General features: G+C 74.9%; 57 protein-coding genes, 1 pseudogene and 1 riboswitch (1 of these 59 cut by a window edge). Of the genes and pseudogenes, 25 read left to right on the forward strand and 33 right to left on the reverse strand.

What is annotated here, in order from left to right:
- The 3 genes from J0910_RS29595 to J0910_RS29605 form a co-directional block, all read right to left on the reverse strand.
- Nucleotides 1-283, reverse strand: the beginning of a protein-coding gene (locus J0910_RS29595) for a spermidine synthase family protein (RefSeq protein WP_420161799.1). The gene continues 419 nt to the left of window position 1, outside the view; the window shows 283 of its 702 coding nt (coding positions 1-283); its start codon is at nt 281-283; the stop codon falls past the left edge of the window.
- A gap of 216 nt (nt 284-499) precedes the next feature.
- Nucleotides 500-1,354 (reverse strand): ATP phosphoribosyltransferase, encoded by an 855-nt coding sequence (gene hisG / locus J0910_RS29600; protein WP_420161800.1) that lies wholly within the window; start codon nt 1,352-1,354, stop codon nt 500-502.
- 110 nt (nt 1,355-1,464) lie between these two features.
- Nucleotides 1,465-1,728, reverse strand: coding sequence for a phosphoribosyl-ATP diphosphatase (locus J0910_RS29605; RefSeq protein WP_474646604.1), 264 nt, complete (start codon nt 1,726-1,728; stop codon nt 1,465-1,467).
- Nucleotides 1,729-1,898: 170 nt separating this feature from the next.
- Here J0910_RS29605 and J0910_RS29610 point away from each other — a divergent pair, with 170 nt between their 5' ends.
- On the forward strand, nt 1,899-2,579 hold the full coding sequence (locus J0910_RS29610) for a pentapeptide repeat-containing protein (RefSeq protein ID WP_420161802.1): 681 nt from the start codon (nt 1,899-1,901) through the stop codon (nt 2,577-2,579).
- Here the strand turns inward: J0910_RS29610 and J0910_RS29615 are convergent.
- Nucleotides 2,576-3,124 carry a VOC family protein gene (locus J0910_RS29615; RefSeq protein WP_420161803.1) on the reverse strand — a complete coding sequence of 183 codons (549 nt, stop codon included), beginning with the start codon at nt 3,122-3,124 and terminating at the stop codon, nt 2,576-2,578. The genes J0910_RS29610 and J0910_RS29615 overlap by 4 nt on opposite strands.
- Nucleotides 3,125-3,312: 188 nt before the next feature.
- Between J0910_RS29615 and J0910_RS29620 the strand changes: the two genes are divergently transcribed.
- Nucleotides 3,313-4,095: a GNAT family N-acetyltransferase gene (locus J0910_RS29620; protein ID WP_420161804.1), complete on the forward strand. Its 783-nt coding sequence runs from the start codon at nt 3,313-3,315 to the stop codon at nt 4,093-4,095.
- Nucleotides 4,096-4,336: 241 nt separating this feature from the next.
- On the opposite strand, the gene J0910_RS29625 is transcribed toward J0910_RS29620, so the two are convergent.
- On the reverse strand, nt 4,337-5,167 hold the full coding sequence (locus J0910_RS29625) for an SDR family NAD(P)-dependent oxidoreductase (RefSeq protein WP_420161805.1): 831 nt from the start codon (nt 5,165-5,167) through the stop codon (nt 4,337-4,339).
- A 670-nt stretch (nt 5,168-5,837) separates the two neighbouring features.
- On the opposite strand from J0910_RS29625, the gene J0910_RS29630 reads away from it, so the two are divergent.
- The 3 genes from J0910_RS29630 to J0910_RS29640 all read left to right on the forward strand — a co-directional run bounded on the left by J0910_RS29630 (nt 5,838) and on the right by J0910_RS29640 (nt 8,139).
- Complete coding sequence (locus J0910_RS29630; protein WP_420161806.1) at nt 5,838-6,788, forward strand: alpha/beta hydrolase; 951 nt, start codon at nt 5,838-5,840, stop codon at nt 6,786-6,788.
- Nucleotides 6,789-6,892: 104 nt separating this feature from the next.
- Nucleotides 6,893-7,585 carry a class I SAM-dependent methyltransferase gene (locus tag J0910_RS29635; RefSeq protein WP_420161807.1) on the forward strand — a complete coding sequence of 231 codons (693 nt, stop codon included), beginning with the start codon at nt 6,893-6,895 and terminating at the stop codon, nt 7,583-7,585.
- A 98-nt stretch (nt 7,586-7,683) separates the two neighbouring features.
- Entirely contained in the window at nt 7,684-8,139 is a 456-nt protein-coding gene (locus J0910_RS29640; protein WP_420161808.1) for a Clp protease N-terminal domain-containing protein, read from the forward strand.
- 211 nt (nt 8,140-8,350) lie between these two features.
- Here the strand turns inward: J0910_RS29640 and J0910_RS29645 are convergent, their stop codons facing one another.
- On the reverse strand, nt 8,351-9,013 hold the full coding sequence (locus J0910_RS29645) for a VOC family protein (RefSeq protein ID WP_420161809.1): 663 nt from the start codon (nt 9,011-9,013) through the stop codon (nt 8,351-8,353).
- Nucleotides 9,014-9,220: 207 nt separating this feature from the next.
- On the opposite strand from J0910_RS29645, the gene J0910_RS29650 reads away from it, so the two are divergent.
- Nucleotides 9,221-10,063 carry a (2Fe-2S)-binding protein gene (locus tag J0910_RS29650; RefSeq protein ID WP_420161810.1) on the forward strand — a complete coding sequence of 281 codons (843 nt, stop codon included), beginning with the start codon at nt 9,221-9,223 and terminating at the stop codon, nt 10,061-10,063.
- A gap of 598 nt (nt 10,064-10,661) precedes the next feature.
- Here the strand turns inward: J0910_RS29650 and J0910_RS29655 are convergent.
- Nucleotides 10,662-12,329 (reverse strand): sigma-70 family RNA polymerase sigma factor, encoded by a 1,668-nt coding sequence (locus J0910_RS29655; RefSeq protein WP_420161811.1) that lies wholly within the window; start codon nt 12,327-12,329, stop codon nt 10,662-10,664.
- Nucleotides 12,330-12,568: 239 nt separating this feature from the next.
- On the opposite strand from J0910_RS29655, the gene J0910_RS29660 reads away from it, so the two are divergent.
- Together J0910_RS29660 and J0910_RS29665 are read left to right on the forward strand one after the other, a co-directional pair.
- Nucleotides 12,569-12,955: a DUF1707 SHOCT-like domain-containing protein gene (locus J0910_RS29660; RefSeq protein ID WP_420161812.1), complete on the forward strand. Its 387-nt coding sequence runs from the start codon at nt 12,569-12,571 to the stop codon at nt 12,953-12,955.
- Nucleotides 12,956-13,158: 203 nt separating this feature from the next.
- The gene (locus J0910_RS29665) at nt 13,159-14,733 is read left to right on the forward strand and encodes an OmpA family protein (RefSeq protein ID WP_420161813.1); all 1,575 of its coding nucleotides are present in this window, start codon (nt 13,159-13,161) and stop codon (nt 14,731-14,733) included.
- Between the two features lie 318 nt (nt 14,734-15,051).
- Here the strand turns inward: J0910_RS29665 and J0910_RS29670 are convergent, their stop codons facing one another.
- The 8 genes from J0910_RS29670 to J0910_RS29705 all read right to left on the reverse strand — a co-directional run bounded on the left by J0910_RS29670 (nt 15,052) and on the right by J0910_RS29705 (nt 23,946).
- Complete coding sequence (locus tag J0910_RS29670; RefSeq protein WP_420161814.1) at nt 15,052-15,789, reverse strand: class I SAM-dependent methyltransferase; 738 nt, start codon at nt 15,787-15,789, stop codon at nt 15,052-15,054.
- Between the two features lie 62 nt (nt 15,790-15,851).
- Entirely contained in the window at nt 15,852-16,532 is a 681-nt protein-coding gene (locus tag J0910_RS29675; RefSeq protein WP_420161815.1) for a hypothetical protein, read from the reverse strand.
- Nucleotides 16,533-18,729: 2,197 nt separating this feature from the next.
- Nucleotides 18,730-19,644: a phosphotransferase enzyme family protein gene (locus J0910_RS29680; RefSeq protein ID WP_420161816.1), complete on the reverse strand. Its 915-nt coding sequence runs from the start codon at nt 19,642-19,644 to the stop codon at nt 18,730-18,732.
- Between the two features lie 136 nt (nt 19,645-19,780).
- Nucleotides 19,781-20,284 carry a nitroreductase family deazaflavin-dependent oxidoreductase gene (locus tag J0910_RS29685; protein ID WP_420161817.1) on the reverse strand — a complete coding sequence of 168 codons (504 nt, stop codon included), beginning with the start codon at nt 20,282-20,284 and terminating at the stop codon, nt 19,781-19,783.
- Between the two features lie 168 nt (nt 20,285-20,452).
- Nucleotides 20,453-21,001 carry an ATP-binding protein gene (locus J0910_RS29690; RefSeq protein ID WP_420161818.1) on the reverse strand — a complete coding sequence of 183 codons (549 nt, stop codon included), beginning with the start codon at nt 20,999-21,001 and terminating at the stop codon, nt 20,453-20,455.
- A gap of 309 nt (nt 21,002-21,310) precedes the next feature.
- The gene (locus tag J0910_RS29695; RefSeq protein WP_420161819.1) at nt 21,311-22,144 is read right to left on the reverse strand and encodes a GntR family transcriptional regulator; all 834 of its coding nucleotides are present in this window, start codon (nt 22,142-22,144) and stop codon (nt 21,311-21,313) included.
- A gap of 126 nt (nt 22,145-22,270) precedes the next feature.
- Nucleotides 22,271-22,993, reverse strand: a complete 723-nt coding sequence (deoC, locus tag J0910_RS29700; protein ID WP_420161820.1) for a deoxyribose-phosphate aldolase — start codon at nt 22,991-22,993, stop codon at nt 22,271-22,273.
- The gene (locus J0910_RS29705; protein WP_420161821.1) at nt 22,990-23,946 is read right to left on the reverse strand and encodes a ribokinase; all 957 of its coding nucleotides are present in this window, start codon (nt 23,944-23,946) and stop codon (nt 22,990-22,992) included. The genes deoC and J0910_RS29705 overlap by 4 nt, the downstream gene beginning before the upstream one ends.
- Nucleotides 23,947-24,168: 222 nt before the next feature.
- On the opposite strand from J0910_RS29705, the gene J0910_RS29710 reads away from it, so the two are divergent.
- A complete protein-coding gene (locus J0910_RS29710) occupies nt 24,169-25,137 on the forward strand; it encodes a nucleoside hydrolase (RefSeq protein ID WP_420161822.1) in 969 nt (322 codons plus the stop codon).
- Nucleotides 25,138-25,201: 64 nt separating this feature from the next.
- On the opposite strand, the gene J0910_RS29715 is transcribed toward J0910_RS29710, so the two are convergent.
- Genes J0910_RS29715 through nadE form a run of 3 tightly spaced genes read right to left on the reverse strand, consistent with a single transcriptional unit; the run spans nt 25,202 to nt 26,802 of the window.
- Nucleotides 25,202-25,624: a type II toxin-antitoxin system VapC family toxin gene (locus tag J0910_RS29715; RefSeq protein WP_420161823.1), complete on the reverse strand. Its 423-nt coding sequence runs from the start codon at nt 25,622-25,624 to the stop codon at nt 25,202-25,204.
- The gene (locus J0910_RS29720; protein ID WP_420161824.1) at nt 25,621-25,917 is read right to left on the reverse strand and encodes a FitA-like ribbon-helix-helix domain-containing protein; all 297 of its coding nucleotides are present in this window, start codon (nt 25,915-25,917) and stop codon (nt 25,621-25,623) included. The genes J0910_RS29715 and J0910_RS29720 overlap by 4 nt, the downstream gene beginning before the upstream one ends.
- A 60-nt stretch (nt 25,918-25,977) precedes the next feature.
- Nucleotides 25,978-26,802 carry an ammonia-dependent NAD(+) synthetase gene (gene nadE / locus J0910_RS29725; RefSeq protein WP_420161825.1) on the reverse strand — a complete coding sequence of 275 codons (825 nt, stop codon included), beginning with the start codon at nt 26,800-26,802 and terminating at the stop codon, nt 25,978-25,980.
- A gap of 214 nt (nt 26,803-27,016) precedes the next feature.
- On the opposite strand from nadE, the gene J0910_RS29730 reads away from it, so the two are divergent.
- The gene (locus J0910_RS29730) at nt 27,017-27,595 is read left to right on the forward strand and encodes a Uma2 family endonuclease (protein WP_420161826.1); all 579 of its coding nucleotides are present in this window, start codon (nt 27,017-27,019) and stop codon (nt 27,593-27,595) included.
- Between the two features lie 76 nt (nt 27,596-27,671).
- Here the strand turns inward: J0910_RS29730 and J0910_RS29735 are convergent, their stop codons facing one another.
- The gene (locus tag J0910_RS29735; RefSeq protein WP_420161827.1) at nt 27,672-28,235 is read right to left on the reverse strand and encodes a putative glycolipid-binding domain-containing protein; all 564 of its coding nucleotides are present in this window, start codon (nt 28,233-28,235) and stop codon (nt 27,672-27,674) included.
- Between the two features lie 112 nt (nt 28,236-28,347).
- A complete protein-coding gene (putP, locus tag J0910_RS29740) occupies nt 28,348-29,889 on the reverse strand; it encodes a sodium/proline symporter PutP (protein ID WP_420161828.1) in 1,542 nt (513 codons plus the stop codon).
- A 186-nt stretch (nt 29,890-30,075) separates the two neighbouring features.
- A riboswitch (cobalamin riboswitch) is annotated at nt 30,076-30,266 on the forward strand.
- A 108-nt stretch (nt 30,267-30,374) separates the two neighbouring features.
- Here putP and J0910_RS29745 point away from each other — a divergent pair.
- The 3 genes from J0910_RS29745 (at nt 30,375) to J0910_RS29755 (ending at nt 34,767) form a co-directional block, all read left to right on the forward strand.
- Nucleotides 30,375-31,388, forward strand: a complete 1,014-nt coding sequence (locus J0910_RS29745; protein ID WP_420161829.1) for an ABC transporter substrate-binding protein — start codon at nt 30,375-30,377, stop codon at nt 31,386-31,388.
- A 7-nt stretch (nt 31,389-31,395) separates the two neighbouring features.
- The gene (locus tag J0910_RS29750) at nt 31,396-32,493 is read left to right on the forward strand and encodes a FecCD family ABC transporter permease (protein WP_420161830.1); all 1,098 of its coding nucleotides are present in this window, start codon (nt 31,396-31,398) and stop codon (nt 32,491-32,493) included.
- A gap of 147 nt (nt 32,494-32,640) precedes the next feature.
- Nucleotides 32,641-34,767, forward strand: a complete 2,127-nt coding sequence (locus tag J0910_RS29755; RefSeq protein WP_420161831.1) for a phosphocholine-specific phospholipase C — start codon at nt 32,641-32,643, stop codon at nt 34,765-34,767.
- A gap of 170 nt (nt 34,768-34,937) precedes the next feature.
- Here J0910_RS29755 and J0910_RS29760 read toward each other — a convergent pair whose 3' ends face one another.
- Nucleotides 34,938-35,759, reverse strand: a complete 822-nt coding sequence (locus J0910_RS29760; RefSeq protein ID WP_420161832.1) for an alpha/beta fold hydrolase — start codon at nt 35,757-35,759, stop codon at nt 34,938-34,940.
- Nucleotides 35,760-36,097: 338 nt separating this feature from the next.
- On the opposite strand from J0910_RS29760, the gene J0910_RS29765 reads away from it, so the two are divergent.
- Together J0910_RS29765 and J0910_RS29770 are read left to right on the forward strand one after the other, a co-directional pair.
- Nucleotides 36,098-37,081, forward strand: coding sequence for a LysR family transcriptional regulator (locus J0910_RS29765; protein ID WP_420161833.1), 984 nt, complete (start codon nt 36,098-36,100; stop codon nt 37,079-37,081).
- 276 nt (nt 37,082-37,357) lie between these two features.
- Nucleotides 37,358-37,912, forward strand: coding sequence for a cysteine dioxygenase family protein (locus J0910_RS29770; RefSeq protein WP_420161834.1), 555 nt, complete (start codon nt 37,358-37,360; stop codon nt 37,910-37,912).
- Nucleotides 37,913-38,296: 384 nt separating this feature from the next.
- On the opposite strand, the gene J0910_RS29775 is transcribed toward J0910_RS29770, so the two are convergent.
- On the reverse strand, nt 38,297-38,743 hold the full coding sequence (locus tag J0910_RS29775) for a hypothetical protein (RefSeq protein ID WP_420161835.1): 447 nt from the start codon (nt 38,741-38,743) through the stop codon (nt 38,297-38,299).
- Between the two features lie 175 nt (nt 38,744-38,918).
- Between J0910_RS29775 and J0910_RS29780 the strand changes: the two genes are divergently transcribed.
- A complete protein-coding gene (locus J0910_RS29780) occupies nt 38,919-39,374 on the forward strand; it encodes a hypothetical protein (RefSeq protein WP_420161836.1) in 456 nt (151 codons plus the stop codon).
- A gap of 49 nt (nt 39,375-39,423) precedes the next feature.
- Here J0910_RS29780 and J0910_RS29785 read toward each other — a convergent pair whose 3' ends face one another.
- Entirely contained in the window at nt 39,424-41,664 is a 2,241-nt protein-coding gene (locus J0910_RS29785; protein WP_420161837.1) for an MMPL family transporter, read from the reverse strand.
- A 246-nt stretch (nt 41,665-41,910) separates the two neighbouring features.
- Here J0910_RS29785 and J0910_RS29790 point away from each other — a divergent pair, with 246 nt between their 5' ends.
- A complete protein-coding gene (locus J0910_RS29790; protein WP_420161838.1) occupies nt 41,911-42,444 on the forward strand; it encodes a MarR family winged helix-turn-helix transcriptional regulator in 534 nt (177 codons plus the stop codon).
- A 532-nt stretch (nt 42,445-42,976) separates the two neighbouring features.
- Entirely contained in the window at nt 42,977-44,209 is a 1,233-nt protein-coding gene (locus tag J0910_RS29795; protein WP_420156500.1) for an MFS transporter, read from the forward strand.
- A gap of 61 nt (nt 44,210-44,270) precedes the next feature.
- On the opposite strand, the gene J0910_RS29800 is transcribed toward J0910_RS29795, so the two are convergent.
- Together J0910_RS29800 and J0910_RS29805 are read right to left on the reverse strand one after the other, a co-directional pair.
- The gene (locus J0910_RS29800; protein ID WP_420156501.1) at nt 44,271-44,702 is read right to left on the reverse strand and encodes a hypothetical protein; all 432 of its coding nucleotides are present in this window, start codon (nt 44,700-44,702) and stop codon (nt 44,271-44,273) included.
- A 29-nt stretch (nt 44,703-44,731) separates the two neighbouring features.
- Nucleotides 44,732-45,277, reverse strand: a complete 546-nt coding sequence (locus tag J0910_RS29805) for a phytanoyl-CoA dioxygenase family protein (protein ID WP_420156502.1) — start codon at nt 45,275-45,277, stop codon at nt 44,732-44,734.
- A 263-nt stretch (nt 45,278-45,540) separates the two neighbouring features.
- Here J0910_RS29805 and J0910_RS29810 point away from each other — a divergent pair, with 263 nt between their 5' ends.
- Together J0910_RS29810 and J0910_RS29815 are read left to right on the forward strand one after the other, a co-directional pair.
- On the forward strand, nt 45,541-46,296 hold the full coding sequence (locus tag J0910_RS29810) for a GntR family transcriptional regulator (protein WP_420156503.1): 756 nt from the start codon (nt 45,541-45,543) through the stop codon (nt 46,294-46,296).
- Between the two features lie 152 nt (nt 46,297-46,448).
- Nucleotides 46,449-47,009, forward strand: a complete 561-nt coding sequence (locus J0910_RS29815; protein WP_420156504.1) for a hypothetical protein — start codon at nt 46,449-46,451, stop codon at nt 47,007-47,009.
- Nucleotides 47,010-47,119: 110 nt separating this feature from the next.
- On the opposite strand, the gene J0910_RS29820 is transcribed toward J0910_RS29815, so the two are convergent.
- The gene (locus J0910_RS29820) at nt 47,120-47,308 is read right to left on the reverse strand and encodes a DUF397 domain-containing protein (RefSeq protein WP_420156505.1); all 189 of its coding nucleotides are present in this window, start codon (nt 47,306-47,308) and stop codon (nt 47,120-47,122) included.
- 6 nt (nt 47,309-47,314) lie between these two features.
- Entirely contained in the window at nt 47,315-48,181 is an 867-nt protein-coding gene (locus tag J0910_RS29825) for a helix-turn-helix domain-containing protein (RefSeq protein WP_420156506.1), read from the reverse strand.
- 131 nt (nt 48,182-48,312) lie between these two features.
- Between J0910_RS29825 and J0910_RS29830 the strand changes: the two genes are divergently transcribed.
- The 5 genes and pseudogenes from J0910_RS29830 (at nt 48,313) to J0910_RS29850 (ending at nt 49,959) form a co-directional block, all read left to right on the forward strand.
- The gene (locus J0910_RS29830; protein ID WP_420156507.1) at nt 48,313-48,708 is read left to right on the forward strand and encodes a hypothetical protein; all 396 of its coding nucleotides are present in this window, start codon (nt 48,313-48,315) and stop codon (nt 48,706-48,708) included.
- Nucleotides 48,708-48,944, forward strand: a complete 237-nt coding sequence (locus J0910_RS29835; RefSeq protein ID WP_420156508.1) for a hypothetical protein — start codon at nt 48,708-48,710, stop codon at nt 48,942-48,944. Before J0910_RS29830 ends, J0910_RS29835 begins: the two co-directional genes overlap by 1 nt.
- Nucleotides 48,944-49,336: a hypothetical protein gene (locus J0910_RS29840; RefSeq protein WP_420156509.1), complete on the forward strand. Its 393-nt coding sequence runs from the start codon at nt 48,944-48,946 to the stop codon at nt 49,334-49,336. The genes J0910_RS29835 and J0910_RS29840 overlap by 1 nt, the downstream gene beginning before the upstream one ends.
- Nucleotides 49,317-49,460 (forward strand): annotated as a pseudogene (locus tag J0910_RS29845) (helix-turn-helix domain-containing protein); the annotation flags it as partial. The gene J0910_RS29840 and the pseudogene J0910_RS29845, both read left to right, overlap by 20 nt.
- A gap of 250 nt (nt 49,461-49,710) precedes the next feature.
- Entirely contained in the window at nt 49,711-49,959 is a 249-nt protein-coding gene (locus tag J0910_RS29850) for a hypothetical protein (RefSeq protein WP_420156510.1), read from the forward strand.
- Nucleotides 49,960-50,829: 870 nt separating this feature from the next.
- On the opposite strand, the gene J0910_RS29855 is transcribed toward J0910_RS29850, so the two are convergent.
- From J0910_RS29855 to J0910_RS29880, 6 genes are all read right to left on the reverse strand, one after another.
- A complete protein-coding gene (locus J0910_RS29855; RefSeq protein WP_420156511.1) occupies nt 50,830-50,955 on the reverse strand; it encodes a hypothetical protein in 126 nt (41 codons plus the stop codon).
- Between the two features lie 203 nt (nt 50,956-51,158).
- Nucleotides 51,159-51,398, reverse strand: a complete 240-nt coding sequence (locus tag J0910_RS29860) for a hypothetical protein (protein WP_420156512.1) — start codon at nt 51,396-51,398, stop codon at nt 51,159-51,161.
- Between the two features lie 60 nt (nt 51,399-51,458).
- Nucleotides 51,459-51,779 (reverse strand): hypothetical protein, encoded by a 321-nt coding sequence (locus J0910_RS29865; RefSeq protein WP_420156513.1) that lies wholly within the window; start codon nt 51,777-51,779, stop codon nt 51,459-51,461.
- A gap of 79 nt (nt 51,780-51,858) precedes the next feature.
- Nucleotides 51,859-52,047, reverse strand: a complete 189-nt coding sequence (locus tag J0910_RS29870) for a hypothetical protein (protein WP_420156514.1) — start codon at nt 52,045-52,047, stop codon at nt 51,859-51,861.
- Nucleotides 52,048-52,099: 52 nt separating this feature from the next.
- Nucleotides 52,100-53,092, reverse strand: coding sequence for a DUF932 domain-containing protein (locus J0910_RS29875; protein ID WP_420156515.1), 993 nt, complete (start codon nt 53,090-53,092; stop codon nt 52,100-52,102).
- A gap of 93 nt (nt 53,093-53,185) precedes the next feature.
- The gene (locus J0910_RS29880; RefSeq protein WP_420161839.1) at nt 53,186-53,326 is read right to left on the reverse strand and encodes a hypothetical protein; all 141 of its coding nucleotides are present in this window, start codon (nt 53,324-53,326) and stop codon (nt 53,186-53,188) included.
- Nucleotides 53,327-53,426 lie beyond the last annotated feature (100 nt).

A 53,426-nucleotide genomic window follows, 5' to 3' on the forward strand; every position in this document is an offset into this window, starting at 1 on the left:
CGGTGACCGCACCGGTCCGCGGGTGGTCCAGCGCCTCGCGCGCGGAGAAGCCCACGCCCAGCCCGCCGATCAGCACCCGGGCGCCGGAGGTCCCGTCCGGCAGCGCGTCCAGCGCCGCGCGGACCATCTCCCGCTCCGAGGCCCCGTCCCGGGTGTCCATCAGGAACACCCCGTTGCTCAGGATCTCCCAGTGCGCACCGGCCCGCCGGAGCACCAGCTCACCGCCGGCCTCCCCTTCGGCGCGGTGCACCACCTGCGGCTCCGGCTCCGCGGACTCCGACACTGCTCTCCCTTCCCGGGCACGGAACCGGCGGGGTCCGACCGCCCCGCCCATCATCCGGCCATCGTCCGAGGGGCGCCGGCCACCGGCCGGGGCGCCCGCACGCCCATGGTCGCACTCCCCCGGGCGTGCGGGCGGCCCGGCGGCACCGGAGCGGAAGAGCCCCGGCCCGGGGCCGGCGCAGCCGGTCCGGGCCGGGGCTCCCCGGATACCGGCGCCTCAGAGGCGGCAGGCGTAGATGTCGGTGACCAGGATCGCCCGGGCGCCCAGCTGCCACAGGTCGTCCATGATCTGCTGCGCGGAGCGGCGGGGCACCATGGCGCGCACGGCCACCCAGCCCTCGCGGTGCAGCGGGGAGACGGTGGGCCCCTCCATGCCGGGGGTGAGCGCGACGGCGGTGTCCAGCTTCTCCGCGTGCACGTCGTAGTCCATCATCACGTAGTCCCGGGCGACCAGGACGCCGCGGAGCCGGCGCAGCAGCCGGTCGACCTTCTCGTCCTCCTCCGCCCCGCGCGGGCGGATGACGACCGCCTCGGAGGTGAGGATCGGGTCGCCGAACAGCTCCAGCCCGGCGTTGCGCAGGGTGGTGCCGGTGGAGACGACGTCGGCGACCGCGTCGGCCACGCCCAGCTGGATGGCGCTCTCCACCGCGCCGTCCAGGTGGATGACGCGCGCCCGGACGCCCTTGTCCTCCAGGTAGCGCTCGAGCAGCCCCTCGAAGGAGGTCGCGACGCGCTTGCCGTCGAGGTCCTCGACCTTCATCGACGACCCGTTGCGCGCGGCGAACCGGAAGGTGGAGCCGCCGAACCCGAGCGGGAGCACCTCCTCCACCGGGGCGCCGGAGTCGAGGAGCATGTCGCGGCCGGTGATCCCGGCCTGCAGGATCCCCTCGCCGACGTAGACCGCGATGTCCTTGGGGCGGAGGAAGAAGAACTCGGTCTCGTTGTCCGGGTCGACCAGGACGAGGTCCCGGGAGTCCTTGCGCTGGCGGTAGCCGGCCTCGCGGAGCATCTCGCTGGCGGGACCGGAGAGCTGGCCCTTGTTGGGCACGGCGATACGGAGCATGTCGGGCATGTGCGGCGTTCCTCTGCTGGTGGTCACTGCTTCGGCGTCCGGACGTCGGCGGCGCGGCCGATCACCGGGCCCGGGGCGCGGTGCGCCCCCAAGGCGGACCCGGGACCGGCCTACAGATGCTTGTAGACGTCCTCCAGGCGCAGCCCGCGCGCCAGCATGAGGACCTGGAGGTGGTAGAGGAGCTGGGACATCTCCTCGGCGGCGGCCTCGTCGGACTCGTACTCCGCGGCCATCCAGACCTCGGCGGCCTCTTCGACGACCTTCTTGCCGATCGCATGCACGCCGGCGTCCAGGGCCGCGACCGTCCCGGACCCCTCGGGCCGGGTGCGCGCCTTCTCGGACAGCTCGGCGAACAGCTCTTCGAAGGTCTTCATCATCACTTTCCTCAGGTGACTCGCCCTACCAGGGTAGGCGCCCCGGCGCCCGCCCGTGACCGCGGCCCCGGATTCGGCGCGGGCCCGGCCCCGGTACCGCGCCCCGATCCGGGCCCGCGGCCGGGGAGGGCGGCGCCCGCGGCACCGCCCCCGCCTCTAGACTCGCCGGCATGTCCGGAACCGCCTCCCGGCGCCCCGCCCGGCTCCGCGAGCCGGCGGCGCCCTCGCTGCCCGATCGGCTCGGGCCCGCCGCCCTGCCCGGCCACGGCATCGCCGACGACGCCGTGCGCACCGCGCTGGACTACGGCGGCCTGGACCTGTCCGCGCTCCGGGCCGAGGACCCGGTGGTCGACGGCTGCCGGTTCGACCGGACCCGGCTCGCCGGGACCGTCCTGCTCCGCGCCGAGGTCTCCGACACCGAATTCCGCGGCGCCGACCTGGCCGGCGCCCGGTTCCCGGACGGGGCCTTCTCCACCACCGCGTTCCTGCGCAGCAGGCTCACCGGCGCCGCCTGGACCGAGTGCGGGCTGCGCGAGGTCCTCTTCGAGGGCTGCAAGGCCGACCTGGCGTCGTTCCGCTTCTCCCGGTTCACCCGGGTGGTCTTCCGCGACTGCGACCTGCGCGAGGCGAACTTCCAGCGCGCGGACCTGCGCGGCGCCCGGTTCGAGGGCTGCCGGCTGGAGGCCGCGCAGTTCAGCGGCGCCTCGATGGCGGGCACCCGGTTCACCGGCTGCGAGCTGCACGGCATCGGCGGCGCCGCCGCGCTGAAGGGCGCGATCGTGGGCGGCTCGGACGCGCAGAGCCTGCTGCGCGTCTTCGCCTCGGCGCTGGGCGTCACCGTGGAGGACTAGGACCCCGCGGACCCGCCGGGCGGCCGCACCGGTGCGCTGTCCCGGCCGCGCCGCCGGCCGCTGAGCTCGGCGTCGAGCGTCCGCTGCGCCTCGCGCATGCCCTCGATGTGGACGGGGTCCTCCATCCGCTCCCACATCCGCTCCTCGGTGACGTCCTCGACGTGGGCGGTCACCCACCAGATGTTGCCGAAGGGGTCCTTGACCCGGCTTCCGCGCTGGCCGAAGGCGTTGTCCATGGTGCGGGTGACGACCCGGGCGCCGGCCGCGACGGCCCGCGCGCACGCCTCGTCGGCGTCGGGCACGAACACGCGCAGGAGACTGGGCATGACGGGCCAGTCCGAGTGCCGGTCGAAGGCGAGCACGACGGTGTCGCCGACGCGGATCTCCCCGTGGCCGATCTTGCCGTCCTCGGTGGGCACCCGCCCGATCTCCACGCCGCCGAACGCCTCGGCGACGAAGTCGAGGAAGGCGCCGGTGTCGTCGGTGACGACCCACGGTGCGACCGTGGTGTACCCCGCCGGTGCGGCACTGGCCTGCTCGGACATCGCGATCCCTTCGCCGGTGTTCGGTGTCGGGGACGATGGTGGGCGGGAACCCGGTCCGTACGTGTCCTGAATGGCGCCGCCCCGGACGCCGGGGCCGCGAGCGGCGGCCCGGCTCCCGGAGCCCCGGGCGGAGCCGCCGCGGAGTACCGTTGCGGTCCTCCCCGAAGAACCGGACGCTCGGAGGTCGCATGCCGGACAAGGCCCCTCGGGAACGGACCGTGCTCACCGGCCCTGACGGTGCGCCGCTCCTCGACTACCTGGACCGCTCGGCCGGAGACGCCCGGGTCGCGGCCTCCCTGCGGCCGCTCGGCCCCGGGGCGGCCCGCGCCGCCGCCGAGCGGCTGGCGGGGTGGCGGGTGGTCGCCCCGGAGGAGTTCGCCCGGGAGCTCGTCGGCCTGGGCGGGAGGGCGACCCGGCGGGCGCACGAGATGCGCCGGCCGCTGGCCTCCGACCCGCCGCCCGCCTCCTGGCCGGACCTGGCGCCCGAGGCGGGCGGGCTGCGGATCACCCCGCTGGACCGGACCCCGGAGGAGGTGTTCCGGGCCCTCGACGCGGCCTTCCCGCCCGGCCATCCGGACCGGCCCGCCGACCGCGACGACCCGGTCGAGAAGTTCCGGGCGCTGCTCATGCTGCTCGGCGGGGCGGTCCTGGGGCCGGTGATGGGGCTGAGCGCGCTCGTGGTCGACGAGGAGCGCCCCGAGGGCGACCGGGTGGCCGCCGGCCTGATCCTCAACGACCGGTCGGACGACGTGCCGTGGATCGGCGAGGTGTTCCGCCGCCCCGAGCCGCGCTACGCGGGCCTCGGCGGGCTGCTGCTCCGCCGGGCACTGGCCCGCGCCTCCGCCGCCGGCCTGGCCGAGGTCGGCCTGGCGGTGACCGCGGACAACCCGGCCAAGCGCCTCTACGACCGCCTGGGCTTCCGCGACCAGGGCGTGTTCACCACGGTGCTGCTCCCAGAGCGACCGGACTGACCGCTCCGCCGGAGAGTCCGGCAGCAGGACACACGGCGCGGAGACCGAGCGCGGAGTTCCCCGCCCCGCACACCCGGGCCGACCGGACAGCACCGGCCGCGGCCCTCCCCGCCGATCGCCAGAAGGAGGCGCCGCACGGGGCCCGGCGGCAGGACACACGGCGCGGAGACCCGGAGCGAATTTCCGCGCCTTGCGCACCCGGGCCGGCCGGACGGCGCCGACCGCGCCCCTCTCCGCCCGATCAGGAGGAGGCGCCGCGCCGGGCGATGCGGCCGGCGACGGCGCGGTACAGGGTGCGCGGGATTCCGCGGAGCAGCCCGTCGGCGGCCCGGTACTGGGCGCCCGGGACGACCGTGCCGCGGCCGGCCGCCCAGGCCCGCAGCGCGTCCCGGACCACCTGCTCCTTGGGCACGAAGGCCAGGTCGGGCAGGCCGCTCTCCTGCACGCCGCGGGTCATGTCGGTGCGGACGAACCCGGGCAGCACGGCGGTGACGTGCACCCCGTGCGGGGCGGTCTCCGCCGCGACCGACTCGCTCCACCGGGTCACGAAGGACTTGGCGGCGCTGTAGACCGAGCCGCCCGGGTTGACCGGGAGCTCCCCGGCCAGCGAGGACACGTTGATCACGCCGAGCGGGCGGCCCGGTCCCTCCGCCGCGCGCCGGGCGATCTGCACCGGGAGCACCGCGCCGGCGAGCCGGAGCACCGCGCGCACGTTGAGGTCGATCATCGCGTCGACGTCGTCCGGGTCCTGCTCGGCGAAGACGCCGCCGTCGCCGCGGCCGGCGTTGTTCACCAGCAGGTCGATCGGGGCCCGGTCGCCGGTGCCGTCGGCGGCGAGCCGCCCGGCGGCGGTGCGCACCCCCTCGGGGCTCCCCAGGTCCGCGGGGAGCACCTCGGTGCGGACGCCGTACCGGTCGGCCAGCTCTTCGGCGAGCCCTTCCAGCAGCTCGGCCCGGCGGGCCACCAGCACCAGGGCGTAGCCGCGCTCGGCCAGGTCGCGCGCGAACCGCTCACCGATGCCGCTGGAGGCTCCGGTGACGAGTGCGGTCCGGGGATGGGAGGTGCCGCTCATCGATGCTCCTTCCGAGGGGCCCGACCGGCGGGCCGGGACGGGTCGGTCGCCTCGGGAGGGCCCTGACCCGCGGCGCCTTCCGGGGCCCTGCGGCCGCGGGCGCGCGGGAGGGGGCGCCGGCGGGGTCCGGTACGCCCCGGATCGTCCCGAGGGGTATCCCAGTTTGCGGCACGGCGGGCGGCCGCCGGAACGCGGGCCGGGCGGCGTCCCGGCCCGCCCCTCCCTGAACTCGTGACCCGCGACGGACCCGAGACCGGCGCCGGCCTGCCGGCCGCCGAACTGCGCGCTGCCCTGCGGGAGAGGCGGACACCGCCGAGCGGCCCGCCGACCGCCCGGACCGGCTCGGCGGCGGGGACGGAGACGGCCGGGCCCGGCGGCGCCCCGCGGAGCCCGGCCGGAGCCGGACGCGGGGGAACCGGGGCCCGGCGGGACGCTCCCGGACCTGCACCGGCCCGGCGACCGGTCTCCGCATGCGGCCTGGTGCCTGCGGCCGGAGCGGGGCGGCGCAGCGGTCCGAGCGGGCCCCGCCGACCGGCCGTCCAGCGGATGATCCGGGGCGGGTTCCCCCCTCCCGCGCGGGGCGGCGGGCGGTTAGGGTCCGGGAAACAGAATCCGGTTCGGCTCTCGGGCCCGCCGCGGCAGGCCCGGCCCGAAGGGAGCAGGTGTGCCGATGCGGCCCAGCCAGGAGACCCTCGACTTCCTCGAACTCATGACCCGCAACGGACCCGAGATCGGCGCCGGCCTGCCGGCCGCGGAGCTGCGCGCCGCCCTGCGGGAGGGGCGGACGCCGCCGAGCGGCCCGGAGATCGCGCTGGTCCGCGCGGCCGAGGCGCCCGGCCCCGCCGGCCCGGTCCCGCTCCGGCACTACCACCCGGAGCCCGGCGCGGTCCTGCCCGGCGTCGTCTTCTTCCACGGCGGCGGCTTCGTCATCGGCGACCTGGACTCGCACGACCACGTGTGCCGGATCATCGCGGCCGGCACCGGCGCGTCGGTGGTCTCGGTGGGCTACCGGCTCGCCCCGGAGCACCCCTTCCCCGCCCCGGTCGACGACGCCTTCGCCGCGCTGCGCTGGATCGCCGCCAACGCCGGGGAGTTCGGCATCGACCCCGGGCGGCTGGCGGTCGCCGGGGACAGCGCGGGCGGCTGCCTGGCCGCGGTCACCGCGCAGCTGGCCCGGGACGCCGGCGGCCCCGGCCTGGCATTCCAGGCCCTGGTCTACCCGGTGGTCGACTGGACCGCGGACGAGACCGGGGAGCGCTATCCGTCGTACCGGGAGAACGGTCAGGACTACTTCCTCACCTCCGGCGCCATGGGCTGGTTCGCCGACCAGTACCTCTCCTCCCCCTCCGACGCGGAGGACCCCCGGTGCTCGCCGCTGCTCGCCGGCTCACTGGCGGGCCTGCCGCCGGCGCTGGTGCTCACCGCCGACTTCGACCCGCTGCGCGACGAGGGCGAAGCCTACGCGCGGGCGCTGGCCGCGGCCGGCGTCCCGGCCACCACGGTCCGGATCAACGACGGATTCCACGGCATCCTCGGGTTCGGCGCCTTCCTCGGCGCCGCGCGGCGGGCCGAGGCCGCGGTCAACGCGGCGCTCCGGCACGCCTTCGCCGCAGCGGGCTGAGCACCGCCCCACCGGGTCCGGGGCGGCGGATCCGCCGCCCCGGACCCGGGACACCTGGCCGGACTTCACACGTTCCGAACAGGACACGTACTAACGTGCTGCGCATGGCAGCGACAAAGAGTCCCTCCGACGCTTTCCGCATCGACTCCCGGCTGCGCGACGCCGGGCTCTTCCTGCGCGAGGCCCTGCGCACCTTCCGGGCGACCGGCTCGGTCGTCCCGAGCAGCCCCGCGCTGGCCGCGGCCCTCACCCACCACCTGGTCGAGCGGGACGATCCGTCGGCCCCGCTCTCGATCCTGGAGGGCGGCGCCGGCACCGGACCGGTCTCCCGGTCCATCGCCGCGAACATGCGCCCCGGCGACACCGCCGACCTGGTCGAGGCCAACTCCGGAATGGCGGCGCACCTGCGCACCCTGGTGGAGACCGACCCGGACTTCGCCGCGGCCCGGGACCGGATCGAGGTGCACGACCGGCTGGTCACCGAGATGGGGCCGGACCGCCGCTACGACGTGATCATCTCCGGCCTCCCGTTCGCCAACTTCACCGCCGGGGAGGTCCGGGAGATCCTGGACTACTACTTCACCGTGCTGCGGCCGGGCGGCCGGCTGTCGTTCTTCGGCTACCTGTACACCAAGGAGGTCAAGGCGGTCATCGCGCCCCGGGAGGACTACCTCCGCCAGGCGCGCTCCTCCTGGGTGGTCGAGGAGTGGGTGAACCGGTACGGCGTGCGCACCGACCGGGTGATGGCCAACATCCCGCCGGCCTGGATCCACCACCTGCGCAAGCCCCGGGACTGATCGTCAACTTTTATTGACAACTCCACACCGTCCCCCTATCGTCAGCTTTAGTTGACGGTCAACTTTTGTTGACCAGTCCTGACGATAGGGGGACGATCATGTTCGAACGGTTCACCGAGGGCGCCCGCACCGCCGTCACCGGCGCGCAGGAGGCCGCGCGGGAGCTCGGCGACGGCCGGATCGGCACCGAGCACGTGCTGCTCGGGCTGGCCGGCCGGGCGGCGGGGAGCGCGGCGCGGGCGCTCGCCGAGCACGGCGCCGGACCGGAGGAGCTGCGCGGCGCCGTCCGCGCACTGGACCGCGGCCACCCGGCGCCGCGCCGGGGCCTGTTCGGCGGGCGGCACCTGCCCTTCACCCGGACCGCGAAGAAGGCGCTGGAGCTCGCGCTGCGCGAGGCGATCCGGCTGGACCGCCGCGGGACCTCCATCCGCACCGGGCACGTGCTGCTCGGCCTGCTGCGCGCCGAGGGCCGCGGCACCGAGGCCCTGGCCCGCCTCGGCGTCGACCGCGCGGCCCTGCGCGGCACCGCCGAGCGGCTGCTCCGGGAAGCGTGAGGCCGGCCTGGGGCGGGCGGGGGTGTTCCTCGGCCCGCCGCGCCGCGGCCCGCCCCGGCGCGGCGGCCTGCCCGGACCGCCCCGCCGGCACCGCCGTCCGCCGCCCGCGCAGGAGTCCCGGACCGCCAAGGGCCCGGCCGGGACCGGGAAGACCGCGCCCCGCGCCCCGCGCGGCGCCACCGCCGGCCGCCCGGTAGCGGTGGGGGCCGGCTCAGCCCCCGGCGGCCGCGGGCCGCAGGGAGAGCCGGCCGCCCGGCCCCTCCACCGCCACCGAGAGGCCCGGCGGGCCGGGGCGGACCGGGACCGGCAGGCCCAGCGCGGCCAGCGGCCCCTCCGCGGCCCCCGGATCCGGGTGGTGCAGGGTCGCCGCCACCGGGCGGACCTCCGGCAGCCCCGAATCGGCCGGATGCGGCGAAGCGCCCCAATCGATGAGGAAGGGCACCGCCCCCGGACGGACCGCGTCCGGATCGGTGAGCCGCCATTCGAGCAGGGCGCCGCCGGGCATCCGGCGGCTCATCGGAAGGACCTCGCCGGGGTTGTGGCCGGCCGCGCGGGCGCGGCGCACCGCGCCGTCCAGGTCGGGGGTGCGGACCGCCCAGGTGACCGCTCCGGGGCCGGGCAGCCCGTCGATGCCGAAGGGCCGCGGGCGCCCGGGGTCCTCCTGCTCCGGGTCGGGGCCGATGATCTCCAGATAGGCCCTGCCGCCCAGACCGACCAGCAGGTTCCGGGTGCCTCGGCCGGGGTGCGCGCCGCCCGGCGCGGGCTCCACCCCGGTCTCTTGGGCGAAGCGGCGCGCCGCCGCTTCGAGATCCGGTACCGCGTAGACGATGTGGTCGAGTTCCGCTCCGTCAGGGAAGGGGAGAATGTCGTCCATGGCGACCATTCTCCGGTGCTGAGCCCCGCCCGGGGCGGCATCCGCCCTTCTCCCGGGGTGCGCGCCCCGGCGGGGCGGGCCCGCGACCGGCGGGAGGGAGCGGTGCGGGCGGCCGGCCGCGGGGCCGCGTCGCCGGGAGAGCGCAGGCGGAGAGCAGGGGTCCTGACCGGCGACCGGCGACGGTCCGCCGCCGAAAGGCGAAGAGAGATGACACTTCCGCACAGACCCGCGGGGCCGGGCTTCGGCCCGCCCCTCCGGGACCGGACGGGACCGCCTCCCCGCTTCCGGACCGCCTCCGCCGAGGACGTCCGCGCCGCCCTCGCGGACCTCGCCGGCCTCGGCGGGTTCTTCCCGGTCCCGGCGGCCGGGGAGGAGCCGGCCGGGACCGGGGAGGAGGCGGGCTGGCGGCCGCTCGCCGGGCTGCGCGAACCGGCCTACCTGGACGGGCGGGTCGAGGCGACCCGCCGCGTCTTCGCCGGGCGGACCGGCATCGCCCCGGAGGAGGTGCCGCCGCGCATCGCCGCCTCCGTGCTCCACCTGGGCATCGCCGAGCGGCTGCTCTCCCCGGCGATCGGCGCCGCGGTGCTGCACGGCGTCGTCCCCGACCCGGGCGCCTGGCGCTGGCGCCCGGCGCCGCGCGGTCCGCTGCCGCTGCTGGCGGGCGGCGGGGGCGCGGCCGTGCCCGACCCCCAGGCCGACCCGGCCGGCGCCGCCGAAGCGCTGGCCGCCGGCTACCTGGACGGCCTGGTGGAGCCGGTGTCCCGGGCGGTGGCCTCCCGGGTCGCGGTCTCGCCCCGCGTGCTGCGCGGCAACGCCGCCTCGGCGTTCGCGGGCGCCGTGCGCCACCTCTCCGAGGCCCGCCCGGAGGCCGCCCCCGGCGCGTCCGCCCTGCTCCGCGCGGTTCTTTCCCGCCGCCCGCTGAACGGAGCGGGGCGCCTGGACGGGAGCGGGCGCTTCACCCGCCGCAGCTGCTGCCTCTACTACCGCCTCCCCGACGGCGGAAAGTGCGGCGACTGCATCCTGCTCCGCTCGGGCGAGTCCTCCCGCTGAACCGGCCCGCCCCGGAGGCCCCCGCACCCCGACTCGGCACCGACGGGCCGCCCGGTCCCGGAGCGGTCACCCGGGCGGTCCGAACCCCCGGCCTGAACGGTGCGGTGCGCCGCGCCCGCGCGGCCGGCCGCGACCCCGGCGGGGCCCTCCCGGGAGGCCGAGGCGCGGAAAGGGCCGCACGGGCGACCCGCCGCCCGTTCTGCGGGGCGGTGCCTTCCGGACCGCCCCGGCACGGCGGGCCGCCCGCTCACGGGGGTGCGGAGACGTCCCGGCCGCGGTGTGCGCCGCGGCCGGGGACGCCCTCCGCAGGGGCCGGGGTCCTCTCCGTCCCGGAGGAGACCCCGGCGGCGCCTGGTCCGCGGCGGGCCGCGGCCGGTGGCGCCTGCCCGGCACCCGCCCCCGGAGGGAGCCGGGCGCACCGGCGCGCCGTCCCGGTCGGGCCGGGCGGCGCAGCAGGCCGCCCCGGCGGCGATCGAGCGGGGTTACCGCCGCCGGGGCGGTCCACCCGTAAAGAGGAGGCGGGACGCCGCACGTCCCGCCGTGTTATCCGTTCGTTACCTGTTTTCTCCGGGACGGCCCGCCGCGCGGCGGTCGGGGGTCACTCGGCGACCGTGAACCGCAGGCTGATCGCGTCGTAGTAGTTGTAGACGGTCACCAGGGAGGAGTCGTCCTCCGGCGGCGGGTCGGGCTCGCCCCACCAGCCGGCGGCGCCGTCGTCCCAGTTCTCCGCACCGAGCTGGAAGGTGTTGCCCTCCGGGTCGGCCTCCTCGGTGACGACGTAGTAGGTGCCGTCGGGGTGCTGGAGGAAGCGGAACATCTGCCCCTCCCGGTCCGCCCGGCAGGGGCCGTGCGCGACCGCCTCGCCGTCGCCGCCGCCCGAGCCGTAGTCCAGGCAGCCTCCGGTCTCCGCGTTCCGCAGCCAGGTGCGGTCGTCGCCCGGCTCCGGGGCGAAGGTCTCCCACACCTCGTCCTCGCCGCCCGCGCAGGCGCGCAGCACCACCTGCTCCCCCTCGGGCCGGATGCAGGCCCCGGTGCCGGCGTTCACCAGCCGCGCCTCGTCCGCCCCCGGCCCCAGGTCGTCGCCCTGGACCCGGGAGGGGTCGGTTTCGTCCTCGTCCTTCCGGTCCTCGCGCTCGTCCTTCTCCTCCCCGCCCTCCGGCGTCTCCTCGGTGACCGAGTCGGGGGCGGGCTCCTGGGAGGCCGCTCCGGGGGCCGGCGGCGCACCCCCTCCGGTGCCCGCCTCCACCCGGTCGGTCGCCGCCGCGCCCGGGTCCGGCCGGCCCGCGTCCGGTGCGGGGACGCCGCCCAGCACGGCCGCGCCGCCGATCACCGTCGCGGTGCCCAGCGCCGCCGCGCCGGCCAGCAGCGGACCGGACGACATCTTGCCCACCGCCAGCGCCGAACCGGCCCCGGCCACGCCGACCGCGCCGCCGACCGCGGCGGTGGTGTGCAGGGCGGTGGCGCCGGCGAACGGCCCGGCCCAGAGCAGCACCGCGGCAGGCAGCACCGCGCGCATCCGCCGGTTCATCCCGGCCAGCTCGGCGAAGGCGGCCCGGCAGCGGGGGCACTCGTCCAGGTGCCGGCCGAGGGCGCGCTTGGGGCGCTGCCTGGCGCGGCGCACCTCCGCGCCCATCAGCGAGGCGTACGGCAGGCACCCGGCGTCGGCCGTCGCGGCGTGCGCCGTCAGATAGGCCTCGCGCAGCCCTTCCCGGGCCCGCGAGGCCAGTGAGCCGACGCCGCTGGCGCCGATGCCGAGCAGCGGGGCGACCCGGCCGGCCGCCTCCCCCTCCACCTCGGTGTGCCAGAGCACGGCCTGCCAGCGCTCCGGGAGCGACCGGAAGGCGGCCCGCACCATGCCGCCGTCCTCCTGGCGGAGCACCCTCTCCTCGCCGCTCTCCTCGGCCGGGGCCTTCTCCAGCCAGCGCTCGAAGTCGGGGGCCAGCTCGGTCCGGCGCTCGGTGCGCGCCCACTCGGCGGCGGTCCGCCGGACCACCGCCAGCAGGTAGGGCCGCCACGCCTCCCCCGGCCCGCCGCCGCCCCGCACCGCCTCCAGGGTCCGGGTGAACGCCTCCGAGGCGAGGTCCTCGGCGGTGTAGGGGTCCCGGCAGCAGGTCTTGGCGTAGACCAGGACGGCCTTCCAGTGCCGCCGGTAGAGGCCGTCCAGCGCCGCCGAGGCCCGCTCCCCGGAGCCCCGCAGCGCGGCCCCGAGCACCGCATCCGACCCGCCCTGCCGACCGCTCTCCGGCCCGGCCTCGGTCTCGGTCATGTCTCTCCGCCCGTGCTCGACGCGCCGCTGTGGACCTCCGCCATTGTGGAACGTCGCCCACTCCTTGAAAAGGGCGGATCAGGAGACTCTCATCGCCCTCCCGCCCCCTTCCGCACACCACTCCCGGAAACGCCCCGCTCACCCCGCGTGTCCGCGATCGGACACCGGATCACGGAACCGGCGGCCGCCGTCGGCCGTCGGGAAGGGCGAGCGGCGCACCCACGAGGAGAGGCGGCCCCATGCCCGTGCCCGACGACGGACTCCGCGCCTCCGACCGGGAGCGGGACGCCGCCCTGGACCGGCTGCGCACCGCCTACCGGGAGGGGATGCTGAGCGGCCCCGAGCACGAGCGGCGGGTCGGGGAGGCTCTCGCCGCCCGCACCCGCGGCGACCTCGCCCCGCTCCTCGCCGACCTGCCGGACCGGGCCCCGGCCTCCCGGCGCGGCCCGGTGAGCCCGCTCCGCGCCTGGGCGCTCTTCTCCGCGATCACGTTCGTGCTCTGGGTGGCGCCCGCGACCGCCCTCGGCCTCGGCGGGCCGTCGGTGCTCGCCTGGCTCACCTGCTGCCTCCTGCTGGGCGCCCCCGCCGCCGCGGTCGCCGTGATCCGCCGCCGCCCGGGGGACTGACCCGGCCCCGCAGCGGCGATGCCCGGCACGGCTCGGGACGGCGCCCCCGCCGGGCCCCCGGCGGTGCGGCGCCGCGCCGCCGAGCGCCCGCCGGCCGCCCGGGGCCGAGCGGGACGGCCGCCTCCGGCCCGGTTCGCCTTCCGCCCCGGGGGTGGCGGAGGATGTCCCCGACACATCCCCCGACTTGATCGGAGTTCACCCGCATGGCGCGGAAGAGGGCCCTCTCGGCGACGGCGCTGCTGGCCTCCGGTGCTCTGCTGCTGAGCGGCTGCAGCACCGGCTGGTTCGGGGGCGGCGGGCCGCCCGAGGTGACCGAGGAGTTCCCCTACACCAAGGAAGGGGTCATCTTCCAGGACACCGGGCAGGACGACGAGATGCGCTTCTCCATCACCGGGCTGGAGCGCACCGACGACCACACCGTCATGTACTACGAGATCGAGTACCCGGACGGGTTCGAGGGCGCCAACCGGAACCTGAGCATGGCGCACACCCTCGTCGACCCGGTGTCCGGGCGGGTGTGGCGGCAGTACCACGACGCCGACGGCCTGAAGTACGGCTCGGTCAGCCCGAACGGCGACGGCCTCTACCCGGTGCACGACGGGGCGGTCAACGAGTACCGGCGGTACTTCCCGCGCATCCCCGACGAGGTGGAGCAGGTCACCTTCATCGGCAGCGGGCTGGGCGCGATGACCGGGATCCCGGTCCAGGACGTGGACGAGGAGCGGCCCGACCCGGAGGACCCGAACGGGCCCGACCACCTCACCGCGGACGACCCTCCGCCGAGCGGGGAGAACCTGGTCTTCGAGAACCGCCGGCCCGGCGAGGACGCCTCCGCCGACGAGGGCGAGGTGGAGAGCTTCGTCGACTCCGAGATCGCCTCCACCACCCGCGACGGGGACACCGAGACCATCTCGCTCCACTCCGACGTGATGTTCGAGTTCGACGAGTACGAGCTCACCGCCGAGGCGGAGGAGGTGGTGCGGCGCGCCGCGGCCTCGCTGGCGGCCAACGTCGACCCGGACGACCCGGAGATCACCGTCATCGGGCACACCGACGGCAAGGGCACCGACGCCTACAACCAGACCCTGTCGGAGAAGCGCGCGGAGACCGTGCGCGACCTGCTCCGGGAGGAGATCGGCGGGGACTACTCCTACGTCGTGGAGGGCCGGGGCAGCAAGGAGCCGGTGGCCCGGGAGGGCGGCCCCGACGACGAGCAGGCCCGCGCCCGCAACCGCCGGGTGGAGTTCTCCTACACCGTCACCCGGTCCAGCGAGGCCGACACCGAGGACGAGACGGACGGCGAAGGGCTGGGCGTGGCCGACCGGAACGTGAGCTGGCCGGCGCCGTTCGAGGCGGACAACGGCTCGGTGGCGGCCAGCGCGGAGAAGGACGGCGTGAAGCTGGACGTCTACCCGCTGCGCCGGGACGGCGCCTACGTGATCGGGACCGTCGACATCACCAACACCACCGACGAGGCGCTCACCCCGGACATGGGCGGCCTGGACGCGCTGCCCGCCGGCGGCCCGGAGCAGTTCAGCAAGGGCACCCTGGGCGGCTTCCAGCTCCTGGAGCCGGAGAAGGGCCTGGTGCGCTACGTGGCGCAGATGAACTTCGGCGACGGCAAGCGGAGCGGCTTCGCCGAGGAGGTGCACCGGCTCCAGCCCGGCAACACCTACGAGCTGGTCGCGGTCTTCCCGGCGCCCGCCGCCGACGTGGAGGAGATGACCCTGCGCGCCGGCCCGTTCGGCGAGCTGGAGGGCATCCCTGTGCAGACCTGACCCCCGGCGCCGGCCCTGTCCGGCGCCGGCCGCGCCCCTGGGAGGGCGGGCGCTCCGCAGCGGAGCGCCCGCCCTTCCGCGTTCCCGCGTTCCCCGCGCGCCCGCGCTCTCCCGCCCGCCCCGGGCACAGAGACCGCCCGGACGGTCCGCCCTGCGTGCCCCGCCGGTGACCCGCCGTCCGGAGGCGGCCGGCGGAGCACGGCCGAGGGCGCCGGCCCGCCCCGGACACGCGGCCGCCCCCTGTCCGGCGTCCCGGCCCATCGGCGAACCGGGCGGAGAGCGGGCCCCCCGGGCGGGGAACCCGCCGGCCGGGGCCGGTCAGCCGGGGAGCCGGTAGACGGAGACGTGCGAGCCCGACTCGGCGGTGAACTCGGTCCCGCGCCAGTCGGCGTGCCGGGACTCCGTCTCGAAGCCGGCGAGCCGGGCCATGAGGTCCAGTTCGGCCGGCCAGATGTACCGGTGCGGGCTGCGGGACAGCCGCGCCTCCCGGCCCTCGCCGAACCGGAAGTGGTGCGAGACGAGCCGCTGGTGCAGCACGTCGTAGGTGTCCATGCCGACGTAGCCGTCCTCGGAGTGCCAGACCAGGGCCTGCTGTCCGGGCGGCAGCCGCTGCAGCTCGGGGACGCCCAGCTCGACGGCGAACCGCCCGCCCGGGACGAGGTGCCGGGCGGCGTTGCGGAAGCACTCGACCTGCTCGTCCTGGGTGAGCAGGTTGGAGATGGTGTTGTAGACGAGGTAGACGAGCCGGAACTCCCCCGGTGCGCGGGCGGTGGCCATGTCGCCGAGGACGACCGGGATCGCCTCCTCGTCCGCCTTGGTGCGCAGCCGCTCCAGCATCGGCCGGGACAGCTCGATCCCGCTGACCGGTACCCCCCGCTGCGCGAGCGGGACCGCGATCCTGCCGGTCCCGATGGCGAACTCCAGCGCTCTGCCGCCCCCGGCGAGCCCGGCCAGGCGGTCCACCGCCGGCTCCACCGCGTCCGGCGCGAACATGCCGGTGCCGGGGGTGTCGTACTCCAGGGCGGTCTCGGTGTCCCAGATCTCATCCTGTCGCATGCCGCCCACCCTCACCCGGGACGGCCGGCGCTGTCGACCGGTTTTCCGGTACCCGGCGGGCGCTACTCGCGGACCCGCCGGGCCGCCTGGACCGCGAGCTGCTCCAGGTCCTCCTGGGCGACGTCGGTGTGCAGGGCGGAGGCGGTGACGTGCAGGTCGCCCGGGAGGGTCAGGATGACGTAGCGGGTCGTCCCCGCGGCGGTGGTCAGGTACTCCAGCTCGCCGTCGAGCTCGTCGGCGTCCGCGGAGTGGTAGGTGTCGCCGTACACGTCGACGTCCACCTCCCAGTTGGCCTCCTTCTCCCCGCCGGCCTCCTGGATCACCTGCGCGGCGTCGGCCGGGTCGGCGTTGAGGGTGAAGACCAGGGCCAGGACCGGGGCGCCGCCGTCGCCCTCCCCCGAGCCGGTCCACACGCAGGAGAGCTGCCGGGCGTCCTCACCGGCGCCCTCCGGGGCCCCGTCGTCCTCGCTGAGCGAGGCGCCGGCCGGGATGTACCCGCCGGCCAGCTCCTCGGCCCCGGCCTCCGCGCAGGAGGACGGCAGGTCTCCGGCGGCCTTCTCCTCCCCGGCCTCCGGGGAGGCCGACGGGAGGACCGCCCCCAGGTCCGGAAGCTCCAGGTCGCCGAGGGCCTCCTCGCCGCCGAAGGAGAGGTCGCCGCAGCCCGCGAGCAGGACGCCGGAGGCGGCGAGCACGCCCGCCAGCAGCGCGGTCCTGGACGTGGGTGCGATCGGCGGGAAGCGCATCGGGGGACTCTCCGGTTCGAAGGGAGGCGCCCGCCCCTGCGGGCAGGGGCGCGGCACGTGTACGACACTCCGCACGGTAGCAAGACCGGGGGCGCTCCCCTCTCCGGGAGCCGGGGCGCGCGGGACCGGGCCCCGCAGGCGCACCGGGCGTCTCCGGGACCCGGTCCGCGCCGTCCCGCGGAGCCCGCCGGTGTGGACGGGACGCCGCTCCGGGCGGCGAACACCGGCCGTTCCGCGGAACACCGTGGCGGTGCCGTCGGGGCTGGGCCCCGCGGACCGCCGGTGGGGGTCGGTGGACCGGGTACGCGGTCGGAGGCCCGGCGAGGCGGGCACCCCGTGGCCGGCCCCGGCCGCCCTGCCACCGGGCCGCCGGCCCGGTGGTGGAGCGGAGCACGGAACCGCCCGCAGCGGGCCCCCGTCCTGCCGTGCACTGCCGACGCGCACAGCATTGACCCCGGATATCGCGTTGTCAATATTCCGTGATCGCGAAACCGCATTCCGGCCGGTTCCGGCAACCTGGCGCTCCAGCCCGCCTCCCCACCGTCTCCGGGCCACCCGGTCCCCGAGCCCCGGGCCCAGGACGGCGTGCCCGAGGGGAGTACAGGCACCGCCAGGACGCGGGCTCACGGGGGCAGGGGTTCAAGCGGGCGGCGACGGCGAAGGTAGGAGCGGGGCCGGGCATCTCGTCCGGGCGCAGCGCCCCACGGGGCGGGGGTTCAAACGGGCGGCGAGGGCGGGGGGCGTGCCGGCCGGCCGGTCGGGCGCAGCACCCCGCGAAGTGAAGGTTCAAGCAGGCGGCGACGGCAGAGGAAGGGGCGGGGTCGGGCGCCCCGGCCGGGCGCAGCGCCTCGCGGAGCGAAGGTCCAAACAGGCGGCGACGGCAGAGGAAAGGGCGGGGCGCCCCGGCCGGGCGCGGCGTCTCGCGGGGTGAAGGTTCAGGCCGGCGGCGAGGCCAAGGGGCGTGCCGGTCGGTCGGGCGCGGCGCCTCGCGGGGCCGAGGTTCAAGCGGGCGGCGAGGGCGGGAGTGGGCCGGGGTCGGCGGGTCGCCTGCGGCAGGGCGGTGGGGCGGGTGAGGGGGCGGGTTCGCCGTTCCCGCGTCGCCCCGGCGCCGGGGCGGGCCGCCCGGCGACCACCGACACCTCCCTGACCTGGGCGAATACGGAGGGTGACGGCGGTGGGGGGCGGCCTGCGCACCGCGAGAGCACCCCGGTGATTCCCGGGCACACATCCCGGGCCGGAACGGGCCTCCCGGGGCCCGAACGGCCCCGGTCCGGGCGGCGGCCGGGGATCCGTGCCGCCCGGAAGGCCCGAAAGGCCGGGCCGGAACCCCTTGGAGGGGCGACGAGGGGGTGAGATGTCGCATTCGTCCTCCCGGCAGGCCCCACTTCGGCCACTCTGGGTGACCGGCGAGGGGGTGGCGAGGCTTCCGGGGGTGCTACTCGCTGGTAGATGTCATCGGGCCTGCTGCGGGGGTGCGCAGGGCGCCCCCGGCCCGCCCGATCCCCGCCGGCGATCCGACACAGCGGACACAACGCCCTCCACTCGCGCGGCGGGCCCGGCCCCACCACCGGAACAGCGCTTTCCTCCTCTTCCCCCTCGCCGGGCGCCCGGGGGCGGACCGGTGAACGCCGCCCCGGCCCGCTCTGCCGCACCCGACCGACCAGCCGGTCCCCCTCCCCGCCCTCGCCGCCCGCTTGAACCCCGGCCCCGCGAGGCGCCGCGCCCTACCGGCTGGCCGGCACGCCCCTTGGCCTCGCCGCCGGCCTGAACCCCGACCCCATGGGGTGCCGTGCCCGGCCGGGGCGCCCGGCCCCGCCCCTACCTGCGCCGTCGCCGCCGGTTTGGGCCCTGGCCCCGTGGGGCGCCGCGCCCGGGTGAGGCCTGCCCCCCGCCCCTGCCCTCGCCGCCTGCTTGAACCCCGGCCCCGTGGGGCGCCGCGCCCGACCGACCGGCTGGCACGCCCCCTACCCTCGCCGCCCGCCTGAACCTTCGCTCCGCGAGACGCCGCGCCCGGCCGAGACGCCCGACCCCACCCCCACCCCCGCCGGCGATGCCCCGGAGCGCGGAAGGGCTCGCCATTGGCCGTTCCTCATCCGGTCGCTCCCCGTCTGGCCATGCCTGTCTGGCCGCTCCCCGTCTCTCGGCGGGAGGACGTCCGGTGCGGCCCGGTGGCCGTGCCGAGAGGTCCGGCCGCCGGTCAGAAGGCATGCCAGCGCACCGTCGGGTCGCCCGCGCGCAGTGACGCGACCCGGCGGCGGAACTCCTCCCGGGCCCGCGGGTCGCCCGGCGCGTGCTGGGCCACCCAGGCGGCGCTCGCGGTCTCCCGGGCGCCGCGCAGCGCAGCGGCCCCCTCCCACTCGGCGTCCGCGTCGCGCCCGTAGGCCCCGGTGAACGCCCGGTACTCCGCCTCGGGCAGGCCGTACCGGTCCCGGGCCAGCGCCATCACCACCAGGTCGTGCTCGCGCAGGTCGTCGGCGAAGGTCTCCAGGTCGACCAGGACCGGGCCGTCCGGGCCGACGTGCACGTTGCGCGGCAGGGCGTCGCCGTGGATCGGGCCGCGCGGCAGCAGCGGGCGCAGATCCGCGATCCGCTCGGCGTGCTCGTCGCGCCGCCGGAGCAGGTAGGCGGCGTCGGCGGGGTCGATGTGCCCGGCCGCCGCCGCCAGCCAGCGGCCGACCCCGGCGAGCAGGTCGCGGCGGGGCAGCCGGAACGGGGGCTCGCCGAGCGCGTGCACCCGGCGCAGCAGCGCCCCGAGGTCGGCGCCGCCGGCCGGGCGGACCGGTTCGGGAAGCCGGGCCCAGAAGGTCACCGGGTGGCCGGAGACCAGCAGCGCCCCGGGGGCGCCCGGCGCGGGCCGCACCGCCGGGACGCCCTCCGCGGCGAGCCAGGCGGCGACCTCCGCCTCCCTCCGCGCCCGCTCCAGGAGCGCGGCGCCGCGCCCGATCCGCACCACGACCGGCTCCGCCGCCAGCGCGAACACCGCGTTCTCCCCGAACGCCGCCTCCCGCGCGCCCGCCGCCGAGAAACCGGCCGACCGGCACGCCTCGGCCAGCACCTCCCGGGCCCGCTCCCGGTCGAAAGGCCGCCCTTCCTGCTCCCCGTCCGCCGCCATGGCCGTCCTTCCGGTCCGCTCCCGCTCCCGCCGCCGGGGCTCCGCCGGCCCCGGGCCGGGAACACAACCTAGACCGCCGGCCGGGCGCGCACCGCTCCGGGGCGCCGGCCGCGGTGCCGCGCGCCCCGGCGGGGGGTCACCGCGGGAGGGGCACGGCCGCGTACGGGCCCGAGCGGGGGACGAGGCGGACGAAGGGCAGGCACCGGCCCAGGCGGCGGTACTCCTCGGCGGGAACCGGGGCGCCGGCCGCGCAGCCCGCCGGCGCTCCGGCGGTCCGCGGGTGGCGCTCCGCGTACCGGGCCATCAGCTCGGCGCCCTCGCCGGGCTCGGGAAAGTCGGCCTCCACCCGGAGCAGGCGCAGCCCCACCTGGACCGACGCCCGGGGCCGCACCCGCAGGTTCCGGTACCAGTCGGACCGCTCGCCGAACCCGGAGCAGACCAGGTAGGCGCCGGAGACCGGCTCGTGCTCGACCACCTCCACCACCGTCCGCAGCACCCTCCCGGAGCGGCGGGCGACGTGGGCGAGCAGCAGGAACCGCCCGCCGAGCAGCCAGCCCAGCCGCAACCGGTACAGGTGCACCGGCAGCCGGTGGCGGTGCCTCTCCAGCCCGTTCGGGCGGCATCCCCTGACCTTGTCCATCGCGGCCTCCCCCACGGCATCGCCTCCCCGGGGCGCCCTCGGGGCGCCTCTCCACCGAGGATCTGCGGCGCCCTTCCCGAAGCAAAGCCGGACACGCTCGTTTTCCCAGGTCAAAACGGTCCACTCGGGCCGGTGGGCGGCGGCTGGGGAAGAAGGGGGACGGGAGGGCTAGCAGGCCGCCGGTTCCGCCGAGTAGACCGTGGTGAAGTCCGCCCAGGTGACCATGGGGCCGTCGTACTCGGCGCGCTCCTCCTCGGTGACCACGTCGAAGATGCTGGTGAAGCCGCGCTCCAGGTAGCCGGGGCCGCCCTCGGCGGGGATCCGTCCCCATTCCCGGGTGAGGGCGGCGGCGAGGAACAGGCCGCGGCCGTCGGGGCGGGTGAGGTCGGGGGTGAGCACCCGGGCCGCGGTGCGCGGCCGGTCCGAGCACGGGCCCTGGTCGGTCACCTCCAGGTGGACCGGGCCGCCGACCAGGCCGACCAGGCTGGTGAAGACCTCGCCACCGGGCTCGCCCGAGGCCGTGTGCCGGATCGCGTTGCCGAAGAACTCGCTGACCACCAGCTCAACGGCGTCCGCGATGTCGGGGAAGGGGCGCATCGCGCGCCGCGCCCACAACCGGGCCTCCCGGCACTGGTCGGGTTCGCCGGGAAAGGTCCGGTAGGCATCGATCGTGTAGATGCCGCGGAGACCGCTCTCCGCATCCTCTGTCTCGTTCATCAGGCCACCGCCGGTCACGGCCCGCCGCCTCGGTGCAGGGCGGGCGAGGAGCGGGCAGGGAGGTACATGTCGGCCGGGACCGCCTCGCGCCGAAGGGGGTCCGACAGGCCCATGGAGCGGGACGATATCGAACTCCCCGCCCACGGACCACCACTGCCCCCACGGCGACGGGAGTCCCTGCCCCACCGGCCTTCCCAAGATCAGCGGAGTATCACCTCCCCGTGCCCGCGCGGCCCCCGCCGGCCTCCTCCGGAGGCGGTCCCGGGCGCGCCGGAAAAATCCTGGTCCGCCGGGAGAAGGGGCGGCGGGCTAGCCGACCGCCGTCGGCGGCTCCGCGACCGGGCCGCGGTCCAGCAGGGAGGTGACCTTCACCCGGGTGCTGTCGATCCACACGTCGGAGTACTCCACCGCGCGGCCGTCCCGGGTGTAGGTGACCTGCTCCAGGTAGAGCACAGGCGCGCCGGGCGGCAGGGCGAGGGCGTCGGCGACCTCGTCCCGGGCGGGCTCGGCGCTGAAGCTGCGGCGGCCCTGGGAGAGGTCCAGGCCATAGCGGCGCTCCAGGGTCCCGTAGAGCGACTCCCGGGTGAAGTCGACCCCCTCGATGCCCGGGCAGAGGTCCGCGCGCACGCAGTTGACCAGGTAGGCCAGCGGCCCCTCGGCGCCCCGGAAGACCCGGACCAGGCGCAGGCCGGGGGTGTTGGCCGGGACGTCCAGCAGCGCCTGCACGGCCAGCGGGAGCCGTTCCAGCCGGGCGCTGAGCACGTCCGTGGCGACCTCCAGCCCCTGGGCGCGGAAGTCCTCGGAGAGCGAGCGGAGCCGCTGGGCGATCCCCGGCTCGGCCTTGCCCGAGGTGACGAAGGTGCCCCGGCCGCGGCTCTGGACCAGCAGCCCCTCCTCGATGAGCCCGGCGAGCGCCTTGCGCACGGTGCCGCGGTTGACGCCCAGGCCGCGGGCGAGGTCCGGCTCGGCGGGGAGCTTGTAGTGGGCGGGCCAGGCGCCGGTGGCGATGCGCTCCCGGACCGCCCGCGCGATCTGCACGTTGATCGGTTCGGGGGCGGTGCGGGAGATGGAGGCGGCGAGCGCGGGCAGGCCGCCCGCGCCGCCGTCGGCGGCGGTCCCGCCGGTCCCCGTGCCGTCGACCACGTCGTCCCCCCATGTCCGGGCACCCGCTCCCACCAGGTGCGACAGAACCCTATCCCGGGTATAGGACCGGGCCCGCGCCCTGCTCCGCCCCCGGAGGGCGGCCGCGGGGGCGGGCCGGCGCCCGGATCAGTAGTCGCCCCGGTCCGCCCCGCCGTCCCGGCCGGAGGTCACGATGGCCACGCCGGAGCTGGTGCCCAGCAGCGAGGCGCCGGCGCCGAGCAGGGCGCGGGCCTGCTCCAGGGTCTTGATGCCGCCGGAGGCCTTGACCCGCACCCCGTCGCGCACCCGCGCGGCCAGGTAGGCGATGCTCTCCGGGTCGGCGATCTCGACCGAGCCGCTGCTGGCGTTCTTCAGGTAGGCGGCGCCGGCGTCCATCGCCAGCTCCACCGCGCGCTCCCGCTCGGCCCCGGTGAGCAGCGGGAGCTCCAGCATCACCTTGACCGGGACGCCCGCGGCGACCACCCCGGCGATGTCGTCGCGGAACTCCTTCTCCATGCCGCTGCGCAACCAGCCGACCTGCACGCCCATGTCGATCTGGGCGGCGCCGGCCGCGGCGATGGCGCGGGCCTCGGCGGCCTTGCCCGCGGAGGTCATCACGCCCACGGTGGGGAAGTCCAGCGCGGAGGCGACGGCGATGCCGGTGCCGCGCAGCACCTCGGCGGCGAGGCCGACCCAGGAGGCCGGGATCATCGCGGCGTTGAAGCCGTATCGGGCGGCCTCCTCGCAGTGCGCGACGAGGTCGTCCCGGGTCATCCCCGCGGAGATGGCGGTGTGCTGGATGTAGGGGGCCAGGGAGGCGGGGTCGGAGTGGTCGGTGGTGGCCACGGTGGTGTCCTCTTCTCGGTTCATCGTTGCGGTGCGCCCCCGGCGAGGAGGGCCTCCAGGTCGGCGGGGCGGCCCAGGCCGGGCAGCACCTCGTGCCGGGTGACGGCGAACGCGCCGGCCGCCGCGGCGTAGCGGACGGACCGCTCCAGGTCCCACCCGGCGCAGACGCCGACCGCGAAGGCGGCGTTGAACGCGTCGCCGGCGCCGGTGGTGTCGGCGACGCGGGGCGGGCGGACGGCTTCGACGTGCAGCCGCTGCGTCCCGTCGTCGGCGTAGGCGCCGTCGGGGCCGCAGGTCAGCACGGTGGTGGCGGAGGGGAAGCGGCCGCGGAGCGCGTCCAGCAGCTCGCCGGGGCCGGCGTCCGGCCCGAGGCCGGTGAGCAGCCGCGCCTCGCCCAGGTTGGGGGTGAGGTAGTCGACCAGCGCGGTGTCGGACTCCGGCACGTCCCGGGCGGGCGCCGGGTTGAGCAGCGTCGGCGTGCCGTGCTCGCGGGCGGTGGCCAGCGCGGCCGAGACCGCCTCGGCGGGGATCTCGTTGCAGGCCATCACCAGGTCGGCGGCGGCGATCGGCCCGGCGAAGGCGCGCACGTGCTCCGGGGCGAGCTCGGCCAGCGCCCCTTCGGCGATGACGATCCGGTTCTCCCCGCCGTCCTCGACCATGATCACCCCGACCATGGTCGAGGCCCGGCCGGTGAGCACCGCGCCGGCGTCCACGCCCTCGGTCCGCCACAGCTCGCGGGCCTGCTCGCCGTAGGGGTCGGGGCCGACGGCGGTGAGCAGGGAGGTGCGGGCGCCCAGCCGGGCGGCGCCGATGGCCTGGTTGGAGCCCTTGCCGCCGGGGCCCGCCGCGAACACGCCGCCGGCCAGGGTCTCCCCGGGGCCGGGCACCCGCGGGGTGCGCATGGTCAGGCCCGCGCCGTAGCTGCCGACGACCGCGATCCGCATATCCTCACCCGTTCCGAACCAGGGGGTAGACATCTATATACATTCTTACCCGACCCATGGCGCCCCCGCTACCGGGGACCTGCACGCGAGGGGACGAATTGACGCACGTCAGATCCGTAACATAGCGTTCTGCGAGGACGATGGAAGCAGGCCCCGCCGCACTGCGGGGCCGGGCGATCAGAGTCGACAATCCATGGACACATCACGGCTGGCCGCGCCCGCGGGCGGCCGCGGCGCAGCGCCCCGGAGAGCCCCATGCCCGTTCCCCTGATCATCGATACCGACACCGCGCAGGACGACTGCGTCGCCCTGCTGGTCGGCCTGCTCGACCCCGAGGCGGACCTGCGCGCGATCACCATGGTCGCGGGCAACGTCGGCTTCGACCGGCAGGTGCGCAACGCGTTCCTGACCCTCAGCGTCGCCGGCCGCCTCGGCGAGGTCCCGATCCACCTGGGCTGCCGCCGCCCGATGGTGCGGCCGTGGGAGAGCGCGGAGAACGTGCACGGCGACGGCGCGGGCGGGCTGAGCATGGACGAGAGCGGGCTGGCCGCGGAGTCCGAGCACGCGGTGGACGCACTGGTCCGGCTGGCCGCGGAGAACCCGGGCGAACTGTCCGTGGTCGCCATCGGCCCGCTGACCAACATCGCGATGGCGGCGGTGAAGGACCCGGACTTCGCGAAGAACGTCAAGTCGCTCTACATCATGGGCGGCTCGAACAACGGCCGGGGCAACATCACCGCGGCCGCCGAGTTCAACTTCTACGTCGACCCGGAGGCCGCGAAGACCGTCTTCGCCGCGGGCTTCGAGATCACCGTGGTGCCGTGGGACCCGCTCACCCTGCGCCAGGCCGTGTTCGGGCAGAGCCGGCTGGACGAGATCGAGGCGCTGGGCACCCCGCTCTCCGACTTCTTCACCCGGGTCTGCGCCGCCACCCTGGAGTTCGACCGCGCCGTCGGCATCGACGGGACCACCCACCCCGACTCGCTGACCGCCGCGCTCCTGCTCCACCGCGAGCTGATCACCAGCAGCGACCGGTACAACGTCGACGTGGAGACGGCCGGCGAGCTCACCCGCGGCTACTCCGCGATGTCCTGGGGCGTGCACGGCCTGGAGCCCAACGCCGTGGTCGTCGAGCGGATCGACGCCGAGGGCTTCTTCTCCTACATCAAGAAGCTGCTCTCCACCCCGACCACCCCGTCCCGGGAGCTCCTCCCCCCGGCCTGACACCGGGCACGGCTGCGCCCGCCCCGCCCCGCCCCGCGCGGTGCGGGGCGGGCGCAGCCGCCGTTCAGCCCGCTTCCTCCCAGGGATCCACGAGAGCGATCCCGGTCTCCTCGAAGTCTTTGAGGCTGCGAGTGGCGACCCGAGCCTGATGCACAGACGCGATCGCGGCGATCCGGGCGTCGAAACCGGAGATCGGCCTGCCGTTCTTCTCCCGTGCCGCCACGATCCGCGCGTAGTGCGCCGCTGCTCGCCGGTCGAACGGGAGGACATGGTCGCCGAAAGCGGAGAAGACCTCCTCCGCGGCGCTCTGCAGCACGCTCTTGCGTCGACCGTCCGCAAGCCGGGCGAGGCCGTACTGGATCTCGGCGACCGTCACGGCGGTCGTGAAGAGCTCCTGCTCGTCCTGTCCACGCAACCATCCGAGCACTGCCTGCTCAGGAGCGGGCCTCATCAATTCGGAGACCACGTTGGTGTCGACGATGATCACGAGCCGAAGTCCGGTGACCGGGGAGGCTCCGAGCGCTGAGGCGGTTCGATGTCGACCCCGCCGAGCTCACCGAACCGATCCAGCAGGGTACTGAACGGCCCTTCGCTCTCTCCGGTCTCCCTGACGGCCTCCTCGAGGATGTGCCGGATCTCGGCTTCTATGGACCGCCCGTGCTGGGCGGCACGGATCCGAAGCCGACGCTTCACGGCAGGGTTCAGTCCTCTGACGCTCACGGCGGGCACTCGACCACCTCCACTGCCATCGATGCTAGCGCCCTCGCTTCCTGCGGACATGGGGTTCGGCACCAGGACCGCGGACGGAGGCGATCGCCTCTCCCACCCGGCCCGTTCGGGTCAGGGCGCGACCGGGAGGGCGCGCTTGTGGGCGGTGGCGCGGTAGCGGGCGATCAGGGCCCGCTCGACGTGCTCGGGGACCGGGGCGCCCTCCAGGAAGTCGTCGATCTCCTGGTAGGTGAGGCCGAGGGCGTCCTCGTCGGCCTTCTGCGGGCTGAGGGACTCCAGGTCGGCGGTGGGGGTCTTGTCGACCAGCGAGGCCGGGGCGCCGAGCTCGGCGGCGAGGGCGCGGACCCGGCGCTTGGTGAGGCCGGTCAGCGGGACCAGGTCGGCGGCGCCGTCGCCGAACTTGGTGAAGAAGCCGGTGACCGCCTCGGCGGCGTGGTCGGTGCCGACGACCAGCCCGCCGACCGCGCCGGCCACCGCGTACTGGGCGGCCATCCGCTCCCGCGCCTTGGCGTTGCCCAGCACGAAGTCCCGGGAGGCCTCGCTCGCGTAGTGCAGCCCGGCGACGTCGAGCATGTCGGCCAGGCCGTCGGTGGCCGGCTTGACGTCCACCGTCAGCACCCGGTCCGGCTCGATGAACTCCAGCGCGCGCTGCGCGTCCTCTTCGTCCTTCTGCACCCCGTAGGGCAGCCGCATCGCGATGAACTCGGCCTGCCCGCCGCCGGCCCGGACCCGCTCCGCGGCCAGCCGGCACAGCCGCCCGGCGGTGGAGGAGTCCACCCCGCCGCTGATCCCCAGCACCAGCGCCCGGCACCCGGTCGCGGTGAGCCGCTCCGCCAGGAAGGCGGTGCGCCGCTCGATCTCCTCCCGGACGTCGAACCCCTCGGCGACCTCGAGGGCCCGGATGATCCCGCGCCGCTCCTCGCTCAACTCGCCCACCGCCGTGTTCCTCCCTGCCGGTACGACCTGCTGCTCCGACTGGGGATTATCCCGCCCCGCCTCCCCCGCCCCGGCACCCGGGTCGCGGGAAAGGCCCGGTTTCGGGGAATCCGCTGCGGCGCTGGGTAGGCTCCGGTTAGATTCCGCCTCAGCAGATCCGGACCGACCGAGAGTGAGGCGGCCGACGATGTCGATCCCCTTGAAGGAACCGACGATGTCCGCTGATCCGCTGCCCGACTGGTTCTTCCCGCCCCCGGAGGGGTGGACGGCGGACGACCTGGACCGGCTCCCGCCCTCCGCTCCTTCGCACATCGAGCTGATCGACGGAGCACTCATCGTGACGGCGCCCCAGCGCTCCTTCCACGCCAGGACCCTCCTGCGCCTGGGAGCCGCACTCGACCTGCAGGCCCCCGAAGGGGTAGGGGTCGAACCTGAGATGACCGTGAGGCTCGGGGAGCGCCAGCGCCCCGAGCCCGACCTCGTGGTGTTCCGGGACACCGATGGCGGGAACGGGGACCGGACCTACTACCTGCCGGAGGACGTGCTCCTGGTGGTGGAGGTCGTCTCCCCCGAATCGGAGGAGCGCGACCGCAAGACCAAGCCGGTCAAGTACGCCGAGGCGGGGATCCCGCACTTCTGGCTGGTCGAGGAGGAGGAAGGCGCCGCCGCCGTGCACGTCTACGAACTGGACCGGGTCAACGGCGTCTATACCCGGACGGCCGTGGCCCGGGGGCGCCTGGAGCTGAGCGTTCCCTTCCCGGTCACCGTGGACCTCTCCCGCCTCAACCGCTGACCCGCCCCCTCCGCAGGCCGTGGGCGGTCCGCGGGATGTTCCACGTGAAACGCCGGGCGGTGCAGGACGCCCGTGGTCACGGCACCCGTTCGTAGAGGTCCTGGCCGTCGAGGACCAGGCCCTCGTGGTCGACGGAGAAGCGGTGGCCGTGCTCGGCGGTGAGGTACTCGTAGCGGGCGCGGCCGTCCGCGGCGGGTTCCAGCCGGGTGTAGCGCTGGAGGACCCGGGTGACCTGCAGTTCCGGCACGGAGATCCGGACTGCGGCGATGTCGCGGTGCTCGCCGCGGCGCAGGCCCAGGCGGCGGACGGGCAGGGTGCGGGTGAGCGGGGTGGCGGCGATGTCCACGTCGGTGCAGCCGTCCAGGAGCGGGCGGCGCTCGCCGTCCACCGTCCACAGGCCGGCCCGGCAGGTGACGTCCAGCGTCCGCACCCCCGACGAGCTCAGCACCTCCACGTGCACCGACCGGGTCGTCCAGGCGAGGTCGGTGCGGACGGTGAAGCGGCAGCTGTAGACCGCGCCGCCGTCGACGGCGGTCTCGCCGCCCTCCATCCGGTGGCCGCTCCGCTCCGGGACCAGCGCCCCGACGGCCGTCCCCCGGGCATCGTCGACGCGGGTCCACGCCACGGGAAGATCGCACATGGCATCGTTTCTACCGGGAGCCCCCGTTACGCACCAGAACGGGAGGATCACGATGCGGCGGGAGCCGCGCACCGGGCGCGACCCCCGCCGCGGGGTCATCGGGGAGGCCGGGTCACACGCCCGCGCCCTGGCTCTCCCGGCGGTACTCCGCGTCGACCCGGTCGAAGTCCTCGTCCATGTGCTCGGCGACCTTGCCCAGCCCGTTGAAGGCGTAGATGGCCGCGAAGCTCACGATCACCGCGGGGACCATCGCGTACAGCCCGGTCTCCAGCACGTTCTTGTCCAGCACGTCCCAGATGACCGAGGTGAGGCCGCCGCCGAGCATGCCGGCCAGCGCGCCGGTCCAGGTCATCCGCTTCCAGTACAGGGAGAGCAGGATGACCGGGCCGAAGCCGGCGCCGAACCCGGCCCAGGCGTAGCCCACCAGGTCCATGACGGTGCTGTTGCCGGAGAGCGCGATGCCCGACGCCGCGAGGGCGACCAGGATCACCGCGATGCGGCTGACCCAGACCAGGGTGAGCGCCGAGGCGTCCCGCTTGACGAACGCCCGGTACCCGTCCTCGGTCAGCGCCGAGGCGGCGACCAGCAGCTGGGAGTCGGCGGTGCTCATCACCGCGGCCAGGATCGCGGCCAGCAGCAGGCCGGCGACCCACGGGTTGAGCAGCGCCTGGATCAGGGCGGGGAACACGTTCTCCGCGTTGGGCAGCTCCTCCTCGAAGCCGAAGTAGCGGAGGCCGACGAAGCCCATCACCACGGCCATCAGCATCGCCGAGACCGCCCAGGAGACGCTCACCCCGGCGGCCTTGCGCACGTCGCGCACCGAGCGGATGCCCATGAACCGGGCGAGGATGTGCGGCTGGCCCAGGTAGCCGAAGCCCCACGCCAGGCCGGAGACGACCACGACCGGGGCGAGCACGCCGCCCAGCGAGAACTCGCCGGCGCCGCTGAAGCCGCCCAGCACGGAGAGCTCGCCCCCGGTGCCCACCGAGGGGTCGGAGACCACGGTGACGACCGCGACCACCGGCACGATGAGCAGGGCCAGCCACATCATCACGGCCTGGATCACGTCGGTGTAGCTGACCGCGAGGAACCCGCCGAGGAAGGTGTAGAGCACGATGATCGCCATGCCGGCGAGCACCGCGATCGAGCCCGGCATGTTGAAGACGTCCTCGAACAGCCCGCCCATGGCGACCAGGCCGGAGGCCACGTAGAAGAGGTAGAAGGCCAGGATGAGCACGGCCGAGACGCCGCGCAGCAGGCCGGTCCGGTCGGCGAACCGGTTCTCCAGGTAGGAGGAGAGGGTGAGCGAGTTGGCCTCGTCCCCCGAGCGCGCGTCCCTGGCGCGCTCGGTGTAGACCCGCAGCCGGCCGGCGATCACGATCCAGCTGCCGGCGAAGCCGAGGGCCAGGCCGACCGCGATCCACGCCTCTCCGAGGCCGGACAGGTAGATCGCACCGGGCAGGCCCAGCAGCAGCCAGCCGCTGAAGTCGCTGGCGTTGGCGCTCAGCCCGGCCACCCAGCTGTTCAGCCGGCGGCCGCCGAGTACGAAGTCGGACAGGGAGGTGGTGCGCTTGTAGACGTAGAGGCCGATGCCGACCATCACTACGAAGTACACACCGAAGGTGACGCTCGACGCCAGCAGCGATTCGCTCACGGTGCTCCTTCCTTCATCTCAGGTTTCCTCTTCGGTCTCCGCATCCTGTCCCCGTTCACCTGCGTGATCAATGACCGATATGTACTTCATCACCGGTTCGAGACATGCCCGTCACATTCCTTGACCATCATTGGCGCCTCGTCTAGGACCCGGGTGTCCTTTTTGGCCGATCCGACATACCCCGGGCGCCCTCTGATCAGGAGCGGCCACTAGCCTGGGAGGGCGACGGGAACCAGGAAGTCCGGTGCGAATCCGGCACGGTCCCGCCACTGTGACCGGGGAGTCGAACCCGCATAAGGCCACGGCGCAGCGCGCTGGAAGGCCGGGGGAGGCGCTGATCCGGGAGTCAGGAGACTGACCCGTCGCGATCGTCGACCAGGGGCGCGGACCCCGGGGGGACGGGCGTCTCCGGTGCCGCCGCGATGTGCGCCCTTTGTACGCCTCGACCACCGGCGCCGTGCCCGGATCCCGGAGAGGACCCGGACGTGCACCAGGAATCCCCCATCCCTTCCCCGGCGGGCCGCCGCGCGGTGCGCCGCACCGCGCCCGCACTCGCCTGCACCGCGCTGCTCGCCGCCGCCGGCTGCGGGGGCGGCGGCGAGCCGGCCGGGCAGGCCGCCCCCGACGAGGGCTACCCGGTCACCGTGCAGGAGTGCGACCGCGAGGTCACCGTGGACGCCCCGCCGGAGCGGGCGGTCACGCTCAACCAGCACACCACCGAGATCATGCTGGCCCTGGGCCTGGAGGACCGGATGGTGGGCACCGCGTACCTGGACGACGCCGTGCTGCCCGAGTACGCCGACGCCTACGAGGCCGTTCCGGTCCTGGCCGAGCAGTACCCCTCGTTCGAGGACCTGCTCGCCGCCGAGCCCGACTTCGCCTACGCCGGGTTCGCCTCCAGCGCCTTCGCCGAGGACGAGGGCCGGGGCCGCGAGGCCCTGGAGGACGCCGGGATGACCACCTACGCCAGCATCGAGCAGTGCGCCGACCAGGTCACCATGGAGACGGTGGCCACCGAGATCACCAACATCGGGAAGATCTTCGGGGTGGAGGACCGGGCCGAGGAGCTGGTCGCCGGCATCGAGGAGCAGGTCGCCGGGGTGGAGAAGGCCCTGGAGGGCACCGAGCCGGTGGACGTCCTGGTGGTGGACAGCATCGACGGCACCGTCTTCACCTCGGGCGGCGCCGGCATCGGCACCGAGATCATCGCGCACGCCGGCGGCCGGAACGTCTTCGACGACCTGGACAAGGTCTTCGCCGACGTCTCCATCGAGCAGGCCGCCGACCGCGAGCCGGACGCGATCCTCATCTACGACTACGGCGAGGTCTCCGCGGAGGAGAAGAAGGAGGCGGTCCTCGCCGACCCGACGCTGGCCGGGACGCCCGCCGTCGAGGAGGAGCGGTTCGCGGTGCTGCCGCTGACCTCCTCCGTCGTCGGCAACCGGGTGGGCGGCGCGGTGGAAGAGGTCGCCGAGCAGCTGCACCCGGACGCGTTCTGAGGCCCCGGTGAGCACCGCCCCCGCCACCACCGCCGGCCGCGCCGCGCGCCCCTCACCGCGGCGCGGCCCGGTGCCGCTGCTCCTGCTGCTTCCGCTGCTCGCCGCCGCGGTCCCGGTCGCCGCGACGTTCGGCATCATCACCGGGTCGGTGGACGTCTCCTTCGCCGACACCTGGCGGATCATCGCCCACCAGGCCTTCCCCGGCCTGGTCCGGCCGGACTGGCCGCCCGCGCACGAGGCGATCGTGACGGTCGCCAGGGCGCCGCGGGTGGTGCTGGCCGCGCTGGCCGGCGCCGGGCTGGCCGCGGTCGGCGCGGCCCTGCAGACCCTGGTCCGCAACCCGCTCGCCGACCCGCTGCTGCTCGGCATCTCCTCCGGAGCGACGCTCGGCGCGGTGCTGGTGGTGGTCACCGGGGCCTCCGTGCTCGGGCTGTTCACCCTGCCGCTGACCGCGTTCCTCGGCGCGCTGCTGGCACTGGTCACCGTGTACGCCCTGGCGCAGGCGCGCGGCCGGATGACGGTGACCAGGCTGATCCTGTCCGGGGTGGTGGTCGGGCAGCTGTGCGGCGCGCTGGCGAGCCTGTCCATCATGCTCTCCGGCGACCCGCACGTCGCCAAGCAGGTGCAGCGGTGGACCCTGGGCGGCCTGGCCGGGACCACCTGGCAGACGCTGCCGGTGGTCGCCGCCGCGGTGCTCGCCGCGCTGCTGGTGATCGCCGCCGCGGCCCCGGCGCTCAACGTGCTCCAGCTGGGCGAGGAGACCGCGGTGGGCATGGGGCTGAGCGTGCACCGCTTCCGCGCGCTGATGTTCGCGGCGACGTCCCTGGCCACCGGGGTGCTGGTCTCGGTGTGCGGCCCGATCGGCTTCGTCGGGCTGATGATGCCGCACATCGCCCGGATGCTGGTCGGCTCCGACCACCGCCGGGTACTCCCGGTGGCGATCCTGCTCGGCGCCTCCTTCATGATCCTCGCCGACCTGGCGGCCCGGGTGCTGGCCGCGCCGGAGGAGATCCCGATCGGCATCCTCACCGCGCTGTGCGGCGCCCCGTTCTTCCTCTGGCTGATGCGCCGGGACGCCCGCAAGGGGGGACGGAGGCTGGTCTGAGCCGCGCCGCGGATTCCGCGGCCGGGGTCCGCGACGCATCCGATACACCGGCTTCGCTTCTTCTTCGTTCCCGGGTCTCCCGCCGGTACCGCCGCGCCCCTACGCTCACGGGGCCGCCTCGACCGCCGACCGGAAGGACGCCTCCCCGTGGCCCCCGACATCTCCCGCCGCCGCCTGCTGGGCGCGGGCGCGGCCGCCGCCGGCGGCGCCGCGCTGGCCGCCTCCCCGTTCTCGCTGCTCCCGCCGTCGCTGCGGGCGGCGCTGGCCGAGCCCGCGCCGCCCGGCGGCCTGGACTCGATCGAGCACGTCGTGCTGCTGATGCAGGAGAACCGGAGCTTCGACCACTACTTCGGCACGCTGCGCGGGGTGCGCGGGTTCGGCGACCGGAACGCGGTGCGGCGGCGCGACGGCCGCCCGGTGTTCGAGCAGGGCGGCGAGCTACTGCCGGTGCTGCCGTTCGCGGTGCGCGGGGCGGCCGAGCGGCAGCGCGAGGAGCTGCAGTACATCGGCGACCTGGACCACTCCTGGGGCGGCGGCCGCCGGGCCTGGAACGGCGGGTGGATGGACGGCTGGGTGGCCGCGAAGACCGCCGCGACCATGGCCTACTACGACCGGGAGGACATCCCCTTCCAGTTCGAGCTGGCCGACACGTTCACCGTGTGCGACGCCTACCACTCCTCCATCCACACCTCCACCAGCCCCAACCGCAACCACTGGGTGAGCGGGTGGACCGGGTTCGAGGCGAACGGGAAGCGCGCCGTCGGCAACGACGCCTACGACGAGGCGGGCCACCCCGGCTACGAGTGGACCACCTACCCCGAGCGCCTGCAGGAGGCCGGCGTGACGTGGAAGGTCTACCAGGAGTGGGACAACTTCACCGACAACAACCTGGAGTACTTCGCCCGGTTCAAGGCCGTCGCCCGCAAGGCGCTGGAGAAGGCCGGCGGCCACCCCGGCTTCGGCGCGTTCTACGGCGAGCTGGCCGGCCTGCCCGAGGACGAGCAGGAGGCGCACCTCGCCGAGCTGGCCGAGGGGGTGGAGGGGCTCTCCGCGGAGGAGCGCGAGCTGTACGACCGCGCCCTGCACCGCGGCCGGCCCGGCGGCCTCGCCGACGCGTTCCGCGCCGACGTCGAGGCCGGGAGGCTGCCCAAGGTCAGCTACCTGGTGCCCAGCGCCCAGGACTCGGAGCACCCGGGCGCCTCCTCGCCGGTCCACAGCGCCACCGTCACCTACCGGATCCTGGACGCGCTGGCGTCCTCCCCGGAGGTGTGGAAGAAGACCGCGGTGATCATCTCCTTCGACGAGAACGACGGCTTCTTCGACCACGTTCCGCCGCCGGTGCCGCCGCCCGGCGAGCGGGACGAGTACTGGGACGGCACCCCCACCGGCCTGGGCGTCCGGGTGCCGCTGCTGGTCGTCTCGCCGTGGACGGTCGGCGGCTACGTCTGCTCGGAGGTGTTCGACCACACCTCGCAGGTGCGTTTCCTGGAGCGGCTGACCGGGGTGGAGGAGCCCAACGTCTCCCGCTGGCGGCGGACCGTCTGCGGCGACCTGACCGGCGCCTTCGACTTCTCCGAGGGGCGCCCGCAGCCGGCCGTGCAGGAGCCCGGCCCGATCCCGGAGTTCACCCGGCGCTGGCGGCCCCGCCCGCCGAAGGAGCAGGTGATGCCGGTGCAGGAGGAGGGCCGCCGCCCGGCCCGGCCGCTGCCCTACCAGCCCGACGCCCACGGCCGCTACGACGCCGGCGCGGGAGCGGTGCTCATCACGGCCGCGAACACCGGCACCTCCAGCGCGCACTTGGCGCTCTACGGCTACCGGGGCGAGTTCGACGCCCCGCAGCACCGCGACATCGCCCCGGGCGCCGAGGACGGCCCGTGGAAGGCGCCGGTCCCCGGCGACGGCTACGACCTGCTGCTCACCGGCCCCAACGGGTTCCGCCGCGAGTTCACCGGCTCGGCCGCCGCCGACGCCCCGGGCGGCTCCGCCCGGGTGGAGAGCCGGATCGAGGCCGAGGGCCGCAAGGTCCGGCTCACCCTGGGCAACGACGGCGATGCGGACCTGGCCTTCACCGTCACCCCGCAGGGCCACTCCGCCGAGCGCGGCGCGAAGGAGAAGGAGGTCTGCCTCTCCCCCGGCGCGGAGAAGACGCTGACCTGGCCCGCCTCCCCCACCGAGGGCTGGTACGACCTCGCCGTCACCCTGGCCGGCGACGACGCCTTCCTCCGCCGCCTGGCCGGCCACATCGAGAACGGCGGGGAGAGCGTGAGCGGCTGACGGCCCCGGGGCGGCACCCGTTCCGGCACGGCGAGGGGCGTTCCCGGCCTGTGCACAGGTGAAGGACGCGCTCGGCGCACCGATCGGCCTGTGCGGTCCGCCCGGCCTTCCGCCCGCCCCGCCGCCCCCGCCGCATCCGCGAGCCGGCCGCGCGGGAGGGGGGCGGGGCGTCAGGCCGCGGCGGCCAGCCGGGGCGGGGCGGCGGCGCGGCAGGTGTTGAGGATGACGTCGGCGACCGCGGCCGGGTTGTCCTCCATCGGGATGTGGCCGCAGCCGAGCAGGCGCACCTGCCAGGCGTGCGGGATCGCGCCGATCACCCGCTGGACCGCGCGGACCGGCAGCACCCTGTCGTCCTCGCCCCAGGCCACCGTGGTCGGGCACCGCACCACCGGGCCGCCGCCGAAGCTGTACCGGACCACCTCGGGGGCGAGCCGGGTGTAGGCCGAGCCCCGGGTGACCACGGACGGGTCGAGCCGCGCCATGTCGCCGCGGGGGTCGCGGACGCTGCCGTGCAGCGCCAGCGTGGTCAGCGCGCGCACCGGGCGGCTGTCGATCAGCGAGGTCCAGACCCGGGCCGGCACCCGGGTGGCCACGTGCATCCCGCCGACCAGGATCCGCGAGCCGAGCATCTCGGCGCCGCGGGTAAAGCCGATCGGGGAGAGCGCGGTGACCGAGGAGGCGAGGCCGCGGGCGCCGAGTTCCAGCGCGACCGCGCCGCCGAGGGAGTTGCCGGCGATGTGCGGGCGCTCCACCCCGGCGTCCGCGCACCAGTCCGCGACCGTGTCGACCAGCGCGGAGATGCCGAACGGCCGCTCCGGGTCGGGCGCCGCCGACTGCCCGAACCCGGGCAGGTCGAGGGCGTACACCTCGTACCGCTCGGCCAGCGAGCGCAGCACCGGGTCCCAGGCCTGGCGCCGGTGCCCGAGCCCGTGCAGCAGCACGAGGGGGTCACCGCCGCCGTGCCGTTCGTAAACGATTCCCCGGAAGTCCATAAACAAACGGTCTACCCGAGATAACGATCCGGTGCCACACCTTCCGGAGAATCGGAGCCCCGTGCGGGCCGGACCCGCCCCCGCTCCCCCGCCGGAGCCCCGCATCGGGCGGCCAGTGTGGCGTCGGTCACTCCAGTGCGCGCTCCCGGCGCCGATCCCCACCGGCCGGTACGGGCCACCGGCCGGCTCCGGGCCGCTCCGCTCTCCCGCACCGGGACCCGTTCCCCCAGGTCGGATCGGCCGTCCGCTCCGGCGCCCGGGAAGGCCCGCCCCGCAGTCGGTCCGGTGCCGCCTCGGGAGCCCTTGGGCGGCCCCCTACCCCTCCTTATACTCCCGGCATGTTCGACTCCCGGCATCTGCGCACCTTCCACGCGGTGGTGGACAAAGGGTCCTTCTCCGCCGCCGCGCGCGAGCTGGGGTACACCCAGCCCGCGGTCAGCCAGCAGATGCGCGCGCTGGAGCGGACCGCGGGCACGCCGCTGTTCACCCGGGTGGGCAGGGTGCTGAAGCCGACCGACGCCGGGCACATGCTGTTCCGGCACGCCGTGGACATCCTGAGCAGCCTCTCCGCCGCCGAGGAGCAGATCGCCACCGTCCGCAGGCTGCGCTCGGGCCGGGTCCGGCTGTGCACCTTCCCCAGCGCGGGGGCGACCATCATCCCCGCCGCCGTCGCCCGGCTGGCCGAGGAGCACCCGGGGATCCGGGTGGAGCTGGTGGAGACCGAGCCGCCCGACTCGCTGTGCGCGCTGCGGCGCGGCGAGTGCGACGTGACGCTGGCCTTCGACTACCGCCCCGGCCCGGCCGAGCCGCCGGAGGAGACCGCGGACGACCTGGTCACCGTGCCGCTGCTGGACGACCGCGTGGTGGTGGTGCTGCCCCGGGGCCACCCGCTGCGCCGCCGGCACCGGGTGCACCTGGCCGACCTCGCCGAGGAGCGGTGGATCGCCGGCTGCTCGCACTGCCGCGGGCACTTCGTCCGGGCCTGCGCCGACGCCGGGTTCGAGCCCGACATCGCGTTCACCACCGACGACAACCTGGCCGTGCAGAGCCTGGTGGCGGCCGGGGCGGGGGTCGCGTTCATGCCCGGCCTGGTCCTCTCCTGCCTGCGCCACCCCGGCGTGGCCGGGCGCCCGGTCGAACCGGCCGCGCACCGCCGGGTGACCGCCTACACGCTGCGCGAATACGAGCGCATCCCCGCGACCCGGCTGCTGCTCAGGGTGCTGGAGGAGACCTCCCGCCGGCTCGCCCGGGACGGCTGCGAGGGCACGTCCGGGGTCGTCGGCCTCGCACCGCCCGCCGCCGCGCCGCCGCCCTCCCGATAAGCACCGCTTGGCCTCCGGCCAACGAGATCGCCGTCGACATCCGGGCGGGGACGGAGCAGTCTCGGGGCATGCCGCCGGCACGGGCACCGTGGCGATGATCTTGACGTTGCGGGGCCATCAGAGCGCTCTGATGGCCCCGCAACGTCAAGATCATCGCCCGGGGAGCCGGTCCCGGCGGGGCGATCCGGCCGACGGCGGGCGTCGTATCACGCACCGCGCTCGACGAATCCGAAGCGTCCCATCATCCGATCCCTCACCGGCTTCCCTGGAGGTTCCATGTCCGCCGTCTCCGAGACCGCGACCACGCCCCGCCTGGACGAGCTCGTCGGCGCCGTGCGCGCCGCCGTGCGCGCGGGGACGACCGCCGCGCACACCGCCGAGCTGGTCGCCGAGCGGCTGGAGCCGTTCCTCACCGATCCGGAGCTGCTGCCCGAGTCCTGTATGGAGCCGGATCCGGACCACTACACCCAGCACGTGCTGCACGTGGAGGAGGGCGGTGCGTTCTCCGTCGTCGCGCTGGTGTGGCTGCCCGGGCAGCACACCCCCGTGCACGACCACGTCGCCTGGTGCGTCACCGGCGTGCACATCGGGACCGAGGACGAGGTCCGGTACGCGCCGGCCGGGTCCGGGGAGGAGAGGCACCTGGTCCCGGTCGGCACCGCGACCAACGGGGCGGGGGCGACCTGCGGCTTCGCCCCGCCGGGGGACATCCACCGGGTCGCCAACACCGGCGACGGGCTCGCCGTGTCCCTGCACGTGTACGGGGCGGACATCGGCCGCCTCGGCTCCAGCGTCCGCCGCACCTACGACCTGCCGGTGCGCGAGGGGTAGCGGCGGCCGCGCGGGTCACACCGCGTCGAGCTCCTGGAGCAGCCGGGTGCTGACTCCGGACCGCTCCGCGAGTTCGCCGATGCGCATGGCAATGGCGTTAGGCCTTGACGCCGACGTCAGGACAAGGGGTGATACGGGGGCAGAGGCCCTCGGCCCTGACCTCGGAGAGGAAGGCACGCCGCTCGGAGGAGGGGAAGGCCGGACGGCCGGCCTGGCGGGCCTTCGCGTCGCGGATCGCGCCGGAGGCCGACTCCCCGTCCCCTGGCGCACCGCCGGCCCCGGCCCTCCGGCCGGCTGGGGCCGGGCCGCTGCCCCGGACGCGTCACGCGCCGCCTCCCACCCGGGGAACAGGGTGGGAGGCGCGTTCCGCCCGCCCCGGGGAGGTCACGAAGCGCCGTACTTCTGCACCATCAGCCCGGCCGCGGCCGCCAGGCAGACCACCGACAGCGAGGTGACGATCCAGGCCGTCACGACCCGGTCCGGTTCCGGCGCGGCGCCGGGGTTCCGCAGTTGAGCGAGGTAGGACCGGACCAGCCGGCCCCGGATCGGAAGCAGGCAGAGCGGGATGGCCGCGAACGCCACGCTGTAGAGGAACAGGACCACCGCCGGCTCTTCCGGGCGGAGCAGCTTCATCCCCACCGCGATGGCGGCGGCCACCGGCGTCGCGGTGTACAGCCGCCGCATCGTCCGCCGGCCCCGCTCCCGCACCTCGGGTGGGACGTCGTCCCCGGACAGGGCGCCGATGACCAGTACCCGCATGCCGACCAGGAAGACCCCGGTCGCCGCGATCGCGATCAGCACCCAGCCGGACATGGGAATCGAGAACAGCATCTTCCCCGCTTTTCACCTCAGAGCAGGCGCTGATCCTATACTCAGCGCTTTCCGGCGGAGAACCCGGGGACAATCGGCCCCGGGGCGGGTCCGCGCGGCGCCCCGTCCGCGCCCCGTCCGCACGGCCGGTTCCCGGGCCGGCGGACCGCGCCGCCGAGAAGAACGGATGTGCCCCGTGTCCTCCGAACACGATCCCGCCCGAGGGCGCTCCTCCGCGCCCGCCCCGTCCCGCACCGGCGCGTTCCTGCTGCGCGCGTTCCCCCGCTTGATGGGGGCGGCCACCGTCGGCTACGCGGTCCTCGTCCTCGTCTCCCCCGAGGCGATGACGGACTCCATCGGGCTGTCCGACGGCGCGGCCGACCCCGGCCTGGAAGTGCTCACCCGTGCCGTGCTCGCGCGGGACCTGGCCTGCGGCGTCGCGATGATGTTCGCCCCCCGCGGCCTGCCGCTGCTCACCGCGATCGGTATCCGGGTCGCCTCCGACTTCAGCGACGCCCTCATCATGGGAACCGGCCTGCCCATGGCCGCGGACCGCAGCGCCGCGCTGCTGGTCGCCGGCGGTTTCGGAGCGCTGTGCGCGCTGAGCGCCCTCGGTGCGCGCCGCCCCGCTCCCCGCCCGGCCTCCGGGTAGCCGGCCCTGCTCCCGCCGGATGACCGGCGGGCGCGAAGGACGGGGGCCATCACCGGCCGCCCGCCCGGCCGGAGGCGTTCGGGCCCGGCCGGCGGGAGAGCCGGGAAGGCCACCACAGCCACCGCCCGGCGTCCAGGCCGAGTGCGGGCACCAGCACCGAGCGGACCAGCAGCGCGTCCACCAGGACGCCGAAGGAGACCAGGAACGCCAGCTGGAGCAGGAAGAGGATGGGCAGCACGGCCAGGGCGGCGAAGGTCGCGGCCAGGACCACGCCGGCCGAGGTGATCACGCCGCCGGTCAGCGCCAGGGCGCGCAGCACCCCCTCTCGCGGTCCGTGCCGCCGGGCCTCCTCCCGGGCCCGGGTCATCAGGAAGATGTTGTAGTCGATCCCCAGCGCCACCAGGAACACGAAGGCGAACAGCGGCACCACCGGGTCGGCCCCGGGCAGCTCCAGCAGGTGGTCGAAGACCAGCGCCCCGACGCCCAGCGTCGCGGCGAAGGAGAGCACCGTCGTGGCGACCAGCAGCAGCGGGGCCACCAGCGAGCGGAGCAGCACCACCAGTACCGCCGTCACCGCCAGCAGCACCAGGGGGATGATCACCCTCAGGTCGCGGGAGGAGGTGTCCAGGGTGTCGAGGTTGACCGCGGCGGTCCCGCCGACCACGGCTCCGGCTCCGGGAACCGCGTGCACCGCGGTGCGCAGCTCGCGCACGATCTCCATCGCCTCGGTGGACTCGGCCGGGGCATCCAGTGACGCGTTGATCAGCACCCGGCCGTCCACCTCCTTGGGCTGCAGCCCGGCCTCCGGGGCGCCCGGCCGCTCCGGGCCGCCCCCTCCCTCGGTCAGCGGGGCGGCCTCCGCCACTCCCGGAACGGCCTCCGCCGCGGCGGCCACCTCGCCGGCGCGCGGGGCGTCGGCGATGATCACCGCCGGAACGGCGCCGGCCCCGCCGAACCCCTGGTCCAGCCGCTCCTGGCCGGCGACCGACTCGACCTCGGTGCGGAACACCTCCAGCTGGGAGGTGCCCTCCGCCCGGAACTGCGGGACCAGCGCCGCCCCTGCGGCGAGCAGGACCACCGTGGCCGCCCAGTACCACCGCGGGCGGCGGTCCACCGAGCGGGCGATCCGGCCCCACACCGGGTGCCCGTCCAGTACCTCCTCCAGGGCCCCCTCGCCGCTGGGCGCCGGAGCGGAGGCGCGGACCGGGCGGGGAGGGAACGGCCAGAAGGCGGCCCGGCCGAGGAGGAGCAGGGCCGCGGGCAGGAAGGTAAGGGCGGAGACCAGGGCCGCGGCGATGCCCAGGGCCGCCACCGGCCCCAGGCCCCGGTTGGAGGAGAGGTCGCTGGCGAGCAGGCACAGCACGCCCAGGATCACCGTGCCGCCGGAGGCCAGCACGGGCTCCACCGAGCCGCGCAGCGCGGTCCGCACCGCCGCCGCGGGGTCCTCTCCCTGCTGCAGCGCCTCCCGGTAGCGGGCGACCAGCAGCAGCGCGTAGTCGGTACAGGCCCCCACGACCAGGATGAACAGGATGCCCTGGCTCTGGCCGTTGAGGTCGATCCACCCGGCCGAGGCCGCTCCGTACACCGCCGCGGCAGCCAGCACCAGGGCGAGCATCGCCGAGGCGATCACCACCAGGGGCAGCAGCGGGGAGCGGTAGACCGCGATCAGGATGACCAGCACCGCGCCCACCGCCACGGCCAGCAGGGTGCCGTCGATGCCGCCGAAGGCCGCGGAGAGGTCGGCGGCGATCCCGGCCGGGCCGGCGACCCGGACCTCGACCCCCTCCGGGGCGGAATCGGTGAGCAGGGCGCGCAGCTCCCGCACCGCCTCGGCGGTGTCGGCGTCCTCGGAGACCGGGACCACGAGCTGGGCGAACCGGTCGTCCTCGGTGCCCGGGATCGGGCCGGTCGGCGGGGCGGCCGCCCAGTCCTGCTCGGCGGCGCGCTCGGCGGCCTCGGAGATCTCCGCGAGCTCGCCCCGGCCGATCGGGTCCGGTGCGGAGTAGACCGCGACGGCCGGCACGGACCGGTCGTCCCGGAAGTCCTGTGCGGCCTCCTGGACCTGGGTGGACTCGGCGCCCACCGGCAGGAACGACGAGGAGTCGTTGCTCTGCACCTCCGACAGCCCGCCCATGAAGGAGCCCAGCGGCCCTGCGGCCGCCAGCCAGACCGCGACGAGCAGGACGGCGGCGCCGTACCGGATGCGCTTCGATCGGAGTGGCCCGTCCGGGCGGTCCGGCCCGGGGCTCTGCCGAGCATGCATCGCGTCCCCCTTCTCCTGGCGCCGCATAGCGACATTTTCCCTCGATAAACTTTTATCTAGAAAATCGAGATAGTAGCAGAGGAGGGTGCCGACCCGGGTCCCGTCGCCGGATGCCCCGGCGCGGCGGGGCGGGGAGCGGCGGAGAGCGGTGCGGGTGGGCGCTTTGGCGGGGAGGGCCGTCCCCGGGCGCCGCCGGATCAGCGGCTCGGAACACTAGAATCCTGTCCTTGCGGCGGACGGTCCCGGACCGCCGAACCGGCCGGAAGGAGCGCGATGGGGGAGACGCACGGAGAACGAGCGGCCCCGCGCTCGCGCGAGCTGCTCTACGGGGCGATCCAGAGCGACGGCCAGCGGCTGGCCGCGGGCCTGATCCGGCTGCTGCACGCCATGTCGGCCGGCTCCGGCCTCAACCCCACCGACTTCCAGTGCTTCGCGCTGCTGCGGGTGGGCGGCCCGATGACCCCGGGGGAGATCGCCCAGGGGCTCAGACTGGCCACCGCCTCGGTCACCGTGGTGGTCGACCGGCTGGAGGCGCACGGCCTGGTCGTCCGCGACCGCCATCCCACCGACCGGCGCAAGGTGGTGGTCCGCCTCGCCGAGCCCGCCGAGAGCGGAGGGAGCGGGGGGACCGGCCCGATCGGGCTCCGCGAGGCGATGACCTCCCTGCACGACCGGTACTCACCGGAAGAACTGGAGGTCATCGCCGACTGGCTGGGGCGCGCCGGGACCCTGCTCACCGAACTCGCCGAGCGGATCCCCTCCGATCGCGGCACCGCCGGGCCGGCGAGAGAAGCGACTCCGCCCTGAAAGGCACCGGAACCGCAGGCCGGAAAGTCTCGGCCCCGCGCTTCGGGGACGGACCTCCCGGACGGGCCTCCGGCCCCTCCCGGCAGCGGCCCACCCGCGGATCCCGTCGCGGAGAACCACGGAAAACGGCCCCCACTCCCCTCCGCCGACGGGGAATGAGGGCCGTGTCTTCTCAGGTCAGTCCCAGTCCAGGCCGCCGCCGGTCTGGTACTCGATGACCCGGGTCTCGAATAAGTACAGCGCCTTTCTCCACCTGCGGAAACGGTTCAACCGCAGGTCGGAGGGGGTGCCTGGTGGAGCCTGACGGCGTCTGAAGGCGCCTGAAGGCGTCTCGCCGCTCCCAAAACGCTCCCAAAACGGGGCCCTCCGGAGACCGCTCCGGAGGGCCCCGTGCTGTGCTGGGGCAGACGGCCTGGGCGAGTGCCCTGCGGCTTCCGGGTCGGCTCCGGAGAGTCTTCTCGTATCCGCCTCCAGCGGCCGTGATCTTGCGGGACAGTGTGACTCCGGGGACTGCTGCGGAGGAGACGCACCGGTGGGGTATGCGAGGCTGCTGGCGACGCCGCGAATCGCCGGGCTGTGGGGGGCGCAGCTGCTCGCGGTGATGGGCGCCCGGCTGTACGCGCTGGCGGTGATGTGGCTGGTCTGGGAGACCACCGGATCGGCGTTTCTCATGGGCCTGGTCGCCGTGCTGGAGTCGGTGCCCTACATCGTGATGGGCGCCGCCGGCCGCGGGGTCCTCACCCGGGTCGCGACGCTGCGGCGCCTGGCCGCGGTGGAGGCGGCGCGCGCCGGGATCGTCGCGTGCCTGCCGCTGCTGTGGGCGCTACCGGAGGCGCGCGTCCCGGGGCTGCTGGCCGTGGCCCTGCTGCTCGGCATCACCGGCGCGGTGTTCGACCCGGTGCTGCCCGGCCTGATGCCCTCGCTGGTCGCCCCGGAGCAGGCCCGGCCGGTGATGGGACTGCTCGACCTGACCGGGCGGCTGGCCCGGATCCTGGGGCCCGGCTCGGCCGGCGCCCTGCTGCTGGTCGTCTCCGAGGTCCACTTCTACTGGATCACCGCAGCCGGGTTCGCGGTCTCGGCGGTGGCGCTCGCGGTGATCGGACGCACCGCAGGAGGCGGGGGGGCGCCCTCCGGCGGAGAGCCGGGGCCCGAGCGGAAGGTCCCTTCGGCGTGGCCGCTGCTGCGCGCCCATCCGGCGGTGGCCTTCGCGGTGTCCCTGCACGGTCTGGGCATCTGGGCGGGCACCGCAGCGGCGATCGGGGTGCCGATCCTGCTGACCGAGGTCTACGGTGCCGGGGCGGGCGCCTACGGGCTGTTCACCGCCGTCACCGCGGCCGGGGCGCTGCTGGGGAACCTGGCCGTGGGCAACGTGAAGATCCGCCTGGCGGGCGGGTTCCTGGGGGTGTACTGCCTGGCGTGGATCGCCGGCGGGGCGGCGCTGGCCGCGATGGGGTTGGCGCCCACGCTCGGGGTGCTGTGGGCGGTGGCGTTCTTGTCCGGAGCGGCCGCGCCGTTCTCCGGGGTCACCCTGCACGCCTGGCTGGCCGAGCGGTTCGGCCAGGCTGAGCGGGTGGCGGTCCTGGCTGCCGACCACATGGTCATCCGGAGCGCAGGCACGGTCGGGATGCTCGTGGTGCCGCTGTATGTGGCCGCGGCGCCGCAGGCGGCGTTCGCCCTGTCGGGGCTGGCGGTCATCGCCACCGCCGGCGTGGGGCTGGTGATGGCGCCGCGTTTGGTCCGGGTCCCGGCGGCGGCGCGGAGCTGAGCACGCAGGGGCGGGCCCGCCTTTTGAGGAGCGGGCCCGCGCAGGGAAGGGGTTCAGGCGATCAGGCGGCGTCGCGGCGCCAGTGCGTCACCTCGACGTTCTCCAGCGGCACGCCCAGCTCGGTGTAGATGCGCTTGTGCATCGCGCCGAACCAGGCGCCCTTGCGCTCGGTGTAGAAGTCCTCGTCGTACCAGGCCACCCCGAGCAGGACGGTGCCGCCGCCCTGGGGGTCGCCGGTCTCGGCCTCGAAGTAGGTGGACTGCCAGTCCCACAGCATCAGCTCTTCGGGGCGGGCGCGCAGCCGCTCGTCGGAGTCGCGCAGCGCCTCGATGACCCGCTTGGCGGTCTTGTGGTCGGGGCAGTAGTAGCGGCAGTCGGAGAAGGCGATGGCGGTCTTGCCGTCGCGGCGGGTCTCGTCGTCGTCCTCGCCGACCAGGACGCGGACGCGGGTCACCGGCTCCACGCCGGGGTCGTACATCGTGAGGGTGGACATTGCGGGGGTTCCTTTCTCTGGGGGGCCGGTCACCGGTCAGCGGCCGGCACGGGGGTGAGGTGGCCGGGGGCGGAGCCGTCGCGCATCCGGCACCCGCCCGGGGCGGCGTAGCGGATGTTCAGACCGACCCGGGGGGTGTCCGTGCGGTTGGGCGGGCTGGTGTGGATCAGCCGGGCGTCCATGAGCAGGCCGTGCCCGGCCTTCACCGGGACGCTCTCCCACCGGGAAGGAGCGGGGGCGTCGATGGTCAGCGGGCGGCCCGGCGCCTCGGCGCGGCGGGTGGGCAGGTAGCCGCCGGTCTGGGAGCCGGGGGCGATGCGCAGGCACCCGGAAGCGGGGGTGGCGTCGGTGAGGGCGAGCCAGACGGTGGCGGCGCGCTGGGGGTCCAGGAGGAGGCGGTCGTTGGTGCCGTCCTGGTGGGGCGGGACCTCCATGTCCGCGCGGGGCGGCTTGGTGATGAGGAAGGTGTTCTCCACGGCGATCCGGGGGCCCAGCAGAGCCCGGGCCGGAGCGGTCACCTCCGGGGAGAGCACCAGGGCGCGGATGGCGGGCAGGTGCTCATGCGGGTTGGACACGACCGGGGATTCCGGATCGAGGCCGCTGATAAGTCGCTGAATGTGATCAGCCTCGGCCCAAGGGCCGAAACGGGCGCACCCGATACGGATGAATTCATCCAGGTCAACGGGGAGGATTTCCGGGCGGGTGACCAATTCACCACCACCAAAGATCACTCTTCGTTAGGTTATGACGTAATCACTGTCACTCGCCGCCCTCCCTACGTCAATAGGTCATGACCTATCCTGGCGGCCACACAATCCCAACCCCGAAGGAGGCGGAAATGACCCGCTGGGAGGAAATCGCCCGCGAACTGCGCAATTCGATCACCAGCGGAGAAATTGCCCCCGGGGACGTGATCCCGCGCGAGGCCGACCTGCAGGAACGCTACGGCGCCTCCCGCATCACCGTCCGCCGGGCCGTCGACGAACTCCAACGCGAAGGCCTGGTCGACAAGATCCGCAAACGCGGCACCGTCGTGCGCGCCCATCCCCCGCGCCACCCGCTCACCCGCTCCCGGCGCGTCTTCCGCGACGAGCTGGGCTACTACTTCGACCCCCTCGCCCAAGGATGGCGCGCCCTGCGCACCCCGACCGTCACCGCGGCGCCGGCCCCCGCCGACGTCGCCCGGATCCTCGGCGTGGACCCGGGAGGCGAGGTGACCGTCCGCTCACGGGTCATGGGCGACCCCGCCACCGGCCAGGCCGCCCAGCTCGCGACCTCCTACCTCGCCCCCGACGCCGTCGCCGAGCTGCCAGTGCTCGCCGCGCCCGACACCGGCCCCGGCGGCATCTACGACCGCATGGAGGAGGCCGGGCACGGGCCGCTGGAGTGGGAGGAGGCGATCACCGCCCGGATGCCCGCGCCCGCCGAGGCCGAGCACCTCGCCCTGGGGCCGGGGATCCCGGTGCTGCGGATCGTCCGCACCACCCGCGGCGCCGACGGCCGCGTCCTGGAGGTCAACGAGACCGTGGTCAGCGCCGGCCGGTTCGAGGTGGGCTACCCCATCGAGCGGGACGCCGGCGCACTACCCGAATAGGCGGCAACCCGCCCGCCCTCAGCGAGAGGCTGCCTCCGCGCCTTGAGGTTGCCCGGGTTTCCGAAAGCGGCCTCATCCGGCATTCCGCCTCGTGTCCGGCACACCACGGCGTAGCCTCCCGGGGACATCCCCCTGACACCGAGGAGGCGCGTATGAAGCGCATCACCGTCCCCGCCGCTGCGGCTCTCGTTCTGTTCTCGGCGGGCTGCTCCGGGGCGGCGTCCGACCCGGAGCAGCCCACCCCGGAGGAGGCGCCGGTCGCTGAGGAAGCCGCAGGCGAGGAGGAGGCCGGCCCCGCGACGGTGGGCCTGGACGGGCCCCACGACTTCGGCGACGGGTTCACTGTCGAGATCACCGATCTTCGCCGGGAGGTCGACCCCGACGGCTTCAACAGCTCGACAGGGGAAGAGGGCGAACTTCCGTATGCGGCGTGGAAGTTCGAGATCACCAACACCAGCGGAGCCCCGCTGCACACTGGGTCCACGACGAGCGCGTGCTTCGTCGGAGACCCCTTGGAGGAGAGCGAGCAACCGGTCCTCGGCGAGTCGGTGAACCCACCGGACACGCTGGCCGACGGCCAGTCGGCGACCTGGGATGCCGACTGCTGGATGGGCGAGGAGGAGTCCCAGCTGCAGTACACGCTGGAGTTCTGGGACGAGGAAGGGGCGGAGCCGACCTACACGGTCACGTTCGCCGGCGAGGTCCCGCAGTGATGCGCACCTGGTGCGGCAGCCGCTAGCATTCTTCTGATGCTCTCCGGAGCACTCAGGTGCGCGTCGGCCCCCTCTCCCCTAGCTGGTGAGGGGGCCGACGTGTTTCCAGGTCAAAGGCGGTTCGCCTTGACGTCGCGGAGGAAGCAGCGCCACTCGGCGGCGGGGAAGGCCAGGTGGCCGTCCTGCCTGTTCTTCGTGTCGCGGATCGCGCCCGCGCCGGCCTCCAGGTCGGCGACTTCGACGCAGTTCTGGTTGCGGTTGCTATAGCTGCTCTTGCGGAACTCAGGTGTGGTGTTCATGGGCCGCTAGTCGCTTTCTTCGGAAATGATCTTTTCAATGAAGGCAGCACTCTGGACGGTGGTCAGGGCAGCCGCCTGGACATCGGCGAAGAGCGCTACGCAGTCGGCGACCTCGTCCGGGTCCTCCTCGAACAAGCCGCTTCCCACCGAGTCGGTGTAGACGATCGGCCGGTCCAGCGGGTCGGGAAACTCAAGGATGCTGATCGGGCTCCCCAGCGCGGCGTGCGCCCCGACGGAGAACGGAAGCACCTGAATGTCGATGTTCGGGAGCTGACCGACACGCAGCAGGTACTGGAACTGCTTGCGCATCACGTCCGCCCCACCGAGCGGGCGGCGCAGTGCGGCCTCGTCGATGATCGCCCACAGTCGCGGGGGCGCTTCGAACCGCGTCAAGATCTCTCGGCGCTCCATACGGGCGTCCACCTGCCGCTGCAGATGCCCCGGTGAAGTGAGCCGGCCTCCACGGAAGACCGCTTCGGCGTACTCCGGTGTCTGCAGCAGACCCGGGATGGTAGCGACCTCATATGTCCGGATCAGGCTCGCTTCAGCCTCGAAGTCAGGCAACGGCTCGGCGCCGAAGATGTCGCGGTACTTCCACCACCAGCCCTTCTGCTTCGCGTCGCGTGCGAGCTGGTGCATTGCTTCGCGGGCGGCGTCGTCCTCGACCCCGTACAGGCTCAGCATCGCGTCCAGGTCGGAGGGCTTGACGGTCTTCAGCTCGCTGGTCTCCACGCGCCCGACCTTCGCGCGGGCCCAGTCCAGCCGGTCAGCAGCCTGCTGGAGCGTGTATCCCGCCTGTTCGCGCAGTTGACGGAGCTGCGCGCCGAGTCGGCGGCGGCGCACCGAGGGGCTGTAGGACTGCGTGCGTGCCATGGGAACCAGTCTAGCCCGGAAGAAAAAAGAGAGAATCCCAGATAGTCTCTTGCAAAGAATGCACATCTGGTCTCATGATGGTGCCCACCTGAGTAGCCCAGCTCTATCGAGAGATTGGGAGAGCATCAAACATGAAAATCGTCAAAGTACGCACATCACGTAGTCGACCCTGCTCGGCGTCGGCTTCCCCGGAGGTGGCCGTGGCCGCACCCCAGGAGTTCGTACTGGCCGATGACGCCCTCTACAGCGATGGCCGCGAGCTGAGCGGGGCCGAGGTCGACACGATCGCCGCCCGGCTTGAGCGGGCCCGGCTGTCCACCTGGTGGCGCGAACTGCGCTTCACCTACCCCCTCGGCTGCCGTGTGCGCTGGGGCCGAGCCCAGCAGGCCACTGTCGTCGGCTACAGCCACGCTCCCGCCGGAACCGGCCCAGCCGAACACCGCCTGCGCGTCCGCACCCGCCGGGGAGACGAGATCCTGCTGCCCGTCAGCGAAGCCGTCCGGCTGCGCGCCTCGGAGGTGGAGTGATGACCGCCCGCTCCGCTGACGCCTCCCGCCAGCTCCTCGACGCCATCTCCGGCGTCCTCACCCCGGCTCCCGCAGCCAACGAGCTGTGGGCACGTGACCGCCTGGTCTCCGACCGGGCCGCGCACGTCGCCTCGGTGCTGGCCATGGCCGACGAGGTGAGCACGGAGGCCCTGACCGCCGGCGTCCGCCAGGCGGCCGCGTACTTCCCCGTCACCTACCGGGAGGCGGCGCTGTGATGATCACCTACACCCCGCCGCCACCGCCGAGCAGCGCCTACCAGCGCTTCGTCGACATCGCCCTGGACCACCGGGACTGGGACATCGGCTACCGCGCCGATGAGACCGGGACCGGCCGCTTCGAGGCACTGCACGGGTCCGGCCTGGCCATCAGCACTCCCGACTTGGGAGCTTTCGCCCTGCTGCTCCGGCTCAGCGACGAGCGGCTGTTGGACCTGGAGGACCCGCCTGCCCGGGTCCGCCCCTACCTCGTCGCCTGGGAGCGCGAGCAGGCCGAGCGCGAGGCCGAGGAGACTGCGGCACTGATGGTCATCGCCCGCCGCCACGGCGAAGCCTCGGACGTCGTCAACGAGGTCGACAGGAGGTGGGCCCGTGAGCGCGCCTTTGCTTAGCGCCAGCGCCGCCGCCGACCTCCTCGGCGTCTCCCCGACCACGATCGCCCGCTGGGTCAACTCAGGGAAGCTGGCGTACATGCGGACCCCCGCGGGTCACCGGCGATTCTCCCTGGAGGTCATCGAACAGCTTCGAGCCCCCGCAGAAGGAGGGGCCGTGTCTTCCTCCGCCGCTCACCACCGCATCATCAGAGCCCCCCACCCCGACATGGTCCAGGTCGAGGCCGACCCCGCCGGCACCGTCCTGATCCCGGCCCCGGAGTGGAGGTCCTGCTCTCCCCGGGCGGATCCAGTGCGGCCTACCTGGCCCGGCTCAACGACGCCATCGCCGCCGCCCGCGAACTCCTGAACCGCTCTGCTTCGGGGAGGTCCTGATGCCGACCAAGGCCAAGCTCCTTCTTCCTCGGGTCCACCGCCCGGACCCGGTCACCGACCACGCCGACGGCCTCTACGACCGCCTCTCCGAGGCACTGCGCGAACGCGGCCGGACCGTCGCCGACCGGGCCCGGAACCAGAAGGCCGCCGACGAGGCGTTCACCGCGCTGGACAGGCACCTGCGGCGGGGCGGGCAGCTGCCGACCCCGTGGCGGGGGGCGTCCCAGCCTCCCGACCCGCGCCCCTGACCGCCGCGCCCCGGCCACCCGGCCGCTGAGGCCGGGGCGCGGCCACCTCGCCGGGCCGCCCGTTCCCGCCTCCTTCCCTGTACGGGCGGCCCGGCCCCACCGCGGAAGAGCACCCGGGGTGCTGCAGTCCCCCGCCCCACCGGGCCGGGGAGCGCCCCGGGCGGGCCACCGCCACCGCCACCGAAGACCACGGAGACCACAGTGCGCCGGTTTGGGAGACCCGGCGCTCCCGGGCGGTCCGCCTCTGCGTGCGGCGCCGCCGCCGGCCCCTCCCTGTCCCCGGCGGGGAGGGGTCGGCAAGATCGACCAGCATCGACCAGCGAGGAGGAGCATGCGCACCACCAGCGGAATGCCACCGCCTTCGAGGCCCGTTGCGGCCAATCCAGCCGATTCGGTGGCGTGGAGGGAGGCGGGTGTGGTGACGTCGGAGGCACCACCAGGGTGTCCCGCTCGCGCCCTCCCGCTGCCGCTGCTACGGCGTGGTGATCTGCAACCCGTGTAGAGACCCCCGCGCGTCTCTATTCCTATGACCCCGTGAGGCGCGCGGGCCAAGCCCCGGCCGGGGCCGGGCGGCACCGCAGAGGGGCGGTGCCCAGCGGGGCGGACCACCAGGTCCGCCCCGCTTCATCGTGCGGCGTGCTGTGGCGCGCACGCGGACCGGGATAGCGTGCCGGAGGCACCCTGGAAGGGGGCCGGAAGCGCGTGTGCTGCGCCCGCCCCGTCTCGGACGCGGGGCCGGGGTTCTGGCCGCCCGGGGCCGGAGGGGTGTGGCTTCCTCATCGCCCGAAGAGGAGAGGTCGTGCTGCACAGCGTCGGTCTCGGGTGCCGGGGAAGGCCGAAGGCCGCCCCCGGGGCTCGGGGGCGACGCGGTCAGTGCAGCATGGCCTCGACGATGAGGATCGCGATGAGGTGGGCCACGACCCCGAAGGCGACAGCAGCGGCCAGGTTCTCGGCACCGTGGAAGAGACGGATGAGGCGGGCGTAGTACTCGCGCATTTCGACCTCCTGTAAGGGTGACGCAGGCCGCGTGATCCCGGTCCGCGTGCGCGCGCAACCCCGCCCCGGAGCGCAGCGAAGGGGCGGGGTTGCCGAAGGTCGCTGGCGTCTGGCGCGGCGACGCCCCGGGGAAGATGTCACCCTTACCCCCGGGGCGTCTTCCCGCCGGGAGAGGTCGACCATCCCGGCGGGCGCCTTTGAGGCTACCCGGCCGCGCGCAGCTCGGCCCGGTAGGCCGAGGCGTGCATCCGGCGGCCGCGGCGGCGGGCGTCGCGGAGGCACAGCTCCTCGGCGACGTCGGCGGGCGGTTCGCCGTCGTCGTAGCCGGGCTCGACGAACATCCACCGGTCGATGGTCGTGATGCGCAGGCGGCGCCCCAGCAGGGCGCCCGCGTCGACGACCTGCTGCTCGTAGGTCTCCAGGCCGCGGTCCCGGGCGTCCATCGTGGTCTCCTTCCTCGGAAGTGCGGCCCGCCCCGTCCCCTCCTCGGGGCGGGCCGCGGTCTACAGGGTGAGCATGTCGCCGAAGACCGCGCGGGCCTCCGACTCACTCATCTCCTCCCTGGCCTGGCAGCGAGGGCAGGAAGAGGTGTGCAGCTCCTCCACCCGCTCCAACTGGGAGAGCGGGGTGCGGCCCTCGATGATGGCCAGGCAGGCGGCGTAGGCGCGGGCCTCCGCCATAGCGCCCTGCGCGCCGGGGCCCCACTGGGTGGGGTCGGTGCGGTCAGGCCACGACTCCCCGCGCTCGGCGAGGATGGCGGTCAAGTCGTGCCAGGCGGCCGCGGCGAGCTTGGCGATGGCGGTGCGTTCGGTGCGGGTGGACATCTGGGATCTCCTCAGGTGGTGGGGCCCGGGGCGGGAGCGAGTCGGACGGGCCGCATACCCGCCCCGGGCGGTCTTCGGGTCAGCCGCACAGGATGTGCCGGTAGACGGCGTCGATGGTCTTGGCGGCCTGGTCGTCGTCCATCTCGTCCAGGCGGAGCAGCGGCTCCAGGTCGACGTCGGCCCCGGCGGCGCGGGCGTCGGCGGCGGCCTGCAGGTAGGTCGTCCAGGTGGCGGCGGAGCAGCGGGCGGGGCGGTAGCGGACGGACATCGGTGCCTCCGAGAGGTAGGGGCGGGGCCGGGAGCGGGTCCGGCCCCGCCGGTCAGGCAGGGGTGAAGGCGTCGAAGGCGCGGGCCTTGAGGGCATGGGCGGTGCCGGAGGTCAGCACCCGCTCGGCGCGGGCGGAGTCGGCGTCGCCATCGCCCCGCACCGGGGCGACGTGGTCGAGGTACTCGGCGATGGCCTGGTAGCCCGCCCACGCGGTACCTCGGATCGCGGCGTTGGTGTCGGCGTCGGCGAACAGGGCGCCCACCTCGTTCTCCCGGCGGGCGCGGTAGGCGCGGGTGCGGGTGGTGGGGTCGTCGGGCATGGGCCACAGGTCGCGGACGATGTCCATGAACTGGCCGTCCGTCAGGCTGGCGTCGATCATCTTCTCGGCTTCGGTCTGGAAGCTCTCCAGGTAGCGCCAGGTGAGCCCGAGCGCCTGGCGGGCCTCTTCGATTCGGGCGGTCGCCCCGGCGGTGTGCCGGATGGACCAGGAGGCCCGAGCGCCGCGGAGGGCGGCGGCCTGCGTGTTCGCGCACACCACCCGGACCGGGGAGACGATGGTCCGCATGGGGGCGGTCCCGTCGTGGGCGTTCATCGCGGCGATGTACAGGTCGACCTGGTCGACACCGCCGACAGTCATGGTCTCGGGCAGGCGGAGCGTCACGAACACCTCGCGTCCCCGGCGGAGGCTGCCCGCGGTCTCGAAATGCGCGCCGGACTCATCGACCAGCGCGTCGAGGAAGTCAGCCAATGCCTCGTTCTGCACGGGGGTGTAGGCGGAGCCGACGACGCCGAGCACGTCCGGGGCGCCGCTGTCGGGGTGGGTGCGGACGGTCGCGTAGGAGCCAGGGACCTTCAGCTCGCGCCCGCCGACCTCGGTGGTGAGCGGGGTCTTGCGGACGTCCCAGCCGCCGAGCCGGGCGACGCGCATCGCAGTCGCGGCGTCGAAGGTGCCGGGGAGAGTGGTGCCGAGCTTGTGCCAGGCGTCGGTGCGAGCGGTGGCGAAGGCGGCGGAACCGTCGACGAACTGTTCGATCTGGTGGGCCATTGGGGGTCTCCTTCGTTGAAGCGATACCATTATTATACGCGCTAGCGAGTCATTTATTGAGGAAAAGGGGCTAACCTCCAGGTCAGACATCCCTTACTCGGACTTGCGCGGGCGCCCCCGCGGGCGGCGCGACGTCTTGAACGCCTCCACCGTGGAGGCGTACCACCACGGAGTGCGCTCGTCGTACCGCCCGTCCGGCTGCGGCGCCGACCCCGGGACACCATCTTCCGCCACCCGCCCGGCGTCATCTCCGCCAGGCCGGCGGCCTCCTTCGTCGTCAGCCGGCGCTCTTCGGTGCTCACCTTGACACCTTAGCGCGTCGTTTTTCTGTATC

The sequence above is a fragment of the Nocardiopsis oceanisediminis genome, from assembly GCF_048595525.1.
Classification (GTDB): Bacteria; Actinomycetota; Actinomycetes; order Streptosporangiales; family Streptosporangiaceae; genus Nocardiopsis_A; species Nocardiopsis_A oceanisediminis.

Excerpts from the sequence above, each read along its gene's own strand:
- hisG (WP_420161800.1), bottom strand. The coding sequence starts at position 1,354 with ATGCCCGACATGCTCCGTATCGCCGTGCCCAACAAGGGCCAGCTCTCC.
- J0910_RS29605 (WP_474646604.1), bottom strand. The coding sequence starts at position 1,728 with ATGAAGACCTTCGAAGAGCTGTTCGCCGAGCTGTCCGAGAAGGCGCGC.
- J0910_RS29610 (WP_420161802.1), top strand. The coding sequence starts at position 1,899 with ATGTCCGGAACCGCCTCCCGGCGCCCCGCCCGGCTCCGCGAGCCGGCG.
- J0910_RS29615 (WP_420161803.1), bottom strand. The coding sequence starts at position 3,124 with ATGTCCGAGCAGGCCAGTGCCGCACCGGCGGGGTACACCACGGTCGCA.
- J0910_RS29620 (WP_420161804.1), top strand. The coding sequence starts at position 3,313 with ATGCCGGACAAGGCCCCTCGGGAACGGACCGTGCTCACCGGCCCTGAC.
- J0910_RS29625 (WP_420161805.1), bottom strand. The coding sequence starts at position 5,167 with ATGAGCGGCACCTCCCATCCCCGGACCGCACTCGTCACCGGAGCCTCC.
- J0910_RS29630 (WP_420161806.1), top strand. The coding sequence starts at position 5,838 with ATGCGGCCCAGCCAGGAGACCCTCGACTTCCTCGAACTCATGACCCGC.
- J0910_RS29635 (WP_420161807.1), top strand. The coding sequence starts at position 6,893 with ATGGCAGCGACAAAGAGTCCCTCCGACGCTTTCCGCATCGACTCCCGG.
- J0910_RS29640 (WP_420161808.1), top strand. The coding sequence starts at position 7,684 with ATGTTCGAACGGTTCACCGAGGGCGCCCGCACCGCCGTCACCGGCGCG.
- J0910_RS29645 (WP_420161809.1), bottom strand. The coding sequence starts at position 9,013 with ATGGACGACATTCTCCCCTTCCCTGACGGAGCGGAACTCGACCACATC.
- J0910_RS29650 (WP_420161810.1), top strand. The coding sequence starts at position 9,221 with ATGACACTTCCGCACAGACCCGCGGGGCCGGGCTTCGGCCCGCCCCTC.
- J0910_RS29655 (WP_420161811.1), bottom strand. The coding sequence starts at position 12,329 with ATGACCGAGACCGAGGCCGGGCCGGAGAGCGGTCGGCAGGGCGGGTCG.
- J0910_RS29660 (WP_420161812.1), top strand. The coding sequence starts at position 12,569 with ATGCCCGTGCCCGACGACGGACTCCGCGCCTCCGACCGGGAGCGGGAC.
- J0910_RS29665 (WP_420161813.1), top strand. The coding sequence starts at position 13,159 with ATGGCGCGGAAGAGGGCCCTCTCGGCGACGGCGCTGCTGGCCTCCGGT.
- J0910_RS29670 (WP_420161814.1), bottom strand. The coding sequence starts at position 15,789 with ATGCGACAGGATGAGATCTGGGACACCGAGACCGCCCTGGAGTACGAC.
- J0910_RS29675 (WP_420161815.1), bottom strand. The coding sequence starts at position 16,532 with ATGCGCTTCCCGCCGATCGCACCCACGTCCAGGACCGCGCTGCTGGCG.
- J0910_RS29680 (WP_420161816.1), bottom strand. The coding sequence starts at position 19,644 with ATGGCGGCGGACGGGGAGCAGGAAGGGCGGCCTTTCGACCGGGAGCGG.
- J0910_RS29685 (WP_420161817.1), bottom strand. The coding sequence starts at position 20,284 with ATGGACAAGGTCAGGGGATGCCGCCCGAACGGGCTGGAGAGGCACCGC.
- J0910_RS29690 (WP_420161818.1), bottom strand. The coding sequence starts at position 21,001 with ATGAACGAGACAGAGGATGCGGAGAGCGGTCTCCGCGGCATCTACACG.
- deoC (WP_420161820.1), bottom strand. The coding sequence starts at position 22,993 with ATGAACCGAGAAGAGGACACCACCGTGGCCACCACCGACCACTCCGAC.
- J0910_RS29705 (WP_420161821.1), bottom strand. The coding sequence starts at position 23,946 with ATGTCTACCCCCTGGTTCGGAACGGGTGAGGATATGCGGATCGCGGTC.
- J0910_RS29710 (WP_420161822.1), top strand. The coding sequence starts at position 24,169 with ATGCCCGTTCCCCTGATCATCGATACCGACACCGCGCAGGACGACTGC.
- J0910_RS29720 (WP_420161824.1), bottom strand. The coding sequence starts at position 25,917 with ATGTCCGCAGGAAGCGAGGGCGCTAGCATCGATGGCAGTGGAGGTGGT.
- J0910_RS29730 (WP_420161826.1), top strand. The coding sequence starts at position 27,017 with ATGTCCGCTGATCCGCTGCCCGACTGGTTCTTCCCGCCCCCGGAGGGG.
- J0910_RS29735 (WP_420161827.1), bottom strand. The coding sequence starts at position 28,235 with ATGTGCGATCTTCCCGTGGCGTGGACCCGCGTCGACGATGCCCGGGGG.
- J0910_RS29760 (WP_420161832.1), bottom strand. The coding sequence starts at position 35,759 with ATGGACTTCCGGGGAATCGTTTACGAACGGCACGGCGGCGGTGACCCC.
- J0910_RS29765 (WP_420161833.1), top strand. The coding sequence starts at position 36,098 with ATGTTCGACTCCCGGCATCTGCGCACCTTCCACGCGGTGGTGGACAAA.
- J0910_RS29770 (WP_420161834.1), top strand. The coding sequence starts at position 37,358 with ATGTCCGCCGTCTCCGAGACCGCGACCACGCCCCGCCTGGACGAGCTC.
- J0910_RS29775 (WP_420161835.1), bottom strand. The coding sequence starts at position 38,743 with ATGCTGTTCTCGATTCCCATGTCCGGCTGGGTGCTGATCGCGATCGCG.
- J0910_RS29785 (WP_420161837.1), bottom strand. The coding sequence starts at position 41,664 with ATGCGGCGCCAGGAGAAGGGGGACGCGATGCATGCTCGGCAGAGCCCC.
- J0910_RS29790 (WP_420161838.1), top strand. The coding sequence starts at position 41,911 with ATGGGGGAGACGCACGGAGAACGAGCGGCCCCGCGCTCGCGCGAGCTG.
- J0910_RS29800 (WP_420156501.1), bottom strand. The coding sequence starts at position 44,702 with ATGTCCACCCTCACGATGTACGACCCCGGCGTGGAGCCGGTGACCCGC.
- J0910_RS29810 (WP_420156503.1), top strand. The coding sequence starts at position 45,541 with ATGACCCGCTGGGAGGAAATCGCCCGCGAACTGCGCAATTCGATCACC.
- J0910_RS29815 (WP_420156504.1), top strand. The coding sequence starts at position 46,449 with ATGAAGCGCATCACCGTCCCCGCCGCTGCGGCTCTCGTTCTGTTCTCG.
- J0910_RS29820 (WP_420156505.1), bottom strand. The coding sequence starts at position 47,308 with ATGAACACCACACCTGAGTTCCGCAAGAGCAGCTATAGCAACCGCAAC.
- J0910_RS29825 (WP_420156506.1), bottom strand. The coding sequence starts at position 48,181 with ATGGCACGCACGCAGTCCTACAGCCCCTCGGTGCGCCGCCGCCGACTC.
- J0910_RS29830 (WP_420156507.1), top strand. The coding sequence starts at position 48,313 with ATGAAAATCGTCAAAGTACGCACATCACGTAGTCGACCCTGCTCGGCG.
- J0910_RS29835 (WP_420156508.1), top strand. The coding sequence starts at position 48,708 with ATGACCGCCCGCTCCGCTGACGCCTCCCGCCAGCTCCTCGACGCCATC.
- J0910_RS29840 (WP_420156509.1), top strand. The coding sequence starts at position 48,944 with ATGATCACCTACACCCCGCCGCCACCGCCGAGCAGCGCCTACCAGCGC.
- J0910_RS29850 (WP_420156510.1), top strand. The coding sequence starts at position 49,711 with ATGCCGACCAAGGCCAAGCTCCTTCTTCCTCGGGTCCACCGCCCGGAC.
- J0910_RS29855 (WP_420156511.1), bottom strand. The coding sequence starts at position 50,955 with ATGCGCGAGTACTACGCCCGCCTCATCCGTCTCTTCCACGGTGCCGAG.
- J0910_RS29860 (WP_420156512.1), bottom strand. The coding sequence starts at position 51,398 with ATGGACGCCCGGGACCGCGGCCTGGAGACCTACGAGCAGCAGGTCGTC.
- J0910_RS29865 (WP_420156513.1), bottom strand. The coding sequence starts at position 51,779 with ATGTCCACCCGCACCGAACGCACCGCCATCGCCAAGCTCGCCGCGGCC.
- J0910_RS29870 (WP_420156514.1), bottom strand. The coding sequence starts at position 52,047 with ATGTCCGTCCGCTACCGCCCCGCCCGCTGCTCCGCCGCCACCTGGACG.
- J0910_RS29875 (WP_420156515.1), bottom strand. The coding sequence starts at position 53,092 with ATGGCCCACCAGATCGAACAGTTCGTCGACGGTTCCGCCGCCTTCGCC.